The sequence below is a fragment of the Micromonospora sp. AMSO1212t genome, from assembly GCF_008868145.1.
Taxonomy (GTDB): Bacteria; Actinomycetota; Actinomycetes; order Mycobacteriales; family Micromonosporaceae; genus Micromonospora; species Micromonospora tulbaghiae.
Genome location: NZ_WBKS01000041.1, coordinates 1 through 40,826, shown reverse-complemented (window position 1 = coordinate 40,826; position 40,826 = coordinate 1). Strand labels below are relative to the sequence as shown.

The window sequence follows — 40,826 nt, the reverse complement described above, 5'->3', positions numbered from 1 at the left end:
ACGGTGGCGGTGCTCGGCGCGGTGCTCGCCACCGGCGCCGACTTCGGCGTCTCCGGCCGGGCGTTCGCCGGTGACCTGCTGGCGGTGGTCGGCGGCCTGTTCGCGGCCGTCTACACCGCCTTCGGCGAGCGGGCCCGGGCCACGATCAGCACCACCACCTACACCACCGTCTGCTACGGCGTCTGCGCGGCGATCCTGCTCGTGGTGTGCCTGGCCGGCGGGGTACGCCTGCACGGCTTCGACGGCGCGACCTGGCTGGCGATCCTCGGCCTGGTGGCGGGCGCCCAGCTGCTCGGCCACTCGATGTTCAACTACGCCCTGAACCGGGTCTCCGCGACCACGGTCAGCGTGCTGATCCTGCTGGAGGCGCCGGGCGCGGCGCTGATCGGCTGGGTGTGGCTGGGGCAGTTGCCCCGGCCGCTGGCGCTGCCGGGCCTGGCGCTGCTGCTGGCCGGCGTGGCAGTGGTGGTGCTCGGCGGAGCACGGGCCGGCCGTCGGGCCGCCCCGGTCGCGGCACCGGCCGACCCGACACCGCTCGGCGACTGAACGACGCGGCCCTCGCGCCTGAGCGCGGCCACCGAGCACGAGCGGGCCGCCGCGCCGGTCGGGGCGAAGTCGCGCCGTTCCGGCCACCGGGCCGTCCGGTTTGCACGAAAGTGCTCAGGGTGGGGGCGGACCGGGACGAAGCGGCGGAGGCGGGGACCGTCGTCACGCCCTCGGCCGAGTTCCCGCCGCTCGGCGACGAGGAACGGGCGGCGCTCGGCCGGATCGGTGAGCGCTGGCGCGGCCCGCGCCGCGCCGACGACCTGCCGGTCGACCCGACGCTGGGGCGGCACGACCACCACCCGGCGCCCACCCGATTCGGCCGGCTGGCACCGATCGACATGTTCACAGTGGCGCAGCCGGACGAGCTGGTCGCCACCGGTGCGGCCGACCTGCCCGGCGACCGGGCCGGCCGGGCGGCCACCCGGTTACGCCGGGCCCTGCTCGGACCGCCGCTGTCCAGCGCATCGGTGCTGTACGAGCGGATGCGCAAGCTGGTCGCGCTGCCGGTGCTCTCCTCGGACCTGCTCAGCTCCGTGGCGTACGGGCCGGAGGCGATGCTCGTGGTGCTGGTGCTGGCCGGGAGCGCCGCGCTCGGGCTGGCCCTGCCGCTCGCAGCGGTGCTGGTGGTGCTGATGGTCGCGGTCGGCCTCTCCTACCGGCAGACCATTCCGGCCTATCCGCACGGCGCCGGCTCCTACATCGTCGCGGGGGACAACCTCGGTCGTACGCCGGGACTCGCCGCCGCGGCCGGGCTGATGCTCGACTACGTGCTGACCGTGTCGGTGTCGGTGGCCGCCGGGGTGCACGCGGTCACCTCGGCGCTACCAGGTCTCAGCTCGTGGGCGGTGCCGCTCGGGGTGCTGGTGATCGCCCTGCTGCTCGCCGGCAACCTGCGCGGCGTACGCACCGCCGGGAACATCTTCGTGCTGCCCACGTACGCGTTCGTGGTGGTGCTGGTCGCGGTGCTGGCGGTGGGGTACGCCAAGGCCGCCTCGCGGGGTTTCGCGCCAGTGCCGCCGCCGTCGGTGCCCGCCGCCGAGGGCCTGGGGCTGCTGCTGGTGCTGCGGGCGTTCTCCTCCGGCGCGGTGTCCATGACCGGCATCGAGGCGGTCTCGAACGCGGTGCCCGCGTTCCGGCCGACCGAGTGGCGCAACGCCCGCACCACGCTCGGCTGGATGGTCGCCATGCTGGTCACGCTGTTCGCCGGCCTGGTCGGGCTGATCCACCTCGACGGCCTGGTGCCCCGGGCCGACGAGACGCTGCTGTCCCAGCTCGGCCGGATGACGTTCCCGAGCGGGCCCTGGTACGCGATCCTCCAGGCCACCACCGCGTTGATCCTGCTGCTGGCCGCGAACACGGCGTTCAACGACTTCCCCCGGCTGCTGTTCTTCATGGCCCGGGACGGGCACGCGCCGCGCCGGTTCCTGCACATGGGCGACCGGCTGGCGTTCAGCAACGGGCTGGTGGCGCTGGCGCTGACCGCCGCGGTGGTGTTCGTGGCGTTCGGCGGGCACACCGAGCGGCTGATCCCGCTCTATGCGGTCGGCGTGTTCCTCGCCTTCACGCTGTCCCAGACCGGGATGGTGGTGCACTGGCGGCGCCACGGTGGGCCGGGATGGCGCCGCCGGCTCGCGGTCAACGCGGTCGGCGCGACACTCTCCGGGCTGGTGCTGCTGACCGCGGCGGTCGCCAAGTTCACCGAGGGCGCATGGGTGGTGGTGCTCGCCATGCCGCTGCTGGTGCTGCTGTTCCGCCGGATCCACGGGCACTACGCCCGGCTGCACCACGCGCTGGCGCTGCACCCGCCGCCGTCCGCGCCGCCCGCCGAGTGCGACGAACTGCCCCAGCAGGTACGCCACCTGGTGGTCGTGCCGGTGGCCCGGCTGAACCGGGCGTCGCTGCGCGCGCTGGCGTACGCGACGTCACTCGGGCGGCCGACGCTCGCCGTGCACCTCGCTCCCGAGGAGGCCGAGGCGGACCGGTTCCGGGAACAGTGGCGGGCCTGGGGAGACCACCTGCGGCTGGAGACGATCGTGTCGCCGTACCGGTCGGTGATCGGGCCGCTGGCGCACTACCTGGAGGCGCTGCACGCCGCGAGCCCGGACCTGACGCTCACCGTGATCGTGCCGGAGGTGGTGCTGCGCCGGCGGCGGTACCGGCTGCTGCACAGCCGCGCCGAGCAGCGGCTACGGGTCGCGTTGCGCGCGCTGCCCGGCGTGGTGGTCACGAGCGTCCCGGTGCACGTGTCGCGGTGACGCTCAGACGTCGCGTACCTCGAGCACGCGGGTGACGGGCGCGGCGTCGCCCAGCTCGGCGCGCAGCGCGACGCGGTCCGGGTCGACCAGGAACGCGTCGAGCCCGGCGCGGGCGGCGAACCGGATGACGTGCACCTCGGTCTCCCCGTCCCCGGTGCGCAACCGGCGTTCCAACCGGCCGCCGTGCCGGCCGAGCAGCGCCAGCACCGCGTCCTCGTACCGCCGGCCGGCGTCCACGTCGGCGCTCAGGTCGACGAGCGCGACCAGCAGGACTTCTTGCTTCGCGGTCATGTGTCCCCTCGGTGTCGTCAGGCCTCGACGCCGACCGCTTTCGCGCTGGCCGTCCAGAGCCGGGCGGCCAGCGCCGGGTCGGCCGCCTTGGGCCGGGGCCGGTGCGGCTTGCGGTCGGCGTAGTAGCCGCCGTCGGTCAACCGGGACGGATCCTGGCAGGCGAGCCAGACCAGCGTCTCCGCGCCCTTCTCCGGGCTGCGGAACGGCAGCAGCCGCATGCCCAGCGCCACGATCCGGCTCTCGTTGCCGAAGCGGGTACGCACCACGCCGGGGTGGAACACGTGCGCCGGCACCTCCGGCCAGCGCCGGGCCGCCTCGGCGGTGAACAGGATGTTGGCCTGCTTGCTGGTGCCGTACGCGCGGAACGGCCGGTACGAGCGCAGCGCGGAATTGAGGTCGTCCGGGTCGAGCACTCCGCTGCGGTGCGCGTCCGAGCCGGTGACCACCATGCGCCGGATCCGGTCTCGCAGCAGGTTGCTGAGCAGGAACGGGGCGAGGTGGTTGGCCTGCATGCTCAGCTCGAAACCGTCGACCGTGGTGATCGGTTCCAGCACGATCGCGCCCGCGTTGTTGGCGAGCACGTCGATCCGGTCGTACCGCTCGCGCAGCCGTTCGGCGAGCCCGCGTACGTCGTCGAGCACCGCGAAGTCGGCGCGGAACAGCTCCGGCTGTTCGCCGCAGCACTCGCGGACGCGCTCGCCCGCGGCGCGCAGCCGGGCCGGGTCGCGGCCGACGAGCACCACCTGGTCGCCGCGGCGCGCCAGTTCCTCCGCGGCGGCCAGGCCGATGCCGGAGCTCGCCCCGGTCAGCACCACGATCCGACGCTCAGTGAGATCTTCCACAGGTCCATTCACCCCGGTCACGGCACGAGGTTACCGTGGCGTCACCACGCCCTTTGGGATCGTTAAGTTCTCGAAATCCACCGCTGCGCCGGCGCCCGCGCCGGACGCTGGAAGGAGCGCATCCATGACCGCTGTCGGTCGCCCCCGCCGATCCTGCCTGGCGGTACCCGGCTCCAGCGTCAAAATGCTCGGCAAGGCCCAGGGCCTCCCCGCCGACCAGGTCTTCCTCGACCTGGAGGACGCGGTCGCGCCGCTGGCCAAGCCGGACGCGCGCAAGAACATCGTGGCGACGCTGAACGAGGGCGACTGGGCCGGCAAGACCCGGGTGGTCCGGGTGAACGACCTGACCACGCCGTGGACCTACCGGGACGTCATCGAGGTGGTCGAGGGCGCCGGGGCGAACCTGGACTGCATCATGCTGCCGAAGGTGCAGAACGCCGAGCAGGTGCACTGGCTGGACCTGCTGCTCACCCAGATCGAGAAGACGCTCGGCCTGGAGGTGGGCCGGATCGGCATCGAGGCGCAGATCGAGAACGCGGCCGGGCTGGTGAACGTGGACGCCATCGCGGGCGCCTCGCCCCGGGTCGAGACGATCATCTTCGGGCCGGCCGACTTCATGGCCTCGATCAACATGAAGTCGCTCGTGGTCGGCGCGCTGATCCCGGACTACCCGGGCGACCCGTACCACTACATCCTCATGCGCATCCTGATGGCCGCGCGGATGCACGACAAGCAGGCCATCGACGGTCCGTTCCTGCAGATCCGGGACGTGGACGCGTTCCGCGAGGTGGCGAAGCGCTCGGCGGCGCTGGGCTTCGACGGCAAGTGGGTGCTGCACCCCGGCCAGATCGACGCGGCGAACGAGGTCTACTCGCCGGCGCAGGCCGACTACGACCACGCCGAGCTGATCCTCGACGCGTACGACTACTACACCTCGGAGGCGGGCGGGAAGCTCGGCGCGGTGATGCTCGGCGACGAGATGATCGACGAGGCGTCCCGCAAGATGGCGCTGGTGATCGCCGCGAAGGGCCGGGCCGCCGGCATGTCCCGTACCTCCACGTTCACCCCGCCCGCGTCCTGACCGCGCGCCGGGCCGCCCCGAGTTCGTGGGGCGGCCCGCCGGGTTCAGTAGGTCGTGCTGCCGTAGCCGGACGATTCCTGGTTGGCCGCCCAGACAATGAGGATCACGATGGCTGCGGTGGCCAGCACGGCCAGCACGGTGGAGATCCAGCCGACGATGATGCCTGCGGTGGCGAAGCCCTCGCCGCCCTCGCCGCGTTCCCTGATCTGCTTACGGGACACGTGGCCGAGGATCGCGCCCACCACGCCGATGTAGCCGCCGAGGCCGTAACCGCAGAGGCCGAGCGCGCCGATGATCGAAACGATCATCGCGGCGATGGCCAGGCCGTTCTGCTTCGGTCCGGAGGGGTACCCGTATCCGGGATAGCCACCTGGGGGCGGGTACGCACCCGGCTGCGGATAGGCGCCCGGCGGGTAACCGGCCGCCGCGTACGGGTCGGCGGACTTCATGCCGGCGTACGGGTCGGGGGACGCGTACGGGTCCGCCGAGGTGGGCTGGGTCGGGATGGGGTTGCCGGCCATCGGCGTCATCGGGTCGGCCGGCGGGCTCGACTGCTGTCCGGCCGCCAAGGGGTCCTGCCAGCCACCGGACGGTGGGGGATAGGTCATCTGATCATCTCCAGGTACGTGGTCGCGCTCAGGGTAGCCATCCGGCGCGCGACACGGACGCCCCCTTTCCGGCCACCGCGTTGCCCGTGGGGTCGGCACCGGGCAGGATCCTCGGCATGGCACTTGACGCGCGTGGGGGTCGGTCGCGACGGGACATGAGCCGGCCGGGGTCGGTGCGGCGCCCGCGCGGCGGTGAGCCGGTCGGGGCCGCCGACTCCGAACAGCCGGTGCCGCTGCCGGAACCGGCCACCATGCGCCTGGACGGCCGGGTCGCGCTGGTGACCGGCGCGGGCAGCCCCGACGGCATCGGGTACGCGACCGCGCGCCGCCTGTCCGACCTGGGGGCCCGGGTGGCGATCGTGTCCACCACCCGGCGCATCCACGAACGCGCGGGCGAGTTGGGTGTCACCGGTTTCGTCGCCGACCTCACCGACGAGTCGGAGGTGGGCGCGCTCGCCGACGCGGTGGCCGAGCAACTCGGCGACGTCGAGGTGCTGGTGAACAACGCGGGCCTGGCCAGCCGGGCCAGCCCGGAGGTGCTGCGGCCGGTGGCGCAGCTGACGTACGACGAGTGGCGCGGCGAGATCGACCGCAACCTGACCACCGCGTTCCTGTGCAGCCGCGCGTTCATCGGCGGCATGGCCGAGCGGGGCTGGGGCCGGATCGTCAACCTGGCGGCCACCGCCGGGCCGGTCAACGCGCTGCCCACCGAGGCGGCCTACGCGGCGGCCAAGGCCGGTGTGGTCGGCCTGACCCGGGCGCTGGCGATGGAGATGATCGCCGACGGGGTGACCGTGAACGCGGTGGCGCCGGGCATCATCCACACCGCGGCGTCCACCATGGCCGAGATCAAGCAGGGGCTCGGTACGCCGGTCGGGCGCCCCGGCACGCCGGACGAGGTGGCGGCGGCGATCGCGTTCCTCTGCTCGCCGGCCGCGTCGTACATCACCGGGCAGATGCTCGTGGTCGACGGCGGCAACAGCGTCCGGGAGGCGCAGTTCCGCTGACCGTCAGTAGCCGCTGGTGTCGGAGTTGGCCCAGAAGGCCAGCCCGATCCAGCCGCAGCAGACCAGGATGCCGATCACGGTGAAGATGTAGCTGAGGATCAGACCCCAGTTGGCGAGCTGGTCGCCGTCCTCGCCGGTCTGCCGGATCTGCCGCTTCGCCAGGTGGCCGCAGACGATGCCGGCGGGCGCGAAGACGAACGCGAAGACGAGCGACAGGATGGCGAGCACGTTCGTGCCACGGGGTCCCGGCCCCTGGCCGGGCGGCCCGTACTGGCCGTAGGGCGGCTGCGGGGCGTACGGGGGCTGCTGGCCCCACTGCGGGTGCTGCTGGCCGTACTGCGGTTGCCCGTACGGCTGGCCGTGCGACGGCGGCTCGTACGGCGACGGTGGCTGCTCGTCACTCACGGGCGCCCCTTCCCCCAGGTCAACGGCCCTCTCTCTTGCGGACGCTACCCGTAGCGGTGAACCTTTTCACAGCGGTTGTGTGGACTGGTCACCTTGGCGCGGCCGGTCCCGGGACCGATACTGACCGAGCGTTCAGTTACCCATGAGTAAGGCGCCGACCCCGGAGGCTGAGATGGCCCGACTCGCCCAGACACCCGGACTGACCGACGTGCAGCGGTCGATCCTGGAAACCGTCCGGGAGTTCGCCGACAAGGAGATCATCCCGCACGCCCAGCGGCTGGAACACGCCGACGAGTACCCGAGCGACATCCTCGACGGCATGCGCGAGATGGGGCTGTTCGGCCTCACCATCGACGAGGAGTACGGCGGCCTGGGCGAGTCCCTGCTGACCTACGCGCTCGTGGTCGAGGAGCTGTCCCGGGGCTGGATGTCGATCTCCGGCATCGTCAACACCCACTTCATCGTGGCGTACCTGATCTCGCAGCACGGCTCCGCCGACCAGAAGGCCCGGCTGCTGCCCCGGATGGCCACCGGCGAGGTGCGCGGCGCGTTCTCGATGTCGGAGCCCGAGTGCGGCTCGGACGTCTCGGCGATCAAGTCGAAGGCCGTCCGCGCCGGCGACAACTACGTCCTCAACGGCCAGAAGATGTGGCTGACCAACGGGGCGTACTCCTCGGTGGTGGCCACCCTGGTCAAGACCGACACCGGGGCCGACTCGGTCTACGGCAACATGAGCACCTTCCTGCTCGAGAAGGAGCCCGGCTTCGGCGAGACCGCGCCCGGCCTGACCATCCCCGGCAAGATCGACAAGATGGGCTACAAGGGCGTCGAGACCACCGAGATGGTGCTCGACGGCGTCACGGTGCCCGCCTCCGCCGTGCTCGGCGGCGAGGAGAAGGTCGGCCGCGGCTTCTACCAGATGATGGACGGCATCGAGGTCGGCCGCGTAAACGTCGCGGCCCGCGCCTGCGGCATCTCGATCCGGGCGTTCGAGCTGGCGGTTGCGTACGCCCAGCAGCGCCACACCTTCGGCCAACCGCTCGCCAAGCACCAGGCCGTCGCGTTCAAGCTCGCCGAGATGGGTACGAAGATCGAGGCCGCGCACGCGCTCATGGTCAACGCGGCCCGGCTCAAGGACGCCGGCCAGCGCAACGACGTCGAGGCGGGCATGGCGAAGCTGCTCGCGTCCGAGTACTGCGCCGAGGTGGTCCAGGAGGCGTTCCGGATCCACGGCGGCTACGGCTACTCCAAGGAGTACGAGATCGAGCGCCTGATGCGCGAGGCCCCGTTCCTGCTGATCGGCGAGGGCACCTCGGAGATCCAGAAGACGATCATCTCGCGCGGCCTGCTCAAGCAGTACAAGCAGTAAGGGCCCGGCTCACCGCTCGGGCCGGCGCGCGGCCTGCTCGGCGGCGGGCAGGTGCCGCCGCGCGTGCTCGACCAGCGCCGTCGGGTCGTCGGCGTACAGCCGGATCTCCCGCACCGGCTCGCTGGGCCCCTTCGGCAGCCGCACCGACAGCGGCTCGCGCAGCACCACGTCGACCGCCGTCTGGCTGCCGACGCCGAGGTTGAGCACCGCCGGGTCGTCCGCGTCGTACTGGACGGCCCGGCTGGACGGCAGCGACCGGCGGCGGAGCGCCACCCGGGCGACCGCGTGCCACGGGATCGTGACGTCGACCGAGACGCCGTTGCGCACTCGCAGGCCGGCCTCGTCGACGACGTGCGGATGGATGCGGAGGCTGGCCAGCAACCCGATCATCCACAGCACACCCCAGAGGCCGAGCGCGATCGCCGCATGCCGCACGGTCGGCTGGTCGACCGTGTGCCGCAGGATCACGTCGAGGACCGGGATCTCGACCGTGGACAGGGCGATGAAGGCCAGCAGGATCGGCTGCACGCCGCCGACGTAGGCGTACGTCTCCGCGCCCGGGGCGACCGGATACGGGCGGCGCAGGATCCACCGGGTGAGGCTGCGCCACATGCCCCACTCGTACGCCACCGCACGCCGCGCCAGCCGGATGGCTCGCCTCATCGCGCACCCCCTTTTTCCAATACAACTGCAATGTAAAACGCGTGCCAGCGACATGTCAATGCAGTCGTATTGTGAAACCATGGGGGTATGCCGAAGCGGGTCGACCACCGGGAGCGTCGCGCGCTGATCGCCGACGCGTTGATGCGGGTCGCGGCCGAGCAGGGGCTGGAGGCGGTCAGCCTGCGCCACGTGGCCGCGGCGGCCGAGGTCAGCCCTGGGATGGTGCAGCACTACTTCCGCACCCGGGACGAGATGATGGTCTTCGCGCTCGCCGTGGTGCGCGAGCGCAACGAGGCCCGGATCCGGAGGGCGGTCGAGGCGCTCGGCGCGACGCCGGCACCCCGGGCGCTGCTGCGGGCCATGCTGGCCGAGCTGCTGCCGCTGGACGAGGACCGGCGGGCGGACGGGCGGGTGGCTCTGGCCTTCCTCGCCTACACCGCCGTCCGGCCGGCCGTGGCCGCCGCGCTGCACGACGAGACGGCCGCGCTGCTGACCTTCGTGGCCGGGCAGATCGCCGCCGGCTCACCGCTCGTCGCGGCCGGCCGGGTGGACCCGGAACGAGCCGCGGTCGGGCTGCTCGCCGTGATGGAAGGCCTCGGCATCTACGTGCTCGGCGGTCACTATCCGCCGGAGACCGCGTTGGCCGCGCTCGACGCCCACCTCGACCTGATCTTCGGGCCTGAACCGCCGCCCGGCGCCGTCAGCCGCGACGGGTCAGGCCGGCGGCGGCCCGCTCGACGATGAGGCACCGGTCCTCGACGTAGTCGAGGCCGCCCTCCTCGGCGATCCGGCGCGCCTCGTCCGAGAAGATCCCGAGCTGCAACCACACCGCCGGGGCGCCGATCGCGACCGCCTGCCGGACCACGTCGACCGCGTCGCGGGCCGGGCGGAACACGTCGACCAGGTCGACCGGGTGCGGGATGTCGGCGAGCGTCGGGTACGCCTTCTCGCCGAACAACTCGTCCACAGTCGGGTTGACCGGGATGATCCGCCAGCCGTGCCGCTGCATCTCCAGCGGCACGCGGTGCGCGGCCTTGCCCGGATCACGGGAGGCGCCCACGACGGCGATCACGGCGGAGTCGGCGAGGATCTGCTGAGCGGAACGCATTCCCCGAGACTAGCCCCGCCGGTGCGGGTTCCCCCGGTCGCTAGAGCAGGGAGAGCTGTTCGGCGGCCGGGGCGGGCGGCGGGGTCTCCGGCAGCCGCCTGTTGTCGCCGGTCTCGCCGCGGTGCAGCCCGTGCCGGCGTGCCGCCATCCTCACCCGGGCGGTCACCTCCCGCTGGTACGCCTGCGGCGCGTACGAGCCGGCCTGGTAGAGCTGCCGGTAACGGGGCACCAGGTGGGGGAACTCCCGGGCCAGCCAGCGGGCGTACCACTCCCGCGCTCCGGGCCGCAGGTGCAGCGGCAGCGGCGTCACGCTCGCCGCGCCGGAGGCGGCGACGGCCGCGACGGTGGCGTCGATCGACTCCTCGTCGTCGCTGAGGCCGGGCAGGATCGGCGCCATCAGCACGCCGACGGAGAAGCCGGCGTCGGTGAGCCGGCGGACCGCGTCCAGCCGACGGCGCGGGCTCGGCGTGCCCGGCTCGGCCGCCCGCCAGAGCACCTTGTCGACGAACCCCACCGAGTACGACAGCCCGACCCGGGTCACCTCGGCCGCCTGTCGCAACAGGGGCAGGTCGCGCAGCAGCAGCGTGCCCTTGGTCAGGATGGAGAACGGATTGGCGAAGTCCCGCAGCGCCTCGATGATCGGCGGCATCAGGCGGTAGCGGCCCTCGGCCCGCTGGTAACAGTCCACGTTGGTGCCCATGGCGACGTGCGCGCCGCGCCAGCGCGGGGCGGCCAGCTCGCGCCGGACCAGCTCGCCCGCGTTGACCTTGACGATCACCTTGCGGTCGAAGTCGGCGCCCGCGTCCAGGTCGAGGTAGGTGTGGGTGTTGCGGGCGAAGCAGTTGTGGCTGACCACGCCGTTGGCGATGAAGTCGCCGGTGCCGGTGGTGATGTCCCACAGCGGAAGCTCCAGGCCGAGATCCTCCACGGCTGTCACCTGGAGTCGCGCCGCGCACTTGAGCGCCATGCCCTCGATCGAGCGCCGGGCGGTGACGGCCGGGTCGGTGAGGTGGAAGAAGCGCAGCCGCTCCGGCAGCCCGCCGGTCAGCCGGAGCTGGCGCGTCGCACCCGGGGCGCCCGGCACGTCGAGCGCCCACCGGAAGTCGAAACGCTCCAGCGCGCCGGCCGCGCGGGCCCGGCTCTCGTCGTCGGCGACGCTGATCCGGAACACGCCCCGGTGGCATGTGCCGGCGGCGTCGAACATGCCGGCCAGGTAGCCCAGCGCCCAGTCGTCGGTCGGCTCGTCGGGTGGCTCGCACAGCCCGGTGACGGCCTCCGCCGGGCCGGCTGTGCGTACCACAGTGGTCGTCGCCCGACGCCCGACGCGGGCGACGGTGGCCCGCTCGACGGTGACCCCCGCGTCGGTCAGATAACGCTCTGCCCGGTCCAGCGCCTCGGACTCGGCGGTGGCCAGCCGGAACCGGGTGTCGCGTCGATGACCGGAGGGGTCGTCGTCACGAACCAGGGCGTGCAGGTAGCCGCGGCGGTAGTCGGCCGAGCGCTTCGGCGCCACCGCGAACCGGCCGGTGCCCAGCAGCCGGTTGCGGGTGGTCAGGTGCGGACGGCGCCCGCCGCCGCGCATGGTCCCGGTGACGTGCTTCCAGCCGCGTTCGGTCAGGAACCGGTGGTCGCCGCTGGCGACGAGCGTGGTGCCGTCGGCCAGGGTTACCCGGTAGGCGCGCTTCACAGTGGACCACTTGTCGAGCACTGTCGTCACGACGTAGTGGCGGTAGGCGCCGCGCCGCCGGGTGCCGTAGATCCGGTCGCCGGGCTCCAGCTCGCTGATCGCCTTGGTGCGGCCGTCGGCCATCAGGATCGGTGTGTCGCCGCCCAGGCAGTAGACGCAGGCGTGCGAGCAGCCCCGGTAGGGGTTGATCGTCCACTCGAACGGCACGCGCGACTGGCCGGGCACCCGGTTGATGATCGACTTGGCCTGGACCTCGTAGAAGGTCATGCCGGCGAAGTCCGGGGTGTCGAACGTGCGGGTGACGGCGCCGGGCAGCGCCAGCGGCAGGGGTGGAGCCGCCGGCGCCGCCCGATCGGGAGTCCCCTCGTCCGGGGGAGCGGAGAGGTTGTCCCAGCGCATGGCGTTCATTCGAACATGTGTACGAACAAAGTGCAAGCCGCCCGGTACGAGAAACGCCGCCGGCCGGTGCCCGGAGCGGGGCACCGGCCGGCGGCGTCTGGAGCGTCAGTGGTTGTGCTCGGCCAGCTTCTTGCGGACGTCGTCCATGTCCAGCGCCTCGACCTGCTCGATGAGGTTCTCCAGCGCCGACTCCGGCAGCGCGCCCGGCTGGGCGAAGACGATCACACCGTCACGGATAGCCATGATCGTCGGGATGGAGCTGATGTTGAACTTGGCTGCCAGCTCCTGCTGCGCCTCGGTGTCGACCTTGCCGAAGGCGATCTCCGGGTGCTTCTCCGAGGAGCGCTCGTAGACCGGGGCGAAGCGCTTGCACGGGCCGCACCAGTCCGCCCAGAAGTCGAGCAGGACGATCCCGTCGCGCCCGGTCACCTCGTCAAAGTTGGCCGTGGTCAGCTCAACCGTTGCCATTTGCTCTCTCCGATCACCGCGGATTGTCGTACGTCCGGTGGAACCAGGGTCAGTCCGTCCGAATTCCCGTCGCGGGGGTGACGAAACGCTGAGCGCCCGGACGGTGACCCTGGGCACATCGAACACCATCTGTTCGGCCCGCTCGTGCGGAACGCAAATGCATGCCGCACTTGCGTGACGGGATGTGATGGGAGCGTTTCCAAGGAGATCACGCTCTGTTTCTGCTACGTATCGGTAACTTCGGGCCTGACGAGCATCTATCCGGCCTGCGGAGATCGCTTACCGACCTCGTGTCGGTTACTTTGAGTAGTGTTACGAAAAGATAAATGTGACCTCCGTCTCTGTCGGTGCCGGGTGGTCGTACGGCAGAATTCTTCGCATCAGAGCGTGGGCGGCGGGTGCCGGGGAGGGCCCCGCCGCTCATTGCGTCCGGACCTCGGTAGCCCCCGGTGTGACATTTCCGCCGGGCGAGCGCCCCGTCCCTCGCCTTAACAAGCGATAAGGCATGCTGTGCCGAACTCCATCGCCGCCCGTGAAGGGGACAAGGATGCAGTTCGGCCGCTACTACGAGGAGTTCGAGGTCGGCGCGGTCTACCGGCACTGGCCGGGCAAGACGGTCACCGAGTACGACGACCACCTCTTCTGCCTGCTCACCATGAACCACCACCCGCTGCACATGGACGCGCACTACGCCGAGTCCGCCTCGCAGTTCAAGCGCAACGTGGTGGTCGGCAACTACATCTACTCGCTGCTGCTGGGCATGTCCGTGCCGGACGTCAGCGGCAAGGCGATCGCCAACCTGGAGATCGAGTCGCTGCGGCACGTCGCGCCGACGTTCCACGGCGACACCATCTACGGCGAGACGACGGTGCTGGACAAGCGGGAGTCGGCCTCGAAGCCCGACCGCGGCGTGGTTGCGGTCGAGACCCGCGGCTACAACCAGGACGGCACGCTCGTCTGCGTGTTTCGCCGCAAGGTCATGGTCCCCAAGAAGGAGTACGCGGCCGCCGCCGTCCCGGACGGCGTCGACCCGGAGCGCCCCAGCTTCCCCGAGCCGCGCTGACCTGAGACTCTCCGGCCACCGGGCCTCGTTCTCCGTTCGGCGGGGACGGGGCCCGGACCTCGTCCGGGGGCATATGCTCGGGCTGGAGGTGCCCATGAGCCACTCCGTAGCCGGAGAGCCGCCTTCCGCCGGTCGCCGCGCCGCACCACTCACCACCGCCGCCTACTCGGCGGCGGAGTGGGACCTGCTGACCGACCTGCCGGGCCGCGTCCTCGTCGCCGCCGCCTCGCCGGGGCCCGGGCGCCCGCCGCGCGGCGTCGCCGCCGGTCTGGCCGGCCTGGACGCGGTGGCCGCCGGCCGGGCCTTCGACAGCGATCTCGTCCGCGCCGTGGTGGCCGCGATCTACGCCCGCCACGACGGCGCCACCGAGCGGGACGAGCGCCTGACCGACCTGGTCGACCTGCTGGCCGCCGCCCGGGCCGCGGTACGGGTGCTGCGCCGCCGGGCCGACCCGGCCGACTCGGCGGCGTACCGGCAGTGGGTGGAGTCGGTGGCCGCCCGGGTGTGCCGGGCCGGGGAGACCACACCGAGCCCCGCCGACACGCGTTTCCTCGACCGGCTGGGCGGCGCGCTCGACCTGCGCTGACCGGGGACGCCGCCGGGCCGTACCCTCTGCAGACCGTGACCGACGACCAGCTCGACGTGGGTGTGGGGCCGTGGCCCGGTGACCCGCCGGACGACCCGCGCTACGACCCGGAGCTGCTCGCCGCCGGAGACCGGCGCAACGTGGTGGACCGCTACCGCTACTGGCGGCGCGAGGCCGTGGTGGCCGACCTGGACCGGCGCCGGCACGACTTCCACGTGGCGATCGAGAACTGGCAGCACGACTTCAACATCGGCACCGTGGTCCGCAACGCCAACGCCTTCCTCGCCGCCGAGGTGCACATCGTCGGACGGCGGCGGTGGAACCGGCGGGGCGCCATGGTGACCGATCGCTACCAGCACGTCCGGCACCATCCGACGATCGAGGAGTTCGTCGCGTGGGCGCGCGACGAACGGCTGGCGGTGGTCGGGATCGACAACCTGCCCGGCTCCCGGCCGATGGAGACGGCCGTGCTGCCGCGCCGATGCGTGCTCCTGTTCGGTCAGGAGGGGCCGGGGCTGTCGGCGGTGGCCCGGTCGGCCTGCGACGCACTGTTCTCCATCGCCCAGTACGGCTCGACCCGGTCCATCAACGCGGGTGTGGCCAGCGGCATCGCCATGCACGCCTGGATCCGGTCGTACGCCGGGCCGCCGCCGGACTGAAACGCCGCGTGGGTCCACCGCCGGACGGAAATCCCACGCTCGTCGGCCCGCCCCGCTTGACGCCTCGCGGGTCCGGGGCGACGGTGAGGGTGTGACTGTCGCGGTGAGTTGTCCGAGATGTGCGGGCCCGGTGCGCGAGCCGGACCTGATGCACGCCGAGCACCGGTGCGTACGCTGCGGCCCGGTCGCGCCGCTGCACGTGCCGGAGCACATCAGCGCCGAGATCATGGCCAGCGTGGTGGACCGGATGGCCGCCGACCCCGACCCGGCCGACCGGCTCCGGATGCCGCTGTGGTGTCCGTGGCCGCTCCCGCCGGGCTGGACGCTCACCGGCGTGGCGTGGGCGGGCGACGACCGAGCGGGCGTACGGGCGACGCTGGTCGCCTGCGCCGGACCGGCCCCCCTGGACGGTGGGCCGGCCGACCTGATCTTCGTCGCCGAGGAACCCGGCGTCGGCCTCGGTTCCCGCTACGCGGGACTGCCCGGACCCGACCCCGGCCCGCAGGTGGAGGAGGCGCTGACCGATCCCGGCCCTGGTCATCCCGAGCGGCTGCCGCACGCGAAGATCCGGGTGGACGGTCATCCGACTCCACTGTGGCTCGTCCGCTCCGAAACAGATCGAAGCGCGTACGCCGGCGAGGCTCGGGGAATGTGGCTCCATGCGATAGCCTGGCCGGCGAGTGCGGGTCACCTCCTCGCGGAAGAAGTCGTGCTGCACGACCTCACCGAGTGGACACCACCCGAACTCGTGTACGGCGCACCATCTCCGTACCTGCACGGGCGGGCCTGACCGGCTCGCCACGGCGAGTCGGAGAGCGGACGCAGATATTCACGGTAAGACACCATGCTGATACTCTGGGTGCCGCTGCGGTAAACGGACCCGGCGCCGCGCGAGAGGATGGCCCGCTATGGTCAAGAAGGTCCTCACCTGGGCCGGCATCGCATTCTTGATCTTCTTTGTTGCGTACCGGCCCAACTCTGCCGCCGACGTCTTCAAGTCTCTCGGCGGCGGCATCATGGACATCGCGCAGGGCTTCGGCGACTTCTTCACCAACCTCGTCGCCTAGCCGCCCATGGGAAGCCCCTCCGGTCCACCCTTCGACCCGGACGACCCCGACCGGGCCCGCCGGGAGCGCGACACCGAGCCGATCCCCCGGATCGACCCGGACGACCCTCCCAGCGCCTACGGCCCCGGCCCCTACGGCGGGGATCCGGACGACGCCGGCTACGGCGGCGCCTATGCCGGCGAGGGGCGCTCCAGCCGCGCCTGGGCGCGTGACCCGGAGGGTTTTCCGGAGCAGCCCATCTCCGAGGAGGAGTTGGCCGGGCTGCGGGCCGACGCCACCGGCATGGCACCGCGCCGGGTGCTGCCGCTGGAGGACGAGCCCAGCTCACTCGTCGCGCGCTACCTCTTCCCCACCGAGCGCTACCGGGGCGAGTGGAAGCGGCACTGGATCCATCTCACCACCCCGATCATCGTCGGCGTCGCGGCCACGTTCGTGCTCGGCTACCTTTCCGGCTTCCTCGCCGGTCGGGACGTCGGCGCGCTGACCACTGTCGCCGTGCTGCTCTGGTTCGGCGTGATGGGCTGGGTCGCCTGGCGGGTCGCCGACTGGTGGTACGACCGGTTCATCCTCACCAACAAACGGGTGATGGTGGTCGCCGGCATCATCACCCGGCAGGTCGCGATGATGCCGCTCACCCGGGTCACCGACATGAAGTACGAGCAGAGCCCGACCGGCCGCGCCCTCAACTACGGCACGTTCGTGCTGGAGTCCGCCGGCCAGGAACAGGCGCTCCGGGTGATCAAGAACCTGCCCAACCCGAACGAGCTCTACCTGCGTGTGGTCGAGGAGATGTACGAGCCGCAGGCGGTCGAGGCACGGCTGGGCAAGGAGGCCGACGAGGCCAAGGCCGACGACGGAGCCTGAAGCTTTTCGTCCGAACATCGGATGACTGCACACCTTCCGCCATCGACCCGACCGGCCCGGCCGTGGCATTCTGCCAGGCAGGACGGGGGGAGATGAGCGTGGTGAGCAGAGATCCGCTGGAGGAGGAGTTCCGCGAATTCGTCGCGGCCCGGTCCGGCGCACTGCTGCGCACCGCGTACCTGCTCGCCGGTGACTGGGCCACCGCCGAGGACCTGCTCCAGACCGCCCTGACCAAGACCTACCTCGCCTGGAAGCGGCTCGGCGGGATCGACGCCATCGAGCCGTACGCCCGCCGGGTCATGGTCAACACGTCCACCAGCTGGTGGCGGCGTCGCTGGCACGGCGAGCGCCCCACCGAGGTGCTGCCGGAGCGCGCCGGTGTCGACGAGATCGAGCAGCAACTCGACCGGGACGCGCTCTGGCGGCACCTCCAGGCGCTGCCGGCCCGGCAGCGGGCGGTGCTGGTGCTGCGCTTCTACGAGGACATGTCCGAGGCGCAGACCGCCGCGCTGCTGGAGATCTCCCCGGGCACGGTCAAGAGCCAGACCTCCCGGGCGCTGAACACGCTGCGCCGCCGGCTCGGCTCCGAAGCGGCCCTGAGCCTGCCCACGCCGGCCGACGCGCCCGCGGCGAACCCGTCCGCCCCGACCGCGCCCGCAGCGGCCCGCCGGTCCGTCCCGCCGGGCCGGGGTGCCGAGCCGACGGGTACCCCGGTGCGACGGCCCGCCGCCCGGGTGCCCCGACCGGTCCCACCCACGGCTCCGGCGCGCCCCGCGGTCCCGATCCCGGCGGAGAGCCGATGAGCGGCACCGGGCACCACTGCGACAACCGGACGGGCAGCCCGGAGCGTCCATTCCCCGTGAGCGACGACGAGCTGGAGCGGGCGCTGCGGGAGACCCTGACCCGCCGCGTCGCGACGTCCCGCCCGCTGCCCGCCGACCCGGCCGGCGAGATCCTGCGCCGGGCGCGGCGCAGGGGCCGGCGACGTACGCTCACCGGCCTGGCCCTGGCCGGGGTCGCCACCGTGTTCATCACGACCGGGGTGGCGCAGTTCAGCGCGTCCGGCGTCGACGGCGGCACGCCCACTGTGGTGCTCGGCGACCCGCCCGTCCTCTTCCCGTCCCCGGAGCCCTCCGGGCCGTCCTCGATCACCCGTTTCGGGCCGGTCCGCACCGAACTCGACCTGCTCGTCGGTGACCGGCTGGACACCAGCGGCGGCGAACGGCGACAGCTGCCCGGTGTGAGCGGCGTCGAACGGGCCCAGCGGATCCACGACCAGGAGGGCTGGCTGCTCACCTCGGCGGCCACCGTCGCCGGCCGTACCCTCTGGTGGGCGCCGGTCGGTGGCGCCGCGCCGCAGGTCATGCTCGCCGCCGCGGACGCGGTCGCGGTCTCCCCGGACGGCCGCCAGGTGGCCTGGCGGGACGGCCCCGACGTGATCGCCGCCGGTGTGGTCGCCGGCCAGCTCATCGCGCCGGTCCGGACCGCCGCGCCGGACGGCGCCGTGCCGGTCGGCTTCGCCGGCGACTCCGTGCTGATCCAGCACTCCGGCGACGGCGGGATGAGCGTCTGGGACCGCGCGCTGGGCGGGCAGCCGGGCCCGGTGAACCCGGACGTACGCGCGGTCTACGGCACCCGCCCCGACGGCCGGGTGGTCGCGCTGGTCGCCGCCGGCCGGGATCAGCAGCACTGCCTGGCCCTGCTCGACCCGGCCCGCGACCTCGCCCCGGTGCGTACCGGGTGCGGCCTGAAGCTGGCCACCGACGGACTCGGCGCCGTCTCCTCCGACGGCCGGTGGCTGCTCGCGAACGGCACCTCGCGCACCGCCCTCCTGGTGGACCTGGCCGACCCGGCCAGCCCGGTCACCCACCCGGCCGGCCCGGTGCTGGCCGCCGGCGTGGCCTGGACCCGGGGCGGCGTGGCGCTGCACGTGGACGCGAGCGGCGGGCTGGTCCGGGTCAAGCCCGAGCGGGTGCTGGCCGGTGACCGGCCCACGGCCTCGAAGGTCGAAGGGCTGGCGCCGGAGGACCACCCGGTGGTGGTGGCCGACGTCCCCACGGTGCCCGACGGGGCGTAGCGTCGGGCGGGTGAGCGTCCCCGCCCGCATCGACCTGCACACCCACTCCACCGCCAGCGACGGCACCCTGACGCCCGCCGAACTGGTCCGGGCCGCCGCCGACGCGGGGCTCGACGTGGTGGCACTCACCGACCACGACACCACCGCGGGGTGGGCGCCGGCCGTCGCCGCCCTGCCGCCCGGCCTCACCCTGATCCGCGGCGCGGAGATCTCGTGCCGCTGGTTCGGCGCCGAACCGGCGATCCCGCTGCACCTGCTCGCCTACCTGTTCGACCCGGCCGAGCCGCACCTGGCCGCGGAGCTGGCCCGGGTCCGCCGGGCCCGCGAGGAACGCGGCGAGCGCATCGTCCGGCTGCTCCAGGCCGACGGCATCCCGGTGAGCTGGACGGAGATCCTGACCGGCGCGGGCGGCGGCACCGTCGGCCGCCCGCACATCGCGCAGGCGCTGATCCGCGCCGGTCTGGTCGCCACCACCACCGAGGCGTTCGGACCGGACTGGCTCGGCGAGCGGTACCGGCTGCCGAAGGACGACATCGAGGTGTTCCAGGCGGTGGCGCTGGTGCGGGCGGCAGGCGGCGTGCCCGTCTTCGCCCACCCGAAGGCCAGCCGGCGCGGCCGGATCGTGCCGGACGAGCTGATCGCGGACCTGGCGGCGGCCGGCCTGGCCGGGCTGGAGGCCGACCACGAGGACCACGACCCGGCCGAGCGGGAGCACGTCCGCGGGCTCGCCGCCGACCTGGGACTGCTGGTCACCGGCTCGTCCGACTTCCACGGCACGCACAAGACCGTGCGGCTCGGCGCGTACACCACCGGGCCCGAGGCGTACGAGCGGATCGTCGCGCTGGCCCGCGGGGTGACCCCCGTCGCTTCAGGCTGAAGCGCTCCGACGGCACGGCTACCGTGTGCGCGTGGATCTCAAGCTCTTCGGCGAGGTCTTCGTGACCCTGCTGGTGATCGTCGACCCGCCCGGAATGATGCCCATCTTCCTCGCGCTGACCGGGCCGCTGCCCGCACGCGACCGGAACCGGGCCGCCTGGCAGGCCGTGGCGCTGGCGCTCGGGGTCATCGTGATCTTCGCGGTGGCGGGGCAGACGATCCTGGCGTACCTGCACGTCGACCTGCCCGCCCTCCAGGCGGCGGGCGGCCTGCTGCTGATCCTGGTCGCGCTGGAGCTGCTGACCGGCAAGGCGGACGACCCGAGCCAGCAGGTCACCTCGAACATCGCACTGGTGCCGCTCGGCACCCCGCTGCTGGCCGGGCCGGGTGCCATCGTGGCGACCATGCTGTTCGTGCAGCAGGCCGGCGGTCCCGTCGACTACCTGGCCATCGGGCTGGCCATCGTCGCGGTGATGGTGACCGTCTGGGTGGTGCTGCGCTTCTCCGGCGGGATCGTCAAGGTGCTGCGCCCCGGCGGCATCGAGGTGCTGACCCGGATCGCCGGCCTGCTGCTGGCCGCCATCGCCGTGCAGCTCATCGCCGACGCGATCGCCGCGTTCGTGACCCAGTACCTCAACAACGCCTGAGCGCTTCGTCCGCTGTCGTACCGGGGTGGCAGGATCTCAGGGGTGCGACGACCGTCAGCAGCCGGCCCCACCGGCTCCCGGGCTCCCCGACCCCGCGCCGAGCAGGCCGAGCAGCTCGGGTTCGAGGGCATGCCGGAACGCCTGTTCGTCTGCACCCCGAGCAAACTCGGCGCGTACGCGGACTGCCCCCGCCGCTACCGCTACGCCTACGTGGACCGGCCCGCGCCGCCGAAGGGCCCGCCGTGGGCGCACAACTCGCTCGGCGCGAGCGTCCACACCGCGCTGAAGAACTGGTACGCGCTGGCCCTCGACCGCCGCCGCCCCGAGGTGCTCGGCACGCTGCTCAAGGGCACCTGGGTCCGCGAGGGCTACCGCGACGACGAGCAGGAGCGTGACGCGTTCCGGCGCGCGCTGACCTGGCTGGAGAGCTACGTGGCGGGCCTCGACCCGGCCGACGAGCCGGTCGGCGTGGAGCGGGTCGTCGCGGTCAAGACCGCTGTGCTCGCGTTCAACGGCCGCACCGACCGGATCGACTCGCGTCCCGGCCCGGACGGGCGGCCCGAGCTGGTCATCGTCGACTACAAGACCGGCCGCACCGGGCTCGACGCCGACGACGCGCGCGGCTCGCAGGCGCTCGCGCTCTACGCGTACGCGGCCGAGCGGGTGTTCCGCAAGCCGTGCCGCCGGGTCGAGCTGCACCACCTGCCCACCGGCACTGTCGCCGCCCACGAGCACACGCCGGAGTCCCTGCACCGGCAGCTCACCCGCGCGGAGGACACCGCCCGCGACATCATGGCCGCCGAGCGCGCGGTGGCCGACGGCATCGACCCCGACGCGGCGTTCCCCACCGAGCCGGGTCCGCGGTGCGGCTGGTGCGACTACCGGCGTACCTGCCCGACCGGCGCGCAGACCCCGGGCAAGGAGCCCTGGTCCGCCGTCGAGCGGTTCGCCGAGCCGCAGTGAGTGCGCGGCGCCGTCACGCCGCGGTCAGGCGGGCGGCGCGTTCCTTGGCGGCCTGCTGCAACGGGCCCTCCCGGTAGCGCCGGGGCACCGCCGCCAGCGCCAGTCGCAGCGCCCGCGCGCTCAGGTCCGCCGACAGCGCGGTGGTGGGCAGGCCCAGCCCGCCGTAGAGCCGCAACGCCCACGGCGGCAGCATCCCCAGCGCGGTGGCCGCGATCCCCAGGTACGCCCAGCGCGGCGGCCCCAGGTTCAGGCCGACCCGCGCCGGCAGGCTGACCTTCCACGGGATCGGCGGCGCGGTCAGGAACAACGCGGTCTCGGCCGCCTCCCGGGTCATCCGCAACTGCGGGCGTACGTCCCGGTAGTAGTCAGCCACCTCGGCGGCGGTGCCCGGTACGTCGTCCGGGTCCAGCCCGACCAGGGCCGCCGACCGGCGCTGCTCGGTGTAGTAGCCGTCCACCTCGTCGTCGGTGAGCGCCAGACCGGCACGCCGGGCGGTGCTGACGAACGACTCGACCTCGGTGACGTGCACCCAGCGCAGCAGCTCCGGAGCGTCGACGCGGAACTCCTCACCGGTGAACGGGTCGGTGGCGCGCATCCGGGCGTGCCGCGTACGCAGCCGTCGCCCGGCCGCCTCCGCCTCGGCGGTGGTGCCGTAGATCGTCGTCCCCACGTAGTTCGCCGTGCGGACCAGCCGCCCCCAGGCGTCGGTGCGGTAGTTGCTGTTCTGCGCGACGCCGGCCATCGCGCGCGGGTGCAGCGCCTGGAGGTAGAGCGAGCGCAGGCCGGCGACGATCAGGATCGGTTCCTCGTGCACCTTCCACGTGACCGATCCCGGACCGAAGAGGCCGAGATCTTCGGTGTCCACCGATCAAGAGTGCCACGCGCCGTCGCCGGGCGTCCTCGGTGCGGCCGTCAGTCGTGGGTGCGGCCGTCCTCGGCCGCCGGTCAGTCGTCGGCGGAGCGCCGGGACCGGCAGGCCGGGCAGAGGCCCCAGAAGGTCACTTCCGCCTCGTCCAGCTCGAAGCCGTGCGCCACGTTCGGGTCCAGGCAGGGGGCGCTGCCGACCGCGCAGTCCACGTCGGCGATCTCACCGCAGCCCCGGCACACCACGTGGTGGTGGTTGTCGCCGACCCGCGCCTCGTACCGCGCGGGACTGCCGGCCGGCTCGATCCGGCGGGACAGCCCGGCCCGGGACAGGGCGCCGAGCACGTCGTAGACGGCCTGGGTGGAGACCGAGTCGATCCGCTGGCGGACCCGCCGGGTGATCTCGTCGACCTCCAGGTGACCGCCGGCGGAGAGCACGTCCAGCACGGCGAGACGCGGCCGGGTGACCCGTAGGCCCCTCGACCGGAGCAGCTCCTCACCTGTGGACATGGATCCATGACAGCACGGGGCAGGCGGGCCGACAAGCGAGCGTTGTCCACCCGTGGCCGGGGCCACAGGTGAACCGGTGCCGCCGCGCTCGCGTGTATCGAGACAGACGGCGTCACGCCGTACGCTGAGCGCGCCAAACCACCCACTCGCCGGAGGTGTCGGTGTTCAGGGAAATCAACGGTCTGCCGGTCCATGTGCTCGTCATCCACGCGGCGGTGGTGCTGGTGCCGCTGCTGGCACTGCTCGCCGTCGGGTACGGGCTGCTGCCCCGCTGGCGGCACCGCCTCGACTGGGCGGTCGCGGCGCTCGCCGTGGTCACCCCGATCGTCGCCTGGGTGGCGACCGAATCAGGCGAGGAGCTGGAGGAGGCCCTGCGCGCGAAGGGTTACCCGCCGGACCGGCTCCAGCAGATCAGCGAGCACGCCGAGTACGGCGACACGCTGTTCTGGTTCGCGCTCGGGCTCGGCGTCGCCGCGCTGCTGCTCGTGCTGTCGACCAGCCGCCTCGTCGCCGGCCGGAACCTGCCCCGCTGGCTCCCGGTGGTGCTCACCGTCGTGGTGGCGGTGCTCGCGGTCTTCGCGCTCGTGTACGTCTACTGGACCGGTGACAGCGGCGCCAAGATGGTCTGGGACGGCGTCGTCTGACCGGCGCGGGTCAGAACAGCACCCGCGAGCACAGCAGGCAGGTGAGCAGGACCAGCACCACGGCGACGGCTGCCCCGATGCCGTAGGTGAGCCGTTGCGCGCGCTGCTCCGCCTGGTCCATCGCGGCCATGTCCTGCGGCGGCAGCCGGCGGGGCGGTGACGGCTGCACGTGTACCGGTGGCCGCCAGCCGGGTGGCGGAGGCGTGCTCGGCGGCGGTCCCGCGTACCCCGAGGGAGGCGGGCCACCTCCGGGCGGGCCCGGCCACGCGCCACCGGCCACCGTCCAGCCGCCTGCCGCCTCCGGCCGGGCCCACGGGCTCTCGGTGGCCGCCTCACGTGACCACGGGCTGGCGTTCCCGGCCGCCTCCGGCGTCTCCGCCGCTCCGGCCGCCTCCGGCGTGTCTGCCGCTCCGGACGCCTCCGGCGTCTCCGCTGTTCCGGCGGCTCCAGCGGTGTCGCTCCTGTCGGTGACGGCTGGGTCTGCTGCCGGGGTGCTCTGCTCGGGCTGCCCGGCGGTCACGGCCGGCTGCTCGGTACGGTCCGGGTCATGGCCCCCGCCGGGGGCACCGACGCCACCGGGCCGGAAGCCAGGACCGGCCGGGCGGGCGCCCGCGCCGTCCCTGGGGACCGCCGTGGAGGCGTTCTCCCCGGCTGTGGCCGGTTGCTCCGGGCGTCGCCAGGTCTCGTCGTCGGGGCTGCCACCGCTCGGCGTCGTCACGCCGTCCGACGCTACCAACGCCCCGGCCGGTCGGCCGCCCGACGCGTCGATCACCGCCACCCCGGCCCTCGCGCCCGGTGGGTGGCGTTCCGGCGGCTCCCGGCCCGGTACGGCCGGGGCTCGGGACGATCCGGCCGGTCCCGGGGATCCAGCCGGTGGCTCGTTCGGCGGTATCGTTGCTGCTCGTGACCGACCCCGCCATCCGGGCACCGCGCGACGACGACGACCGCGTGGTCGACCTCAGCGACGACTTCGTGGTGCTGCCCGAACAGACCAGCGACGACACCGACCGCGGCTGGGGCGAGCGCCCGGGCGGCAACGACGACTGGCTGCTCGCCGAGCGCCCCCCGCACTGGGGCTGATCGGCGCCGCCCCGAGGCTGACGCCGGGCTCACGTCAGCCGCGTACCACCACGGCGAAGCGACTGCCCTCCGGCAACCCGACCGCCCGCCGGGCCTGCTCCGGCGGCAGCGCCAGGTAGAGCGCCGAGGAACCGTCGACCGCTCCGGTGGCGCCGACCACGTCGAGCACCAACGCGCGCGGAGCCAGCAGCGTCGGGTCGGGCGAACCGCCGGCCGGCACGACGAGCAGGTCGACGCGGGCACCCGGGCGCAGCACCGCGAGGGCGGCCGGCTCGGCCAGCCGGATCGGTACGCCCACCGCACCGGCCGGCAGCGCGCGGATACCGCCGGACGGCGACGCCATCGCCGAGGCGGACGGCAAGGCGCGAGGTGGCGGGCAGGACGGCGGCGTCTGGAGCACCGCCGCGGCCAGGCCCAGCAGCACCGCGACGAGCGTCACCCGCAGCAGCGTCCGGCGCCGGGGCAGCCCGCGCCAGTGGACCGGACGCAACGTCGCCTCGCCATCCGTCACCGCTGCCTCCCGCCGCCGGCCAACCGTCCGACGCAGGCTAGGCCCGCCCTGACGCCGTTCGCCGCCCCGCAGCTCGCGCCTGTGGATAACCCGCCGTCCTGTGGACAACCGATCCGTGCGGGGGCGTCGCGGTGAAGAACGGGCCAGCCGGGAACGCCCGTCCGCTACCTGCGCCCCGCAACGGGCAACCAGCAACGCGGCTGTCCTTGAGCGGGCGGCGACAGCGAAAGTGGCCGCCCGAGCGGCGGCAGCGAAACGTGGCCGCCCCCGAGCGGGGACGGCCACGTGTCGCGCGAGAAGGCTGCCTCAGGACGTGCTGGACGCCGCCGGCGCCTTGCCGGCAGTCGACCCCGACCCGGACCCGGACGAAGAAGACGACCCGGACGAAGAAGACGACCCGGAGGAAGAGGACGACCCGGAGGAAGAGGACGACGAGTCGGACGACGACGAGGACGACTCGGACTTGGCCGGCTTGCTCGTGGTCGAGGCGCCCTCGGAGCCGGACGAACGGGAGTCCGTGCGGTAGAAGCCGGAGCCCTTGAACACGATGCCCACCGAGTTGAAGAGCTTTCGCAGCCGCCCCTCACACGCCGGGCACTCGGTCAGCGGGTCGTCCGAGAAGGACTGCACCGCCTCGAGCTGGTGGCCGCACGCGGTGCAGGCGTACTGGTACGTGGGCACGTTCTCCTCCGGATCTTCGGCACGGCCTGTTGGCACTCGTGGTCTCCGAGTGCCAATGGTGCGTCATGACCCCCGGGTTCGTCCAGCGGAAGCGCCCGGGCCCACACCCGGGACCGCCACCAGCCCGTCCGCCGGAGTGATCACACAGTGCACCGGGCGGTCGTGCGGCAGGGCGGGCACCGCCTCGACCAGCTCGCCGTCGTGCAGCAGCGCCACGGTCGGCACTGTCGCGGGCACCCGGGCCAGCGCGCGGTCGTACGAGCCGCCGCCCCGGCCCAGCCGCACGCCCCGGCGGTCCACCGCGACCGCCGGCACCACGACCAGGGCGGCTCCGGCCACCGCGATACGCCCCCGGGGCGCCGCGGTCGGCTCGCGCAGACCCCGGCCGGCGGCGCGCAACGACCCCGGGCCGGTGTACGGGGCCCAGTCCAGGTTCAGGTCGTCGCGGAGCACCGGCAGCAGCAGTTCGGCGTCGGGCGGCAGCGCGGCGAGCAGCACGTCCGGCAGGTCGTCCCCGCCGGGCTCGGAGGCGACCGGCACGTACGCGCTCATCCTGGCCGGCCGAAGCCGGCGTACCAACGTCACCAGCTCGGCCTGGACGGCGGCCGCCGCCACCGCGCGGTCGGCCGCGGACAGCGACCGGCGCGCGGCGAGTAGCGCGATGCGCATCTCCCGCTTCGCATCGTGCGCTTCATCCGAAAATTCCGGCACGCAACACTCCTGACGCAACGCTTGCCTAATGGTCGCTCTGTGTCAGCATCGCACCAAGGGAGCGGAACTTCCGGGGGGAAGATTGACGCTACGCGGGCGGTTGACGGCGGCTTTCCTCGCGGTGGTCCTCGGCCCCGTCCTGCTCGGCGCGTTCTTCGTCGGGGTCACGCTCAGCGCCGTGGACCACAGCCGCGCCACCGAGCGGCTCGGCCTGGCCGCGGCCGGCGTCCGTACCTCGATCGACGCGCTCTGCCAGCAACTACGCGCGGCGGCCGACGCGGTCGCGCTGGTCGGCGACCCGGCCGCCCGGTCGCGCGCGGCCGACCAGGTGGTCGCCCGGGGCCTGGCCGCCGCCGTGCGGCTGGCCGACGCCGCCGGCCGCGCCACCTACGCCACGGCCGGCGGGCCGGCCGGGCGCTGGCAGGACTGCGCCGGCACGCCCGCCACCGGAGTCGGGGCGCTCTCCGCCCAGGTCGGGCTCCGCGATCCGGCCGGCACCGACCTGGGCGCGGTCGCCGCCGCCCAGCCCGTCGACCGGGACTTCGTGGCGCGGCTCGCCGCCGTGACCGGCGTCGGGGTCACCCTCCTCGACGACCCCGGCGGCATCACCCACACGACCGAGGACCAGGGGGTACGCGCGGCGGTGCTGGCCGCCGCCGGCAAGGCGGACGGGAACCGGGTGACCGGCACCGGCGACGGCCGGTACGTGCGGCGGGTCGGTCCGTCTCCCGGTCAGCCGCTGCCGCTTGTGCTGTCGGTACCGGGGGAACGCGCGCCCGGCCTGTACGGGGCACTGATCGCCGCCGTCGCGCTCGCCGCCCTGCTCGCAGTGCTCGCGGCCTGGCGGCTGGCCCGGGTGACCACCCGGCCACTGGGTGAGCTTGCCGGCGCGGTGGACCGGGTGGCGCGCGGTGACCTGAGCGCCCGGGTGCCGGTGCGCAGCCGCGACGAGATCGGGCGGCTGGCCAGCGCGTTCAACCGGATGACCCGGGAGACCGGCACCTACGTGACGGCGCTGACCAGCAGCCGCGACCAGCTCCGCAACCACCTGGCGGTGCTCGGCGACACGCTCGCCAGCACGCACGACCTGCAACGCATCCTGCGGGTGATCCTGGACAGCGCGATCGCCGCCACCGGCGCCCGGGCCGGCGCGGTGCTGCTCGTCGACGGCGACGGCGTGCTCGTCGGGCGGTGCGTGGAAGGAATGACCGGGCGCCGGCCGACGGGCGACCCGGCCGACCCGGCGACGCTGCGGGTGCCGGTCGGCGCCGGGGTGCTCGGCGCGGTGGCCGCCACCGGCGAGCCGCTGCGCGGACGGTGGGCGCCGCCGGACACACCGACCGGGGAGCCGTCCTGCGAGACGTACGTGGCGGTGCCGTTCGCCACCCCCGGCGCCGCCGAGCCGCGCGGACCGGACCGGCCCGGCCACCCGCCCGCCGACGGCGACCCGCCCGGCTCGGCCTGTGCGGCGCTCGGCGTGCTCGTGCTCTACGACCGGCTCGGCGGGCACGAGTTCCACGACGACGACGTGGTGACGCTGCGGACGTTCGCCGGACACGCGGCGGTCGCGGTGGAGAACGTCCGGGTGCACGAGGAGGCGCAGCGGCTCTCCCTCACCGACCCGCTCACCGGCCTGTGGAACTACCGCTACCTGCGCGAGTCGATCCGCCGCGAGGTGGAGCGGGCGAACCGGTTCGGCCGCATGCTCAGCGTGCTCGCGCTCGACCTGGACCGGTTCAAGAACGTCAACGACACCTGGGGGCACGCCGCCGGGGATGCCGTGCTGGTCGAGTTCGCCCGCCGGGTACGCGGCGTGATCCGCGAGGTGGACCTGGCGTTCCGGCAGGGCGGCGAGGAGTTCGTGGTGCTGCTGCCGGAGACCGACGCCCGGGGCGCCACGATCGTCGCCGAGCGGCTCGGCGCGGTGGTACGCGACCAGCCGGTCACGGTGGAGGGGAGCGGCGACGATCCGGTGCGGGTGCCGGTGACCGTCTCCATCGGCATCGCCGTCTACCCGGACCACGCCGCCGACGGCCAGCAGGTGCTCGACGCCGCCGACGACGCGTTGTACGCGGCGAAGGCCGCCGGACGCGACGGCTACCGGCTCGCGCCGGCGCCCGATCCGGTGCCCACCCAGGAGATCCCGGTGGTGGCCGCCGGGGTCAGCCCGCCGGACGGGCTGCCCCGGGCCGGCGCGGCGGACCCGGCGGGCATCGTCCAGGGCGGCGCGTCTTCCGGTCCTCACCCGCCGCGGCAGAGCCGTGGCCGATAGTCTCGCGACATGTCGGAGCACTCAGCGAACCCCTCAGCGGCCCACGGTCGCTCCCGCGCGGTCAAGGCCGTGATCCCGGCCGCCGGCCTGGCCACCCGGTTCCTGCCGGCCACCAAGGCGGTTCCCAAGGAACTGCTGCCGGTCGTCGACCGGCCGGTGCTGCAGTACATCGTCGAGGAGGCCGCGCAGGCCGGCATCGACGACATCCTGCTGATCACCGGTCGCGGCAAGACCTCGATGGTGGACCACTTCGACCGCCGGCCCGACCTGGAGGAACGGCTCGCCAAGAAGCCCGAGCTGCTGGCCGAGGTCAAGCGCACCGAGGAACTGGCCGCGATCTACACGGTCCGCCAGCCGGAACAGCTCGGCCTCGGTCACGCCGTCGGGTACGCCGAGTCGCACGTCGGCGACGCGCCCTTCGCGGTGCTGCTCGGCGACGAGTTCGTCAAGCCCTCCGAGCCGCTGCTGCCGGCCATGCTCGAACTCCAGGCCCGCACCGGCGGTGTGGTGCTCGCGTTCTTCGAGGTCGACCCGGCCGAGACCAGCCGCTACGGCATCGCGTCGGTCGAGCCGGCCGAGTCGGAATACGCCGACATCGCCGAAGTCGTCAAGGTCACCGGCATGGTGGAGAAGCCCAGCCCGGAGGACGCCCCCAGCAACCTCGCCGTCCTCGGCCGGTACGTGCTCCCCGGGAAGATCTTCGACGCGATCCGTCGTACCCAGCCGGGCAGCGGCGGCGAGATCCAGCTGACCGACGCGATGGAGCTGCTGCGTACCGAGGGGGTGCCGGTGCACGCCATCGTCTACCGGGGCACCCGCTACGACACCGGCATGCCGCTCGGCTACCTCCAGACCGTGGTGCAGATCGCCGCCGAGCGGGAGGACCTGGGCGCCGAGTTCCGCAAGTGGCTGACCGAGTTCGTCAACAACGGCGACGAGACGGTCACCGCCGCGGTCCTCAACGGCATCCGCGACGCGTCCGGCGGTGCCGATACATGACCGCGACGGCCGACGCCGAGGCGGCCGCGAACGAGTTGACGCCGCTCGCCGACTACCTGGGCAGTGTGCTGCGCAGGTTACGCGCGCTGCCTCCACTCGACCTCGACCTGACCCAGGCGTACGGCAACGTGCTCGCCGAGGACGTGGTCGCCCCGCACTCGTACCCCGCCTTCGACCAGGCGGCGGTGGACGGGTACGCCGCGCGCTGGGAGGACATCTCCGGTGGGAGTCGGGGGCCGGGCTACGTCCCGGCCCCCTCCGGTATGCCCGGCGGCCGCAGCATCCGCCTCAACGTGGTGGGTGACCTCGGCGCGGCGAGCTGGCGACCGGTCCGGCTCACCCCCGGCTCCTGCTTCTCGGTGGCGGCCGGCGCGCCGCTGCCGATCGGCGCGGACGTGGTCGTCCCGGTGGAGTGGACCGACCAGGGCATGGCCGCCGTCGAGATCTTCCGCGCCCCCAAACGGGGGTACGGCCTGCGCCGCGCCGGGGACGAACTGGTCGCCGGCACGCTGCTCGCCCGCGCCGGCGCGTACGTGTCGCCGGCCCTGGTCGCGGTGTTCGCCGCCACCGGCATCGGGCACGTGGTGGTGCGACCCAGCCCGCGCGTGGTCATCGTGGCCACCGGTGACGAGCTGGTGGACGTGGGCCGGGGGAGCCAGCCGGGGCAGGTGGTGGACACCAACTCGCACGCGCTGACCGCGGCGGCGGCGGAGGCGGGCGCGCTCGCGTACCGGGTGGGGATCTGCGACGACGACCCGGAGGCGCTGCGCGGCCTGCTGGAGGACCAGACGCTGCGCGCCGACCTGATCATCACCACCGGCGGCACCGGCACCGGCCCCGGCGACATGGTCCGCCGCATCCTGTCCCGCCGCGACGGCGGCCGGGCCGGGCCGGTCACCTTCACAGAGGTGGCCCTCTATCCCGGAACGGCCCTCGGGTTCGGTACGGTCGGCGCCGAGGAGGTGCCGGTGGTGTGTCTTCCCGGTGAGCCCGGTGCGGCGCTGATCGGCTTCGAGGTGCTGGCCCGGCCGGCCATCCAGCTGCTGGCCGGGGCCGAGCCGGTGTTCCGGCCGAGCGTCCGCGCGCACCTGCTGGAGACGGTCTCGTCCCCGGTGGGGCTGCGCGAGTTCCGGCCCGCGCACGTGGCCGAGCGGCGCGGAGGCGGGTACACGGTGCAGCCGCTCGCCGGTGGCCCGTACACGCTCTCCGGCCTGGCCGAGGCGAACGGCCTGCTGGTGCTCGGCGAGCGGGTCACCACAGCCGCTGCGGGGTCTACCGTGGATGTGTTGTTGCTGGACCGGCGCCGGTGAGCGCGAGGAGTGAGCTTGCGAGCCCCGCAGTCGCGAGCGAAAGGCCGACTCGGTGAGGTTCCGGCGGGCGCCGGGGTGGCCGGCGGTGCTGGTGGACGGTCCGGTGGTGCTGCGGCCGTACCGGCGTTCGGACGCCACCGCCTGGTCGGAGATCCGGCGCGCGAACCGGGAGTGGCTGGCGCCGTGGGAGTCCCATGTGCCCGGCGGCTGGTACGAGACGAACTCGCCCGCCGCGTTCCGCCTGGTGCACGCCGACCAGCGCAAGTCCGCGCGTACCGGTGAGGGCATGCCGTTCGCGGTCTGCCTGCGCGAGAACGGGCAGGAGCGGCTGGTCGGCCACGTCAACATCGGCAGCATCGTGCGGCGGGCGTTCTGTTCCGGGTACGTGGGCTACTGGGTCGACTCCAGGGTGGCCGGTCGCGGCGTGATCCCGACCGCTGTCGCGCTCGCCGTGGACCACGCGTTCGGGCCGGGCGGCCTGCACCGGATCGAGGTGAACATCCGGCCGGAGAACATGCCGTCCCGGCGGGTGGTGGAGAAGCTCGGCTTCCGCGAGGAGGCCTATCACGTGCGCTACATGCACATCGACGGCGCGTGGCGCGACCACATCGGATACGCGATGACCGGCGAGGAAGTGGTCGCCGAGGGCGGACTGCTGGCGCGCTGGCACCGCGTACGTGACAACCGCCGCTGAGGCGAACGCCCGGCGCGGCGCACTGTGAACCGGGTCGGCGGCCCGTAACCTCAAGTAACTGCAAGCTGTGGCAAGCGCTGCCCGCCCGCACGAAGTGCGCCGTAAACGACGGTCGACGGAAGAAGTTGCGGCGGTGTGACGCTCGCCCCGAACTTTGGTGACGGGAGGGGTGAGGGTGCCCACGTCGGTGCTCCTCGCCGTCCTCGCCGCCGCCGGTCTGCTCGCCCTCGCTCCGGCGCTGGTCCGCCGGTACGACGCCACCGAGCGGCTGGTGGCGGAGCGGGCGCAGTCGACGGCGCGGGTGCTCCAGCGCCAGCGTCGACGGCGCACCGTGCCCGGGCGGCGACCACTGCACCCCCCGCGCTCCCTCGTTGTGACCCTCAGTGAAGACTCCGACACGGGTAGTCTTGCTCGCCCGGTCTCCGCGCCACCGCTGCGGCGTCGCTCCGGGCGGCTCCGGCCTGTCTCCGCGGTGCCGGCCCAGTCCCGCCGACGGCACCCGCCCCGGCGACGGCACACCCCGGCGATCTACCGCCGGCGCCGGGTACTGGCCGCGCTGCTGCTGCTCAACCTCGTCGAGCTGGGCGGCGTGGTGCTCGTCGGACCCGGGTTCTGGATCAGCGTCTCGGTCACCGGCGCACTGCTCGTGGCGTACGTCGTACACCTGCGGCAGCGCGCCCTGGCCGAGCGCCGGCGGCGGCGCGCGGACGCCCGTGAGGCGGCCTGGCTGGCCGCCCGCCAGGCCGAGGTGCGCCGCGAACAGGCCCGGCGCGCGGCGGCCCGGCGGGAGGCGCAGCGCCGGCTGGCCGCCCAGCGCGAGGCGGTCCGGCGTACGGCGATGGGGCTGGACCGTCCCGCGGACCTGCCGCCGGCGGCGAGCGGCGGCTCGGTGTCCTACCGGCGTGCGGGCGGCCTGCGCGGACGCCCCTACCAGTCCGGCCGAGGCGCCTGACCGCCTCGCCCGGCTCGTCGCGCGCTTTCGGCGGCGATCTTGGAAGAATTGGGCCCCTCCGAGGGCCGCTTTCTTCCAAGATCTACGTGGGCGGTGGGGCGGTTCGCGTCGTGGGGGCGCGACCTGTTAGCCTTGTCGCCGGCCCACCCGGTGAAAGCTGGGTGGGACCGACGCCGGTTCGCCGGCGGAGGGGCTGTGGCGCAGACCGGTAGCGCACCTCGTTCGCATCGAGGGGGTCAGGGGTTCAAATCCCCTCAGCTCCACCCAGTTCAAAGGCCGTTTCCGCCAGTCGGAGACGGCCTTTTTCGAACCCGACCCTATGGCACGGTGGACAACCCCGACGGGCCGCCACCGTGCCGGTCGTCGGCGGATCACCCGCCGCCGTCAGTCGAACAGGCCGTCGAGCGCCTTCTGTTCAAGGTCGCGCCAGCGCTCGGCGTCCTTCAGCGCTTTGGCGATCTCCTTCTCGTCGAGGTGGTGCGCGCCCTCCTCCCGGATGCACGCGACGCTGAACGGCCGGCCGACCGACGGCGAGGTCCGCTCCAGCGCCTCCAGCACCCGTACCATGCCCACCACGCCGAACTCGACGGTGCGCGTGGTCATCCGGAAGTGGGACAGCAGCGCGCCGGCCTGCTGGGCCATGGGCGCGCCGGAGCCGATGGCGTGGAAACCCACGTCCTCGTAGCGGCCGATGAGCCCGTTGGGGTTGATCTCCACGATCCACGGACCGCCCTGGCTGTAGCCGGCCGCGAGCAGGTAAGCCGACACCCCGCCGCCGCTGCCCTCGCCCGGTACGTCCGGGATGTAGTTCTCGTAGTGCTTCTTGAAGACGGGCAGGACGCGCTCCTGCAACTCGTCGCCGATGTCCGGTGCTTCGAGGATGGCGGTGGCCGAGTCCTGGAGAAGGGGGCGCAGGTCGTTGAGCACTCCCCGCGCGCCGCTGCCGCCCCAGGCGGCGCAGTCGCCCAGTGGGTGCAGCTTCTGGGCGGGGAAGCTCAGACCGCGGTCGCTCTCGGTGATCTGGGAGTCGGCGCCGATCACCACCCCGTCTTTGCAGACAACGGCGAGTACGACGGTCATATGGTCCTCCTGAGCAGGGGTGCGGGGTTGGGCGCGAGGTACCCGACGCCCCGCCTGCCTACACCCCGACAGGTGTCGGCCCGCTCACTGCCCGGGACGGGAGGCCCCTCGTAGCCCGCAGGAGGGGACTCGTGCACCGCGCCGCCGAGACTCTGCGCTATCTCGCCTCGGTGAACAGGCCGGCGTAGCGGTTCAGGTACAGCGGCCAGCCCTCGTCGTGGCCGACGCCGTCACGAACCGACTCCCAGCCCGGACCGTGCCGGTCCAGGTTGCGGTGCTCCAACTCGACCCGGGTCCGCCCCGGTGTCTCGGCGACGAACCGGACCTCGACCTCGCTGGCGTTCTCCAGATCTTGTTCGAGCTGCCATGCCGGGCTGATGTCCCAGCTGAAGACGAGCCGGTCCGGCGGCTCGAAGACGAGGATCCGCGCCCAGGCGCACTCGCTGCCGTCCTCGGCGCGGTCGTAGATGTGTCCACCGACCTTCGGCTCGAACACCGTCTCCGCGATCGGCGACGACAGCAGGTTGTGCTCCTTCGGCTTGAAGTCGCCGAACCGCTCCGTGAACACCGCGAAGGCGCGCTCGACCGGCGCGTCGACCACGATCTGCCGCCGTACCACCGCATCCGTTCCACTCATGATTCCTCCTCGTCAGGGCGCTCGGCGACGTCCTTGAAGCCGTCCAACGCGCGGCTCCAGTAGGTGTCGAGCTGATCTCGTAGGGCGGCCACGCCGGCGGGATTGAGCCGGTAGACACGCTTCGTGCCCGCCGTGCGGTCCGTCACGAGGCCGGCGTCCTTCAGCACCCGCAGATGCTGCGACACCGCCGGCCGGCTGACCGGCAGCACCGCGGCCAGTTCGCCGACCGCCCGCGGCTGCTCCGCGAGACACGCGATGATCGCCCGCCGCGTCGGGTCGCCCAGGGCGTCCCACCCGTCCTCGGTTCGGTAAGTGCCCACAAACGGTAAGCTACGGCTTACCATTGACGTTCGTCAAGCCCGAAAAGCAGGTCACTGTTGCCACAGGAACGCCGCCGTCGAGCACGGCCGGCAGCGGAATCCGTACCCGCAGCCACCGCCCCCGAAGTTGAAGCCGGTGTGGTGATCGTGGCCCTCCTCAAGCTGGACGACGAACGACATGGGCAGGGCACAGGCGGGACAGGTGGGCGTCTGGTCGAACTGGAGCCACGCCGGCAGTCCGCCGAGTTGTCCGAGGACGTCTCGCAGCGGTCGGCCGGACTCACCGCGCCAGCGTTCGCGCGCCTCGTCGTAGCCGTCGGAGTCCCGCATCGGCACGTACGCGACGGCGGACGTCTCGGCCGCCAGGACGGTGTCGCCGGAGGGCACGGCAGGCGGAGCCAGCGCCCCGGAAGGGAAGACGAACGCGCGATTGCCGCCGGCGGTCGCATCCCACTCGTCGCACAGGCCCGGATCGTTCTGGCACATGAAGATCGACAAGAGCCCGTCGTCGGCCTCGTCGATGTCGCCGAGCCGGACCTGGGTCAGGAACTGCATCGGTCCGTCGCACTCGTCGCACACCGGCCAGTCGAAGCCCGCGGGCACGAGCGGAACACCACCGGTACGTGTGCCGGAAGCGTCCGGTGCCGTGTCACCGTTGTAGATCATCAGAACCGTCACGCGGCGCAGCATAGGGGAGCGCGGATGCGCTGGGGTCCGTCCGGCAGCCGGCCCCGCGGCCGGGCGGCCGATTGGAGTCACGTCCGTTGGTAGCCTGACGCGTCCGTACGACAGATGGAGTCTGCCCGGTGCTCAGGATGGTGCTGCGGAGGTTCGGCGCGGCGGGCGCGGTCTGCGTGGTGGCCGCGTGCGGACCCTCTACTGCTGATCCAGTGGATCGTTCGGCGGGCGAAGCCGTCCCCTCCACGGCCGAGGCGACCGGCACGCCCACCACCGGGAAGCCGTCCGCGATTCCGGCGACCGGCGGCACCGGCTACTCCGCGTCGTTGTCGGCGCGGCTGGTGACCACGGACGCGCTGCCACCGGGGTTCACAGTGGACATCGCGACGGTCATGGCCCCGGATGCGGGCCGGCAGCGCCCCGGCCCCGAGGTGCACTGTGCGGACATGATTCCGCTGTTGTCGGCCAAGCGGCTGACCGGTACTCCGTCGGCGATGGCCGCTGCCACCGTCAGCTCCGCCGAGGGCCCGGACTACCCGTGGGTGGCGAGCGAAGTGCTCAGGACGTACGCCGACGACGGCGCCCGAGGCGCGATGGCGGACCTGCGGGCGTTCATCGCCCGGTGCCCCACCGTCGCGTCACCGGGCCGGGACGGAGGCAGCTACCGCTTCGCTGTGGTATCGGGGCCGCGACTGGGCGACGAGAGCATGCGCGTCGACTCCAGCACGACTTCCGGATCGACCACGCTGGAATGGGACAGCATCCTCGTCCGGACCGGCACCACCCTGGTGACCGTTCATGAGCAGGGCAACGAGCCCGGCGGCGACGACCACCTCTCCCGACTCGCCGAAGTCGCGCTCCGCAGCTACCAGACGACCGGACCCTGAACACCCGCGGGCGATCGGCGGCAGCTCACCGCGTCGCTCCGCCGAACCACCTGGTCAGCGCACCCTCCAGCGTCCGCTGGTCGTCACCCACCCAGACCACGTGCCCGTCCGGCCGCAACAGCACCGCCGGCACGTCCAGCTCGTCGCCGGTGCCGGTGCCGGCGACGAGCCCGACCCGGTCGGCCCAGCCGTCCACCGACAGCTTCCCGGTCCCGTCGAGCAACAACCCGCCGCCGGTACGCATCAGCTCGTACAGGCGTCCCTGCGGCAGCGGTACGTCGCGCAGCCGCCGCCCGAGCAGGGTGTGCCCCTCGCCGACGTCGTACCGGACGCCGATCGCCGTGACCTTCTCGATCAGGAAGCGGTTGACCTCGTCGAAGTCCATGAGCTGCGTCAGCACCTGCCGTACCGCCTGCGGGCCGGGCTCGTTCGTGGTCAGCAGCATCTGGGCACGGGTGTTGGTCAGCACGTCGGCCGCGACCGGGCGCCGCTCGGACTCGTAGGTGTCCAGCAGGCCGTCCGGCGTCCACCCGTTCACGGTCGCCGCCAGCTTCCAGCCCAGGTTGAACGCGTCCTGGATGCCCAGGTTGAGCCCCTGCCCGCCCAGCGGCGGGTGGATGTGCGCGGCGTCGCCGGCCAGGAACACCCGTCCGATCCGGTACCGCTCGGCCAGGCGGGTCGCGTCGCCGAAGCGCGACAGCCAGCGGGGGGAGTGCACGCCGAAGTCGGTGCCCGCGTACGCGGTCAGTTGCCGTTTGAAGTCGTCGAGCGTGGGCGGCGCCGTGGCCACGTCGGCCGCCGGTACGACCACCCGGAACACGCCGGGCCTGCCGGACGGCCCGAGCCCGAACCGCTTCTCGGTGCGGCGTACCTCGGTCATGATCGTGGTGATCTCGTCCGGGGAGGCGGTCGCCTCCATCTCGCCCAACAGCGTGTCGATTGTCGACGGCTCGCCGGGGAATCCGACGCCGAGCAGCTTGCGGACGGTGCTGCGCCCGCCGTCGCAGCCGACCACGAACCGCGCCCGCAACGGCTCCGAGGGCTCGCCGTCGAGGTGGACCGTCACGCCGTCGTCGTCCTGCTCCAGCCCGGTCACCGCACGGCCGCGCCGGATCTCGGCCCCGACCTCGGCGGCGTGGTCGGCGAGCAGCCGGTCGGTGAGCGTCTGCGGGATGCCGAGCACGTACGGGTGGGCGGTGTCCAGGTCGGCGGGCGCGGGCTTGTCGATGCCGGCGAAGAATCCCCGGATCGGGTGCTTGCCGCCGTTGTCGAGGAACCGCTCCAGCAGCCCGCGCTGGTCCATCACCTCGATGCTGCGGACGTGCAGGCCGAGCGAGCGCACGTACGGCGGCGGCTCGGCGTCCCGCTCCAGCACGAGCACGCCGACGCCCTGAAGGCGCAGCTCGGCGGCCAGCATCATTCCGGTCGGTCCACCGCCGACCACGATCACGTCGAACACATCTTCCCCCGTGTCGAGTGTCAGGCGACCGTCCCCCTGAGCGGCACGACACCACCGGACAGGGAGCGGATGCGTGACACGAGCGCGGCGACGATCGGCCGCTGGTCGAACCGACCATATCCCCCGTGCCGGAACGCGCGGGCCTCGAAGAACAGGCAGGCGCGCAACTGGTCCACGTCGTCGCCGAGTTCGCCGGTCCGTTCCCACCGCTCCCGTACCGCCTGCGCGACGGCGGCGAGCGGCTCGAAGCCGTCCCGCAGTTCGTAGCCGTTGTACGTGTGCGCGAAGCTGAAGAACTCGCTGCCGCCGGCGCCGTCGTCGGGCACCCGTACCTGCTCCGCCATGGTCTGCTCCCGGTGGTCGGGAGGCCGACGCTACTACCGCCGGGCAATCCGGTCAGCCGCGGCGGAACGTGCGGCGGTAGGTGTCCGGCGGTACTCCTACCGTGCGGTGGAAGTGCCGGCGCAGTGTCGTCGCCGTACCCATGCCCGACGCCTCGGCGACGGCGTCGATGCTGTCGTCGGTGTTCTCCAGCAGCTCCTGCGCCCGCCGGATGCGCTGCGTCGCCAGCCACTGCGACGGCGTGGCGCCGGTAGCGGCGGTGAAGTGCCGGACCAGGTTGCGGGTGCTCATGTTCGCGTGGCGGGCCAGGTCCGCGACGGTGAGCGGGCGGTCCAGCCGCGCCATCGCCCAGGGGAGCAGCGTGGCGAGCGGGTGGTCCTCGCGGGCCGGAACCGGCGTGGTGACGTACTGCGCCTGGCCGCCGGCGCGGTGCGGCGGCACCACCAGGCGGCGCGCGACGGCGTTGGCGACCGTGGAGCCGTGGTCGCGGCGGATCAGGTGCAGGCACAGGTCGATCGCGGCGGCCTTGCCGGCGGAGGCGAGCACCGCGCCGTTGTCCACGTAGAGCACGTCCGGGTCGACCTGGACGCGCGGATAGCGGGCGGCGAGCGCGTCGGTGTGCGCCCAGTGGGTGGTGGCGCGGAGCCCGTCGAGGATGCCGGCGGCGGCGAACACGAACGCGCCGGTGCAGAACGAGACCATCCGGGCGCCCGCGTCATGCGCGGCGCGGACGGCGTCGACCAGATCGGACGGCGGCTCGGCATCGGTGTCCTCGATCGCCGGGACGATCACCGTGTCGGCGCGGGCCAGGTGGTCCAGCCCGTGGTCGGGCGTGACGGCGAACCGGCCGACCCCGACCGGGCCGGGACCGCAGACCACCAGGTCGTACCAGGGGTCGGCCAGGCCGGTCGGGTCGCGGACGAAGATCTCGCAGGCCGCCGCCAGCTCGAAGTGCAGCATCCCGTCGGTGGCGGCGAGTGCGATCAGGGTCATGTCCGAAACTGTACGGGCATTGGCGTTTGCGACACTGGCCCGGCCCTCCGATCCCGGCGAGGATCATCTCAGTCGATCTTCGAGGGAGAGCATCATGCGGGTGGCGGTGTTCGGGGCGTACGGGCACACCGGGCGGTTCGTGGTGGCGGAGCTGCGAGGGCGGGGGTACGAGCCGCTGCCGGTGGGACGCGACGCGGGGAAGCTGGCGGCCGCGTTCCCGGGGGTGGAGCAGCGGGTGGCGTCGGTCGACGATCCGGCCTCGCTGGACGGGGCGCTGGCCGGGGCGGCGGCGGTGGTCAACTGCGCCGGGCCGTTCGCCTCGACCGCCGGCCCGCTGATCGAGGCCGCGTTGCGGGCCGGGATCCCCTACGTCGACGTGGCGGCCGAGATCGAGGCGAACCGGGACACGTTCGCCCGCTACGCCGGCCGGGCCGAGGCCGCGGGTGTCGCCGTGGTGCCGGCCATGGCGTTCTTCGGCGGGCTCGGCGACCTGCTGGTCACCGCTGCGATGGGGGACTGGACGGCGGCCGACGAGGCGCAGGTCGCGTACGGGCTGAGCAGCTGGCACCCGACGGCCGGGACGGTCGCCTCCGGCGTCGTCTCGCGCGAGCGCCGCGACGGCCGGCGGGTCCGCTTCACCGACGGGCGCCTGGTGTACGCCGACGGCGACCTGCCCCGGCTGGACTGGGAGTTCCCGGCGCCGCTGGGTGTGCGGCCGGTGCTCGGCGAGTTCACCATGGCCGACGTGGTGACGGTGCCGAGCCACCTGGACGTCCCGGAGGTGTGCACGTACATGACCGTGAACGCGGCGGGGGACCTGGCCGCCGGGGACGCGCCGGCCGCTGTGGACGAGCGTGGCCGGTCGGCGCAGACGTTCACAGTCGACGTGGTGGTGCGCGCGGGTGACGTCCGGCGGCGGGCGGTGGCCCACGGGCAGGACATCTACGCGATCAGCGCGCCGCTGGCGGTCGAGGCGGTCCACCGGATCCTGACCGGGCGGACGCGGGCGAAGGGCGTCGCCTCGGCCGGCCGGATCTTCGACGCGCCCGATTTCCTGCGCGCGCTGTCGGCGCACCTCACCGTCGAGACGCCGCCGACCGCCTGACGTACTTCCTGCATCCACGTCTGCCGATTGACAATGTTTGGAATCCAAACTTACTCTCGCGCTGGGCGGGTGCGCGCCCCGCCTTCCCGTCCACGCGCCCCACCCCACCACGAAGGAACCACCATGTTCCGCTCTCCCCGTACCGCCCGATTGCGGGTCGGCCTGGTCGCCGCGACCGCCGCCACGCTCGTGACCGGCACCGCCGTGATGGCGACGAACGCACAGGCGGCGGCCGGCTGCCGCGTCACCTACACGACCGCCAGCCAGTGGCCCGGCGGTTTCACCGCGAACGTCGACGTGACGAACCTCGGTGATCCGATAAACGGCTGGAACCTGCGCTGGACGTTCCCGTCCGGCCAGCGGGTCACCCAGGCGTGGAGCGCCACGGTCACCTCCTCCGGCGCCGACGTCACCGCCACGAACGTCGGCTACAACGGCGCCGTCGCCACCAACGGCAGCGTCTCGTTCGGCTTCAACGGCTCCTGGTCCGGCGCGAACACCGCGCCGACAGCGTTCTCGCTGAACGGAGTGGCCCGTTCAGCGAGAACGCTGTCGGCGCGGTGTTC

At 73.2% G+C, this 40,826-nt stretch carries 48 protein-coding genes, 1 tRNA gene and 1 pseudogene; 29 read left to right on the top strand and 21 right to left on the bottom strand.

All coding sequences use genetic code 11. From position 1 onward, the window contains the following. Positions 1 to 546 (top strand): DMT family transporter (locus tag F8279_RS13615; protein WP_151500116.1); only part of this gene is annotated, 546 nt, incomplete at its 5' end. A 119-nt stretch (positions 547 to 665) separates the two neighbouring features. Beyond that, positions 666 to 2,801, top strand: a complete 2,136-nt coding sequence (locus F8279_RS30880; protein WP_305069405.1) for an APC family permease — start codon at positions 666 to 668, stop codon at positions 2,799 to 2,801. A gap of 3 nt (positions 2,802 to 2,804) precedes the next feature. On the opposite strand, the gene F8279_RS13605 is transcribed toward F8279_RS30880, so the two are convergent. Beyond that, positions 2,805 to 3,092 carry a hypothetical protein gene (locus F8279_RS13605; RefSeq protein ID WP_091415088.1) on the bottom strand — a complete coding sequence of 96 codons (288 nt, stop codon included), beginning with the start codon at positions 3,090 to 3,092 and terminating at the stop codon, positions 2,805 to 2,807. A 17-nt stretch (positions 3,093 to 3,109) separates the two neighbouring features. Then, positions 3,110 to 3,934 carry an SDR family NAD(P)-dependent oxidoreductase gene (locus tag F8279_RS13600; protein WP_175438608.1) on the bottom strand — a complete coding sequence of 275 codons (825 nt, stop codon included), beginning with the start codon at positions 3,932 to 3,934 and terminating at the stop codon, positions 3,110 to 3,112. Between the two features lie 124 nt (positions 3,935 to 4,058). Between F8279_RS13600 and F8279_RS13595 the strand changes: the two genes are divergently transcribed. Next, the gene (locus F8279_RS13595) at positions 4,059 to 5,015 is read left to right on the top strand and encodes a CoA ester lyase (RefSeq protein WP_091415094.1); all 957 of its coding nucleotides are present in this window, start codon (positions 4,059 to 4,061) and stop codon (positions 5,013 to 5,015) included. Between the two features lie 44 nt (positions 5,016 to 5,059). Here the strand turns inward: F8279_RS13595 and F8279_RS13590 are convergent, their stop codons facing one another. Then, positions 5,060 to 5,623: a DUF4190 domain-containing protein gene (locus F8279_RS13590; protein ID WP_091415098.1), complete on the bottom strand. Its 564-nt coding sequence runs from the start codon at positions 5,621 to 5,623 to the stop codon at positions 5,060 to 5,062. Positions 5,624 to 5,778: 155 nt separating this feature from the next. Between F8279_RS13590 and F8279_RS13585 the strand changes: the two genes are divergently transcribed. Then, complete coding sequence (locus F8279_RS13585; protein WP_225853265.1) at positions 5,779 to 6,630, top strand: SDR family NAD(P)-dependent oxidoreductase; 852 nt, start codon at positions 5,779 to 5,781, stop codon at positions 6,628 to 6,630. A 3-nt stretch (positions 6,631 to 6,633) separates the two neighbouring features. Here F8279_RS13585 and F8279_RS13580 read toward each other — a convergent pair whose 3' ends face one another. Next, positions 6,634 to 7,035 (bottom strand): DUF4190 domain-containing protein, encoded by a 402-nt coding sequence (locus tag F8279_RS13580; RefSeq protein ID WP_091415105.1) that lies wholly within the window; start codon positions 7,033 to 7,035, stop codon positions 6,634 to 6,636. 172 nt (positions 7,036 to 7,207) lie between these two features. Here F8279_RS13580 and F8279_RS13575 point away from each other — a divergent pair, with 172 nt between their 5' ends. After that, the gene (locus F8279_RS13575) at positions 7,208 to 8,404 is read left to right on the top strand and encodes an acyl-CoA dehydrogenase family protein (protein ID WP_151500114.1); all 1,197 of its coding nucleotides are present in this window, start codon (positions 7,208 to 7,210) and stop codon (positions 8,402 to 8,404) included. Between the two features lie 9 nt (positions 8,405 to 8,413). On the opposite strand, the gene F8279_RS13570 is transcribed toward F8279_RS13575, so the two are convergent. Continuing rightward, positions 8,414 to 9,067 (bottom strand): hypothetical protein, encoded by a 654-nt coding sequence (locus F8279_RS13570; RefSeq protein ID WP_091415108.1) that lies wholly within the window; start codon positions 9,065 to 9,067, stop codon positions 8,414 to 8,416. Between the two features lie 87 nt (positions 9,068 to 9,154). Between F8279_RS13570 and F8279_RS13565 the strand changes: the two genes are divergently transcribed. Next, a complete protein-coding gene (locus F8279_RS13565) occupies positions 9,155 to 9,811 on the top strand; it encodes a TetR/AcrR family transcriptional regulator (protein WP_151500113.1) in 657 nt (218 codons plus the stop codon). On the opposite strand, the gene F8279_RS13560 is transcribed toward F8279_RS13565, so the two are convergent. The 3 genes from F8279_RS13560 to trxA form a co-directional block, all read right to left on the bottom strand. Continuing rightward, positions 9,768 to 10,175, bottom strand: coding sequence for a CoA-binding protein (locus F8279_RS13560; RefSeq protein ID WP_091415115.1), 408 nt, complete (start codon positions 10,173 to 10,175; stop codon positions 9,768 to 9,770). The two genes, F8279_RS13565 and F8279_RS13560, sit on opposite strands and share 44 nt — an antisense overlap. Positions 10,176 to 10,215: 40 nt before the next feature. Then, a complete protein-coding gene (locus F8279_RS13555; protein ID WP_151500118.1) occupies positions 10,216 to 12,261 on the bottom strand; it encodes an intein-containing Rv2578c family radical SAM protein in 2,046 nt (681 codons plus the stop codon). A gap of 105 nt (positions 12,262 to 12,366) precedes the next feature. Next, on the bottom strand, positions 12,367 to 12,729 hold the full coding sequence (gene trxA / locus F8279_RS13550) for a thioredoxin (RefSeq protein ID WP_091415120.1): 363 nt from the start codon (positions 12,727 to 12,729) through the stop codon (positions 12,367 to 12,369). A 547-nt stretch (positions 12,730 to 13,276) separates the two neighbouring features. Between trxA and F8279_RS13545 the strand changes: the two genes are divergently transcribed. The 11 genes from F8279_RS13545 (at position 13,277) to F8279_RS13500 (ending at position 21,531) form a co-directional block, all read left to right on the top strand. Then, complete coding sequence (locus tag F8279_RS13545) at positions 13,277 to 13,792, top strand: MaoC family dehydratase (RefSeq protein ID WP_013283894.1); 516 nt, start codon at positions 13,277 to 13,279, stop codon at positions 13,790 to 13,792. A gap of 94 nt (positions 13,793 to 13,886) precedes the next feature. Next, complete coding sequence (locus F8279_RS13540; protein WP_091416184.1) at positions 13,887 to 14,378, top strand: hypothetical protein; 492 nt, start codon at positions 13,887 to 13,889, stop codon at positions 14,376 to 14,378. 35 nt (positions 14,379 to 14,413) lie between these two features. Continuing rightward, a complete protein-coding gene (locus tag F8279_RS13535; RefSeq protein WP_091415122.1) occupies positions 14,414 to 15,037 on the top strand; it encodes an RNA methyltransferase in 624 nt (207 codons plus the stop codon). Between the two features lie 91 nt (positions 15,038 to 15,128). Further along, positions 15,129 to 15,827, top strand: coding sequence for a DUF6758 family protein (locus F8279_RS13530; protein WP_307800052.1), 699 nt, complete (start codon positions 15,129 to 15,131; stop codon positions 15,825 to 15,827). Positions 15,828 to 15,945: 118 nt separating this feature from the next. Next, positions 15,946 to 16,104, top strand: a complete 159-nt coding sequence (locus tag F8279_RS30290; protein ID WP_013283898.1) for a hypothetical protein — start codon at positions 15,946 to 15,948, stop codon at positions 16,102 to 16,104. 6 nt (positions 16,105 to 16,110) lie between these two features. Further along, the gene (locus F8279_RS13525) at positions 16,111 to 16,968 is read left to right on the top strand and encodes a PH domain-containing protein (RefSeq protein ID WP_091415127.1); all 858 of its coding nucleotides are present in this window, start codon (positions 16,111 to 16,113) and stop codon (positions 16,966 to 16,968) included. 92 nt (positions 16,969 to 17,060) lie between these two features. After that, complete coding sequence (locus tag F8279_RS13520; protein ID WP_151500112.1) at positions 17,061 to 17,771, top strand: SigE family RNA polymerase sigma factor; 711 nt, start codon at positions 17,061 to 17,063, stop codon at positions 17,769 to 17,771. Positions 17,772 to 17,827: 56 nt separating this feature from the next. After that, the gene (locus F8279_RS13515) at positions 17,828 to 19,045 is read left to right on the top strand and encodes a hypothetical protein (protein ID WP_225853264.1); all 1,218 of its coding nucleotides are present in this window, start codon (positions 17,828 to 17,830) and stop codon (positions 19,043 to 19,045) included. 10 nt (positions 19,046 to 19,055) lie between these two features. Then, positions 19,056 to 19,922 carry a PHP domain-containing protein gene (locus tag F8279_RS13510; protein ID WP_151500110.1) on the top strand — a complete coding sequence of 289 codons (867 nt, stop codon included), beginning with the start codon at positions 19,056 to 19,058 and terminating at the stop codon, positions 19,920 to 19,922. Between the two features lie 31 nt (positions 19,923 to 19,953). Then, positions 19,954 to 20,568, top strand: coding sequence for a MarC family protein (locus F8279_RS13505; RefSeq protein WP_091416190.1), 615 nt, complete (start codon positions 19,954 to 19,956; stop codon positions 20,566 to 20,568). Between the two features lie 129 nt (positions 20,569 to 20,697). Beyond that, entirely contained in the window at positions 20,698 to 21,531 is an 834-nt protein-coding gene (locus F8279_RS13500; RefSeq protein ID WP_225853266.1) for a PD-(D/E)XK nuclease family protein, read from the top strand. A 13-nt stretch (positions 21,532 to 21,544) separates the two neighbouring features. Here F8279_RS13500 and F8279_RS13495 read toward each other — a convergent pair whose 3' ends face one another. Both F8279_RS13495 and F8279_RS13490 read right to left on the bottom strand, forming a co-directional pair. Further along, positions 21,545 to 22,396: an oxygenase MpaB family protein gene (locus F8279_RS13495; RefSeq protein ID WP_091415144.1), complete on the bottom strand. Its 852-nt coding sequence runs from the start codon at positions 22,394 to 22,396 to the stop codon at positions 21,545 to 21,547. An 80-nt stretch (positions 22,397 to 22,476) separates the two neighbouring features. Beyond that, a complete protein-coding gene (locus F8279_RS13490; RefSeq protein WP_091415147.1) occupies positions 22,477 to 22,905 on the bottom strand; it encodes a Fur family transcriptional regulator in 429 nt (142 codons plus the stop codon). 161 nt (positions 22,906 to 23,066) lie between these two features. On the opposite strand from F8279_RS13490, the gene F8279_RS13485 reads away from it, so the two are divergent. Then, positions 23,067 to 23,549: a DUF2231 domain-containing protein gene (locus tag F8279_RS13485; protein WP_151500109.1), complete on the top strand. Its 483-nt coding sequence runs from the start codon at positions 23,067 to 23,069 to the stop codon at positions 23,547 to 23,549. A 10-nt stretch (positions 23,550 to 23,559) separates the two neighbouring features. Here the strand turns inward: F8279_RS13485 and F8279_RS13480 are convergent, their stop codons facing one another. Then, positions 23,560 to 24,267 carry a hypothetical protein gene (locus F8279_RS13480; protein ID WP_151500108.1) on the bottom strand — a complete coding sequence of 236 codons (708 nt, stop codon included), beginning with the start codon at positions 24,265 to 24,267 and terminating at the stop codon, positions 23,560 to 23,562. Positions 24,268 to 24,452: 185 nt separating this feature from the next. Between F8279_RS13480 and F8279_RS30285 the strand changes: the two genes are divergently transcribed. Next, positions 24,453 to 24,629: a hypothetical protein gene (locus F8279_RS30285; RefSeq protein WP_192580693.1), complete on the top strand. Its 177-nt coding sequence runs from the start codon at positions 24,453 to 24,455 to the stop codon at positions 24,627 to 24,629. A 34-nt stretch (positions 24,630 to 24,663) separates the two neighbouring features. On the opposite strand, the gene F8279_RS13475 is transcribed toward F8279_RS30285, so the two are convergent. Beyond that, entirely contained in the window at positions 24,664 to 25,140 is a 477-nt protein-coding gene (locus tag F8279_RS13475) for a flagellar biosynthesis protein FlgA (protein ID WP_151500107.1), read from the bottom strand. A gap of 313 nt (positions 25,141 to 25,453) precedes the next feature. Between F8279_RS13475 and F8279_RS30595 the strand changes: the two genes are divergently transcribed. Continuing rightward, positions 25,454 to 25,666 carry a hypothetical protein gene (locus F8279_RS30595; RefSeq protein ID WP_225853263.1) on the top strand — a complete coding sequence of 71 codons (213 nt, stop codon included), beginning with the start codon at positions 25,454 to 25,456 and terminating at the stop codon, positions 25,664 to 25,666. A 14-nt stretch (positions 25,667 to 25,680) separates the two neighbouring features. Here F8279_RS30595 and F8279_RS30590 read toward each other — a convergent pair. After that, positions 25,681 to 25,821 (bottom strand): annotated as a pseudogene (locus F8279_RS30590) (FmdB family zinc ribbon protein); the annotation flags it as partial. Between the two features lie 63 nt (positions 25,822 to 25,884). Beyond that, positions 25,885 to 26,490: a 5-formyltetrahydrofolate cyclo-ligase gene (locus F8279_RS13465; RefSeq protein ID WP_192580692.1), complete on the bottom strand. Its 606-nt coding sequence runs from the start codon at positions 26,488 to 26,490 to the stop codon at positions 25,885 to 25,887. Between the two features lie 124 nt (positions 26,491 to 26,614). Between F8279_RS13465 and F8279_RS13460 the strand changes: the two genes are divergently transcribed. From F8279_RS13460 to F8279_RS13435, 6 genes are all read left to right on the top strand, one after another. Then, a complete protein-coding gene (locus F8279_RS13460) occupies positions 26,615 to 28,804 on the top strand; it encodes a diguanylate cyclase (protein ID WP_175438610.1) in 2,190 nt (729 codons plus the stop codon). 9 nt (positions 28,805 to 28,813) lie between these two features. Beyond that, a complete protein-coding gene (locus tag F8279_RS13455) occupies positions 28,814 to 29,803 on the top strand; it encodes a UTP--glucose-1-phosphate uridylyltransferase (RefSeq protein ID WP_091415168.1) in 990 nt (329 codons plus the stop codon). Continuing rightward, entirely contained in the window at positions 29,800 to 31,113 is a 1,314-nt protein-coding gene (gene glp, locus F8279_RS13450; protein WP_091415172.1) for a gephyrin-like molybdotransferase Glp, read from the top strand. The genes F8279_RS13455 and glp overlap by 4 nt, the downstream gene beginning before the upstream one ends. A gap of 85 nt (positions 31,114 to 31,198) precedes the next feature. Then, positions 31,199 to 31,807 (top strand): GNAT family N-acetyltransferase, encoded by a 609-nt coding sequence (locus F8279_RS13445; RefSeq protein ID WP_225853262.1) that lies wholly within the window; start codon positions 31,199 to 31,201, stop codon positions 31,805 to 31,807. Between the two features lie 169 nt (positions 31,808 to 31,976). Further along, on the top strand, positions 31,977 to 32,759 hold the full coding sequence (locus F8279_RS13440) for a hypothetical protein (protein ID WP_175438611.1): 783 nt from the start codon (positions 31,977 to 31,979) through the stop codon (positions 32,757 to 32,759). Between the two features lie 189 nt (positions 32,760 to 32,948). After that, positions 32,949 to 33,022, top strand: a tRNA-Ala gene (locus F8279_RS13435). Between the two features lie 121 nt (positions 33,023 to 33,143). Here F8279_RS13435 and F8279_RS13430 read toward each other — a convergent pair. The 4 genes from F8279_RS13430 to F8279_RS13415 all read right to left on the bottom strand — a co-directional run bounded on the left by F8279_RS13430 (position 33,144) and on the right by F8279_RS13415 (position 35,486). After that, positions 33,144 to 33,839 (bottom strand): proteasome protein, encoded by a 696-nt coding sequence (locus F8279_RS13430; RefSeq protein ID WP_091415182.1) that lies wholly within the window; start codon positions 33,837 to 33,839, stop codon positions 33,144 to 33,146. A gap of 157 nt (positions 33,840 to 33,996) precedes the next feature. Continuing rightward, on the bottom strand, positions 33,997 to 34,476 hold the full coding sequence (locus F8279_RS13425; RefSeq protein WP_091415186.1) for an SRPBCC family protein: 480 nt from the start codon (positions 34,474 to 34,476) through the stop codon (positions 33,997 to 33,999). Then, the gene (locus tag F8279_RS13420) at positions 34,473 to 34,820 is read right to left on the bottom strand and encodes a helix-turn-helix transcriptional regulator (RefSeq protein ID WP_013473924.1); all 348 of its coding nucleotides are present in this window, start codon (positions 34,818 to 34,820) and stop codon (positions 34,473 to 34,475) included. Before F8279_RS13420 ends, F8279_RS13425 begins: the two co-directional genes overlap by 4 nt. A 27-nt stretch (positions 34,821 to 34,847) precedes the next feature. Beyond that, on the bottom strand, positions 34,848 to 35,486 hold the full coding sequence (locus F8279_RS13415; RefSeq protein WP_225853261.1) for a DUF1963 domain-containing protein: 639 nt from the start codon (positions 35,484 to 35,486) through the stop codon (positions 34,848 to 34,850). Positions 35,487 to 35,686: 200 nt separating this feature from the next. Between F8279_RS13415 and F8279_RS13410 the strand changes: the two genes are divergently transcribed. Then, a complete protein-coding gene (locus F8279_RS13410) occupies positions 35,687 to 36,361 on the top strand; it encodes a hypothetical protein (RefSeq protein ID WP_151500104.1) in 675 nt (224 codons plus the stop codon). Positions 36,362 to 36,386: 25 nt separating this feature from the next. On the opposite strand, the gene rox is transcribed toward F8279_RS13410, so the two are convergent. The 3 genes from rox to F8279_RS13395 are packed head-to-tail and all read right to left on the bottom strand — an operon-like array spanning position 36,387 to position 39,155. Continuing rightward, entirely contained in the window at positions 36,387 to 37,820 is a 1,434-nt protein-coding gene (gene rox, locus F8279_RS13405; RefSeq protein WP_151500103.1) for a rifampin monooxygenase, read from the bottom strand. Positions 37,821 to 37,840: 20 nt separating this feature from the next. Further along, positions 37,841 to 38,164 carry a hypothetical protein gene (locus F8279_RS13400; RefSeq protein ID WP_151500102.1) on the bottom strand — a complete coding sequence of 108 codons (324 nt, stop codon included), beginning with the start codon at positions 38,162 to 38,164 and terminating at the stop codon, positions 37,841 to 37,843. A 52-nt stretch (positions 38,165 to 38,216) separates the two neighbouring features. Next, a complete protein-coding gene (locus tag F8279_RS13395) occupies positions 38,217 to 39,155 on the bottom strand; it encodes a helix-turn-helix domain-containing protein (RefSeq protein ID WP_151500101.1) in 939 nt (312 codons plus the stop codon). Positions 39,156 to 39,249: 94 nt separating this feature from the next. On the opposite strand from F8279_RS13395, the gene F8279_RS13390 reads away from it, so the two are divergent. Both F8279_RS13390 and F8279_RS13385 read left to right on the top strand, forming a co-directional pair. Next, entirely contained in the window at positions 39,250 to 40,260 is a 1,011-nt protein-coding gene (locus tag F8279_RS13390) for a saccharopine dehydrogenase NADP-binding domain-containing protein (RefSeq protein WP_151500100.1), read from the top strand. Positions 40,261 to 40,383: 123 nt separating this feature from the next. Beyond that, on the top strand, positions 40,384 to 40,826 hold a 443-nt coding region (locus F8279_RS13385; protein ID WP_192580691.1), incomplete at its 3' end, for a cellulose-binding domain-containing protein.

What these genes read in the sequence shown, in the direction of transcription:
- F8279_RS13605 (WP_091415088.1), bottom strand. Translation starts at nt 3,092, where the DNA reads ATGACCGCGAAGCAAGAAGTCCTGCTGGTCGCGCTCGTCGACCTGAGC.
- F8279_RS13595 (WP_091415094.1), top strand. Translation starts at nt 4,059, where the DNA reads ATGACCGCTGTCGGTCGCCCCCGCCGATCCTGCCTGGCGGTACCCGGC.
- F8279_RS13590 (WP_091415098.1), bottom strand. Translation starts at nt 5,623, where the DNA reads ATGACCTATCCCCCACCGTCCGGTGGCTGGCAGGACCCCTTGGCGGCC.
- F8279_RS13585 (WP_225853265.1), top strand. Translation starts at nt 5,779, where the DNA reads ATGAGCCGGCCGGGGTCGGTGCGGCGCCCGCGCGGCGGTGAGCCGGTC.
- F8279_RS13575 (WP_151500114.1), top strand. Translation starts at nt 7,208, where the DNA reads ATGGCCCGACTCGCCCAGACACCCGGACTGACCGACGTGCAGCGGTCG.
- F8279_RS13570 (WP_091415108.1), bottom strand. Translation starts at nt 9,067, where the DNA reads ATGAGGCGAGCCATCCGGCTGGCGCGGCGTGCGGTGGCGTACGAGTGG.
- F8279_RS13565 (WP_151500113.1), top strand. Translation starts at nt 9,155, where the DNA reads ATGCCGAAGCGGGTCGACCACCGGGAGCGTCGCGCGCTGATCGCCGAC.
- F8279_RS13560 (WP_091415115.1), bottom strand. Translation starts at nt 10,175, where the DNA reads ATGCGTTCCGCTCAGCAGATCCTCGCCGACTCCGCCGTGATCGCCGTC.
- F8279_RS13555 (WP_151500118.1), bottom strand. Translation starts at nt 12,261, where the DNA reads ATGCGCTGGGACAACCTCTCCGCTCCCCCGGACGAGGGGACTCCCGAT.
- trxA (WP_091415120.1), bottom strand. Translation starts at nt 12,729, where the DNA reads ATGGCAACGGTTGAGCTGACCACGGCCAACTTTGACGAGGTGACCGGG.
- F8279_RS13545 (WP_013283894.1), top strand. Translation starts at nt 13,277, where the DNA reads ATGCAGTTCGGCCGCTACTACGAGGAGTTCGAGGTCGGCGCGGTCTAC.
- F8279_RS13540 (WP_091416184.1), top strand. Translation starts at nt 13,887, where the DNA reads ATGAGCCACTCCGTAGCCGGAGAGCCGCCTTCCGCCGGTCGCCGCGCC.
- F8279_RS30290 (WP_013283898.1), top strand. Translation starts at nt 15,946, where the DNA reads ATGGTCAAGAAGGTCCTCACCTGGGCCGGCATCGCATTCTTGATCTTC.
- F8279_RS13525 (WP_091415127.1), top strand. Translation starts at nt 16,111, where the DNA reads ATGGGAAGCCCCTCCGGTCCACCCTTCGACCCGGACGACCCCGACCGG.
- F8279_RS13520 (WP_151500112.1), top strand. Translation starts at nt 17,061, where the DNA reads ATGAGCGTGGTGAGCAGAGATCCGCTGGAGGAGGAGTTCCGCGAATTC.
- F8279_RS13500 (WP_225853266.1), top strand. Translation starts at nt 20,698, where the DNA reads ATGCCGGAACGCCTGTTCGTCTGCACCCCGAGCAAACTCGGCGCGTAC.
- F8279_RS13490 (WP_091415147.1), bottom strand. Translation starts at nt 22,905, where the DNA reads ATGTCCACAGGTGAGGAGCTGCTCCGGTCGAGGGGCCTACGGGTCACC.
- F8279_RS13465 (WP_192580692.1), bottom strand. Translation starts at nt 26,490, where the DNA reads ATGCGCATCGCGCTACTCGCCGCGCGCCGGTCGCTGTCCGCGGCCGAC.
- F8279_RS13455 (WP_091415168.1), top strand. Translation starts at nt 28,814, where the DNA reads ATGTCGGAGCACTCAGCGAACCCCTCAGCGGCCCACGGTCGCTCCCGC.
- glp (WP_091415172.1), top strand. Translation starts at nt 29,800, where the DNA reads ATGACCGCGACGGCCGACGCCGAGGCGGCCGCGAACGAGTTGACGCCG.
- F8279_RS13430 (WP_091415182.1), bottom strand. Translation starts at nt 33,839, where the DNA reads ATGACCGTCGTACTCGCCGTTGTCTGCAAAGACGGGGTGGTGATCGGC.
- F8279_RS13425 (WP_091415186.1), bottom strand. Translation starts at nt 34,476, where the DNA reads ATGAGTGGAACGGATGCGGTGGTACGGCGGCAGATCGTGGTCGACGCG.
- F8279_RS13420 (WP_013473924.1), bottom strand. Translation starts at nt 34,820, where the DNA reads ATGGTAAGCCGTAGCTTACCGTTTGTGGGCACTTACCGAACCGAGGAC.
- F8279_RS13415 (WP_225853261.1), bottom strand. Translation starts at nt 35,486, where the DNA reads ATGCTGCGCCGCGTGACGGTTCTGATGATCTACAACGGTGACACGGCA.
- F8279_RS13400 (WP_151500102.1), bottom strand. Translation starts at nt 38,164, where the DNA reads ATGGCGGAGCAGGTACGGGTGCCCGACGACGGCGCCGGCGGCAGCGAG.
- F8279_RS13395 (WP_151500101.1), bottom strand. Translation starts at nt 39,155, where the DNA reads ATGACCCTGATCGCACTCGCCGCCACCGACGGGATGCTGCACTTCGAG.
- F8279_RS13390 (WP_151500100.1), top strand. Translation starts at nt 39,250, where the DNA reads ATGCGGGTGGCGGTGTTCGGGGCGTACGGGCACACCGGGCGGTTCGTG.